Source organism: Pseudomonas sp. NPDC089407 (assembly GCF_044900445.1).
Taxonomy (GTDB): domain Bacteria; phylum Pseudomonadota; class Gammaproteobacteria; order Pseudomonadales; family Pseudomonadaceae; genus Aquipseudomonas.
In genome coordinates this window covers 1-54,407 of record NZ_JBJDNB010000047.1, presented here as the reverse complement: position 1 = coordinate 54,407, position 54,407 = coordinate 1, and the positions used below count along the sequence as shown (strand labels likewise).

At 63.6% G+C, this 54,407-nt stretch carries 42 protein-coding genes and 2 pseudogenes; 24 read left to right on the top strand and 20 right to left on the bottom strand.

The features are described from left to right. Nucleotides 1-462: 462 nt before the first annotated feature. Nucleotides 463-762, bottom strand: a complete 300-nt coding sequence (locus ACI2KG_RS26845; RefSeq protein WP_404663942.1) for a hypothetical protein — start codon at nucleotides 760-762, stop codon at nucleotides 463-465. Between the two features lie 282 nt (nucleotides 763-1,044). On the opposite strand from ACI2KG_RS26845, the gene ACI2KG_RS26840 reads away from it, so the two are divergent. Together ACI2KG_RS26840 and ACI2KG_RS26835 are read left to right on the top strand one after the other, a co-directional pair. Beyond that, complete coding sequence (locus tag ACI2KG_RS26840; protein WP_400622759.1) at nucleotides 1,045-1,473, top strand: DUF2231 domain-containing protein; 429 nt, start codon at nucleotides 1,045-1,047, stop codon at nucleotides 1,471-1,473. Further along, nucleotides 1,470-2,762 (top strand): PQQ-dependent sugar dehydrogenase, encoded by a 1,293-nt coding sequence (locus ACI2KG_RS26835; protein WP_404663941.1) that lies wholly within the window; start codon nucleotides 1,470-1,472, stop codon nucleotides 2,760-2,762. The genes ACI2KG_RS26840 and ACI2KG_RS26835 overlap by 4 nt, the downstream gene beginning before the upstream one ends. 203 nt (nucleotides 2,763-2,965) lie before the next feature. Here the strand turns inward: ACI2KG_RS26835 and ACI2KG_RS26830 are convergent, their stop codons facing one another. Beyond that, entirely contained in the window at nucleotides 2,966-5,098 is a 2,133-nt protein-coding gene (locus tag ACI2KG_RS26830) for a TonB-dependent receptor (protein WP_404663940.1), read from the bottom strand. 225 nt (nucleotides 5,099-5,323) lie between these two features. Here ACI2KG_RS26830 and ACI2KG_RS26825 point away from each other — a divergent pair, with 225 nt between their 5' ends. Beyond that, nucleotides 5,324-5,905 (top strand): hypothetical protein, encoded by a 582-nt coding sequence (locus ACI2KG_RS26825; protein WP_404663939.1) that lies wholly within the window; start codon nucleotides 5,324-5,326, stop codon nucleotides 5,903-5,905. 150 nt (nucleotides 5,906-6,055) lie between these two features. Further along, nucleotides 6,056-6,574, top strand: a complete 519-nt coding sequence (locus tag ACI2KG_RS26820; protein WP_404663938.1) for a DMT family transporter — start codon at nucleotides 6,056-6,058, stop codon at nucleotides 6,572-6,574. Here ACI2KG_RS26820 and ACI2KG_RS26815 read toward each other — a convergent pair whose 3' ends face one another. Continuing rightward, nucleotides 6,575-7,483 (bottom strand): LysR family transcriptional regulator, encoded by a 909-nt coding sequence (locus tag ACI2KG_RS26815; protein ID WP_404663937.1) that lies wholly within the window; start codon nucleotides 7,481-7,483, stop codon nucleotides 6,575-6,577. Between the two features lie 376 nt (nucleotides 7,484-7,859). Between ACI2KG_RS26815 and ACI2KG_RS26810 the strand changes: the two genes are divergently transcribed. The 3 genes from ACI2KG_RS26810 (at nucleotide 7,860) to ACI2KG_RS26800 (ending at nucleotide 11,102) form a co-directional block, all read left to right on the top strand. Next, nucleotides 7,860-9,074, top strand: coding sequence for a YeeE/YedE family protein (locus tag ACI2KG_RS26810; protein WP_404663936.1), 1,215 nt, complete (start codon nucleotides 7,860-7,862; stop codon nucleotides 9,072-9,074). 105 nt (nucleotides 9,075-9,179) lie between these two features. Then, the gene (locus ACI2KG_RS26805; protein ID WP_404663935.1) at nucleotides 9,180-10,154 is read left to right on the top strand and encodes a quinone oxidoreductase family protein; all 975 of its coding nucleotides are present in this window, start codon (nucleotides 9,180-9,182) and stop codon (nucleotides 10,152-10,154) included. Between the two features lie 27 nt (nucleotides 10,155-10,181). Continuing rightward, nucleotides 10,182-11,102: a LysR family transcriptional regulator gene (locus ACI2KG_RS26800; RefSeq protein WP_404663934.1), complete on the top strand. Its 921-nt coding sequence runs from the start codon at nucleotides 10,182-10,184 to the stop codon at nucleotides 11,100-11,102. 57 nt (nucleotides 11,103-11,159) lie between these two features. Here ACI2KG_RS26800 and ACI2KG_RS26795 read toward each other — a convergent pair whose 3' ends face one another. Continuing rightward, on the bottom strand, nucleotides 11,160-11,489 hold the full coding sequence (locus ACI2KG_RS26795; protein WP_201204830.1) for a hypothetical protein: 330 nt from the start codon (nucleotides 11,487-11,489) through the stop codon (nucleotides 11,160-11,162). A gap of 227 nt (nucleotides 11,490-11,716) precedes the next feature. Between ACI2KG_RS26795 and ACI2KG_RS26790 the strand changes: the two genes are divergently transcribed. Then, entirely contained in the window at nucleotides 11,717-12,466 is a 750-nt protein-coding gene (locus tag ACI2KG_RS26790) for a FadR/GntR family transcriptional regulator (protein ID WP_400622741.1), read from the top strand. Nucleotides 12,467-12,604: 138 nt separating this feature from the next. Here the strand turns inward: ACI2KG_RS26790 and ACI2KG_RS26785 are convergent, their stop codons facing one another. The 11 genes from ACI2KG_RS26785 to ACI2KG_RS26735 all read right to left on the bottom strand — a co-directional run bounded on the left by ACI2KG_RS26785 (nucleotide 12,605) and on the right by ACI2KG_RS26735 (nucleotide 25,484). Then, on the bottom strand, nucleotides 12,605-14,185 hold the full coding sequence (locus ACI2KG_RS26785) for an aldehyde dehydrogenase (NADP(+)) (RefSeq protein WP_404663933.1): 1,581 nt from the start codon (nucleotides 14,183-14,185) through the stop codon (nucleotides 12,605-12,607). Nucleotides 14,186-14,386: 201 nt separating this feature from the next. After that, a complete protein-coding gene (gene garD / locus ACI2KG_RS26780; RefSeq protein WP_404663932.1) occupies nucleotides 14,387-15,940 on the bottom strand; it encodes a galactarate dehydratase in 1,554 nt (517 codons plus the stop codon). A gap of 78 nt (nucleotides 15,941-16,018) precedes the next feature. Then, a complete protein-coding gene (locus ACI2KG_RS26775) occupies nucleotides 16,019-17,380 on the bottom strand; it encodes an MFS transporter (RefSeq protein ID WP_404663931.1) in 1,362 nt (453 codons plus the stop codon). A gap of 104 nt (nucleotides 17,381-17,484) precedes the next feature. Continuing rightward, nucleotides 17,485-18,396 carry a 5-dehydro-4-deoxyglucarate dehydratase gene (kdgD, locus tag ACI2KG_RS26770; RefSeq protein WP_201204802.1) on the bottom strand — a complete coding sequence of 304 codons (912 nt, stop codon included), beginning with the start codon at nucleotides 18,394-18,396 and terminating at the stop codon, nucleotides 17,485-17,487. A gap of 598 nt (nucleotides 18,397-18,994) precedes the next feature. Continuing rightward, the gene (locus ACI2KG_RS26765; protein WP_404663930.1) at nucleotides 18,995-19,798 is read right to left on the bottom strand and encodes a gamma-glutamyl-gamma-aminobutyrate hydrolase family protein; all 804 of its coding nucleotides are present in this window, start codon (nucleotides 19,796-19,798) and stop codon (nucleotides 18,995-18,997) included. A 373-nt stretch (nucleotides 19,799-20,171) separates the two neighbouring features. Continuing rightward, nucleotides 20,172-20,954: an amino acid ABC transporter ATP-binding protein gene (locus ACI2KG_RS26760; RefSeq protein WP_346646368.1), complete on the bottom strand. Its 783-nt coding sequence runs from the start codon at nucleotides 20,952-20,954 to the stop codon at nucleotides 20,172-20,174. Nucleotides 20,955-20,976: 22 nt separating this feature from the next. After that, nucleotides 20,977-22,221, bottom strand: a complete 1,245-nt coding sequence (locus tag ACI2KG_RS26755; RefSeq protein WP_400622730.1) for an FAD-dependent oxidoreductase — start codon at nucleotides 22,219-22,221, stop codon at nucleotides 20,977-20,979. A 16-nt stretch (nucleotides 22,222-22,237) separates the two neighbouring features. After that, entirely contained in the window at nucleotides 22,238-22,948 is a 711-nt protein-coding gene (locus ACI2KG_RS26750; RefSeq protein ID WP_400622728.1) for an ABC transporter permease, read from the bottom strand. Continuing rightward, nucleotides 22,945-23,664: an ABC transporter permease gene (locus ACI2KG_RS26745; protein WP_404663929.1), complete on the bottom strand. Its 720-nt coding sequence runs from the start codon at nucleotides 23,662-23,664 to the stop codon at nucleotides 22,945-22,947. Before ACI2KG_RS26745 ends, ACI2KG_RS26750 begins: the two co-directional genes overlap by 4 nt. Nucleotides 23,665-23,836: 172 nt before the next feature. Beyond that, nucleotides 23,837-24,589 (bottom strand): transporter substrate-binding domain-containing protein, encoded by a 753-nt coding sequence (locus ACI2KG_RS26740; protein WP_201205438.1) that lies wholly within the window; start codon nucleotides 24,587-24,589, stop codon nucleotides 23,837-23,839. A 22-nt stretch (nucleotides 24,590-24,611) separates the two neighbouring features. Next, the gene (locus ACI2KG_RS26735; protein WP_400622724.1) at nucleotides 24,612-25,484 is read right to left on the bottom strand and encodes a MurR/RpiR family transcriptional regulator; all 873 of its coding nucleotides are present in this window, start codon (nucleotides 25,482-25,484) and stop codon (nucleotides 24,612-24,614) included. Nucleotides 25,485-25,624: 140 nt separating this feature from the next. Here ACI2KG_RS26735 and ACI2KG_RS26730 point away from each other — a divergent pair, with 140 nt between their 5' ends. The 9 genes from ACI2KG_RS26730 to ACI2KG_RS26690 all read left to right on the top strand — a co-directional run bounded on the left by ACI2KG_RS26730 (nucleotide 25,625) and on the right by ACI2KG_RS26690 (nucleotide 42,170). Next, on the top strand, nucleotides 25,625-26,650 hold the full coding sequence (locus tag ACI2KG_RS26730; RefSeq protein ID WP_404663928.1) for an Ldh family oxidoreductase: 1,026 nt from the start codon (nucleotides 25,625-25,627) through the stop codon (nucleotides 26,648-26,650). A 290-nt stretch (nucleotides 26,651-26,940) separates the two neighbouring features. Next, nucleotides 26,941-28,137, top strand: coding sequence for an aromatic amino acid transaminase (locus tag ACI2KG_RS26725; RefSeq protein ID WP_404663927.1), 1,197 nt, complete (start codon nucleotides 26,941-26,943; stop codon nucleotides 28,135-28,137). Between the two features lie 296 nt (nucleotides 28,138-28,433). After that, complete coding sequence (locus tag ACI2KG_RS26720) at nucleotides 28,434-29,714, top strand: serine/threonine transporter (RefSeq protein WP_404663926.1); 1,281 nt, start codon at nucleotides 28,434-28,436, stop codon at nucleotides 29,712-29,714. 165 nt (nucleotides 29,715-29,879) lie between these two features. After that, complete coding sequence (tpx, locus tag ACI2KG_RS26715; protein ID WP_110744138.1) at nucleotides 29,880-30,380, top strand: thiol peroxidase; 501 nt, start codon at nucleotides 29,880-29,882, stop codon at nucleotides 30,378-30,380. 346 nt (nucleotides 30,381-30,726) lie between these two features. After that, a complete protein-coding gene (locus ACI2KG_RS26710; protein WP_400622714.1) occupies nucleotides 30,727-32,016 on the top strand; it encodes an MdtA/MuxA family multidrug efflux RND transporter periplasmic adaptor subunit in 1,290 nt (429 codons plus the stop codon). Next, the gene (locus ACI2KG_RS26705) at nucleotides 32,013-35,108 is read left to right on the top strand and encodes an MdtB/MuxB family multidrug efflux RND transporter permease subunit (RefSeq protein WP_404663925.1); all 3,096 of its coding nucleotides are present in this window, start codon (nucleotides 32,013-32,015) and stop codon (nucleotides 35,106-35,108) included. The genes ACI2KG_RS26710 and ACI2KG_RS26705 overlap by 4 nt, the downstream gene beginning before the upstream one ends. Before the next feature lie 109 nt (nucleotides 35,109-35,217). Continuing rightward, a complete protein-coding gene (locus ACI2KG_RS26700; protein WP_404663924.1) occupies nucleotides 35,218-38,325 on the top strand; it encodes an efflux RND transporter permease subunit in 3,108 nt (1,035 codons plus the stop codon). Beyond that, entirely contained in the window at nucleotides 38,322-39,812 is a 1,491-nt protein-coding gene (locus tag ACI2KG_RS26695) for an efflux transporter outer membrane subunit (RefSeq protein ID WP_404663923.1), read from the top strand. Before ACI2KG_RS26700 ends, ACI2KG_RS26695 begins: the two co-directional genes overlap by 4 nt. 270 nt (nucleotides 39,813-40,082) lie before the next feature. Further along, nucleotides 40,083-42,170: a putative bifunctional diguanylate cyclase/phosphodiesterase gene (locus tag ACI2KG_RS26690; RefSeq protein ID WP_404663922.1), complete on the top strand. Its 2,088-nt coding sequence runs from the start codon at nucleotides 40,083-40,085 to the stop codon at nucleotides 42,168-42,170. Here the strand turns inward: ACI2KG_RS26690 and ACI2KG_RS26685 are convergent. Then, nucleotides 42,167-42,427: a DUF1652 domain-containing protein gene (locus ACI2KG_RS26685; protein WP_404663921.1), complete on the bottom strand. Its 261-nt coding sequence runs from the start codon at nucleotides 42,425-42,427 to the stop codon at nucleotides 42,167-42,169. The two genes, ACI2KG_RS26690 and ACI2KG_RS26685, sit on opposite strands and share 4 nt — an antisense overlap. Before the next feature lie 274 nt (nucleotides 42,428-42,701). Beyond that, complete coding sequence (locus ACI2KG_RS26680; RefSeq protein ID WP_404663920.1) at nucleotides 42,702-43,349, bottom strand: DUF1345 domain-containing protein; 648 nt, start codon at nucleotides 43,347-43,349, stop codon at nucleotides 42,702-42,704. Between the two features lie 300 nt (nucleotides 43,350-43,649). Here ACI2KG_RS26680 and pgm point away from each other — a divergent pair, with 300 nt between their 5' ends. The 4 genes from pgm to ACI2KG_RS26660 all read left to right on the top strand — a co-directional run bounded on the left by pgm (nucleotide 43,650) and on the right by ACI2KG_RS26660 (nucleotide 49,616). Then, on the top strand, nucleotides 43,650-45,287 hold the full coding sequence (pgm, locus tag ACI2KG_RS26675) for a phosphoglucomutase (alpha-D-glucose-1,6-bisphosphate-dependent) (protein ID WP_404663919.1): 1,638 nt from the start codon (nucleotides 43,650-43,652) through the stop codon (nucleotides 45,285-45,287). A 403-nt stretch (nucleotides 45,288-45,690) separates the two neighbouring features. Beyond that, nucleotides 45,691-46,203 (top strand): sigma-70 family RNA polymerase sigma factor, encoded by a 513-nt coding sequence (locus ACI2KG_RS26670; RefSeq protein ID WP_404663918.1) that lies wholly within the window; start codon nucleotides 45,691-45,693, stop codon nucleotides 46,201-46,203. Continuing rightward, nucleotides 46,200-47,144: a FecR domain-containing protein gene (locus ACI2KG_RS26665; RefSeq protein ID WP_404663917.1), complete on the top strand. Its 945-nt coding sequence runs from the start codon at nucleotides 46,200-46,202 to the stop codon at nucleotides 47,142-47,144. The genes ACI2KG_RS26670 and ACI2KG_RS26665 overlap by 4 nt, the downstream gene beginning before the upstream one ends. 66 nt (nucleotides 47,145-47,210) lie before the next feature. After that, entirely contained in the window at nucleotides 47,211-49,616 is a 2,406-nt protein-coding gene (locus tag ACI2KG_RS26660; RefSeq protein WP_404663916.1) for a TonB-dependent siderophore receptor, read from the top strand. Between the two features lie 114 nt (nucleotides 49,617-49,730). Here the strand turns inward: ACI2KG_RS26660 and ACI2KG_RS26655 are convergent. After that, a pseudogene (locus tag ACI2KG_RS26655) lies at nucleotides 49,731-50,051 on the bottom strand (LysR substrate-binding domain-containing protein); the annotation flags it as partial. Between ACI2KG_RS26655 and ACI2KG_RS26650 the strand changes: the two are divergent. Further along, a pseudogene (locus tag ACI2KG_RS26650) lies at nucleotides 50,051-50,285 on the top strand (amidohydrolase family protein); the annotation flags it as partial. The pseudogenes ACI2KG_RS26655 and ACI2KG_RS26650 sit on opposite strands and share 1 nt — an antisense overlap. 32 nt (nucleotides 50,286-50,317) lie before the next feature. Here the strand turns inward: ACI2KG_RS26650 and ACI2KG_RS26645 are convergent. Further along, nucleotides 50,318-50,734 (bottom strand): RidA family protein, encoded by a 417-nt coding sequence (locus ACI2KG_RS26645; RefSeq protein ID WP_400616419.1) that lies wholly within the window; start codon nucleotides 50,732-50,734, stop codon nucleotides 50,318-50,320. Then, entirely contained in the window at nucleotides 50,734-52,053 is a 1,320-nt protein-coding gene (locus ACI2KG_RS26640) for a flavin-containing monooxygenase (RefSeq protein WP_404663915.1), read from the bottom strand. The genes ACI2KG_RS26645 and ACI2KG_RS26640 overlap by 1 nt, the downstream gene beginning before the upstream one ends. 339 nt (nucleotides 52,054-52,392) lie before the next feature. On the opposite strand from ACI2KG_RS26640, the gene ACI2KG_RS26635 reads away from it, so the two are divergent. Further along, a complete protein-coding gene (locus ACI2KG_RS26635; protein ID WP_404663914.1) occupies nucleotides 52,393-53,070 on the top strand; it encodes a DUF1028 domain-containing protein in 678 nt (225 codons plus the stop codon). After that, nucleotides 53,063-54,223: an acetylornithine deacetylase gene (gene argE / locus ACI2KG_RS26630; RefSeq protein ID WP_404663913.1), complete on the top strand. Its 1,161-nt coding sequence runs from the start codon at nucleotides 53,063-53,065 to the stop codon at nucleotides 54,221-54,223. Before ACI2KG_RS26635 ends, argE begins: the two co-directional genes overlap by 8 nt. The last annotated feature ends 184 nt before the right edge of the window (nucleotides 54,224-54,407 follow it).

Below are 54,407 nucleotides of genomic sequence, written 5' to 3'. Positions count from 1 at the left end.
GCGGGCATGTCGCCGGTGCGCGGCACGATGGCATAGCGTATCGGCAGGATGGGGATACGTGCGCTGCAGGCGGGGCCGGAGGTGGCGCTGCTGACGGAGGCGTTGCTCATGCGAGCTCCTTGCTCAAAGAACAGACTCTTCGAACTTCAGGCGTAGAGGTGCCTGTTCCAGTGCTGAAAAGACTGAAATATTGGTCGGCTGAAACTTATTCAGCGTTGCTGAAGTTTGGCTTTCATTATGTGTTCCGCGCCGAAGCGTAAAGCTTACGTGTGTGCTGAGAGCGTTATGCGCTTGTCGGCTTTCGATTGAAAGACGATGCCTCGTTTTCAACGTTAGGGTCGAGACAGAAAGTGTAAGATTTTATTTGAGTTATCTTGCGTGGTTGTGAATATGCATTTCATCTGTTGAAAGTTGAAATTTACTTGTAGGAAATTTCTTTCTTATTGCTTTGTTTATCTACATTCAGTTTTTGCACTTGGACATTACTACTTGACAAGTTCTCGGCGCGCCACCAGAGCGGCTGGCGTAGCGTATGCAGTTGTTCATGGATTTCTGCCGGGCAATGCTCAGGGTATTGCCCCAGGCCAGGCCGCCTTCACCGGTGGTGGGGACGGCTTTGGCGAAGCAGTTGGAGCCTACCGCCGGTGTGGCATAGCGGGCCTTGCCGGCTTTGCTGGAGCAGCCCGCAGTGAGTGCCAGGCTGAGGGCGAGCAGGGTGGTCAGCGCCCAGGGTGTGTAAGCGGGGATCGGTTTGCTGCCCATGTGTTGTCTCCTTCGTACCAGTAGCGCGGTCTTGTGTAGGAGCGAGTTCACTCGCGAACACCGGCGTAGCCGGTGCCCATGCAGCGTGTTGCGCCCTTCGCGGGTGAACCCGCTCCCACAAGGAATAGCGACGGCCTTCGAGGCTAATGCCTTGCAGGATATTTCATTCGAGCGAAGCGGTGAACTATCGCGTCGTCAAGGGGCTCCTTTGCTAGGCGCACCCCGCGCTCGTCTGATGGCAATAGCCCATCAGCCTGGGTCACTGAATGAAAAGGAGGCACCGTGACCGCATCTGACCGTACCCTCTACCGCTGTACGCCCAGCCCGCTGCACGCGTTGTTGCTGGCCGGCGGTGTGCCGTTGTTCCTCGGCGCACTGTTGAGCGACATCGCCTACTACAACAGCTACCAGATCCAGTGGAGCAACTTCGCCGCCTGGTTGATTGCAGGTGGCCTGGTGTTCTGCGGCCTGGCGCTGTTGTTCGCGCTGGCCAACCTGATCCGCGCCGAGCGCAAGGGTGGGCGACCGACGTTGTACTTCGTGCTGCTGCTGGTGACCTGGGTGCTTGGGTTGATTAATGCCTTCGAACACGCAAAGGATGCCTGGGCGGTGATGCCGTCGGGGCTGGTGCTGTCGGTGATCGTGACCGTGCTCGCGGTAGCCGCTGCCTGGACCGGCTTGAGTAACCTGCGTGCAGGAGGTGCGGCATGAAGCCTTTGTATGCATTGAGCCTGTTGAGCATGGCGCTGTTGCTGAGCGCTTGTGGTGGCGATGGCGAGCCAACCCAGGCCCACGGGCCGGACCCGAAGTTGCCCGAGCCGCAGCGCGGTCTGCTGCCGAGCATGAAGATTGCTCAGCCGGTTGCCTGGGGGGAGCAGACGCCGACGGTGCCTGAGGGCTTCAGTGTCAAGGCCATCGCCACCAACCTGAAGATTCCGCGGCAGAGCCTGGTGCTGCCCAACGGCGACATCGTGGTGGCCGAGGGCAGGGGTGGCAGTGCGGCAAAGCTCAAGCCCAAAGATGTGATCGCCAGCCAGATCAAGGCCAAGGGCAACACCCAGGTCAAGGGCGGCAACCGCCTGACCTTGCTGCGTGATGCTGACGGCGATGGCACCTATGAGGTGCAGACCGTGTTCGCAGAAAACCTCAACGCGCCCTACGGCCTGGCCTTTGCCAACGGCAAGCTGTATGTGGCCAACCAGGATGCGCTGGTGCGCTTTGACTATAAAGAAGGCCAGACCCAGGCCGACGGCCCGCCAACCAAGGTCACCGACTTGCCGGCGCAGATCAACCATCACTGGACCAAGGCACTGACGGTTAGCGAGGACGGTCGCTACTTGTATGTGGGCATCGGTTCGAACAGCAACATCACCGAGCGCGGGCTGGAAGTGGAGATTGACCGGGCCATGGTCTGGCAGGTGGATGCCGAAACCGGCGCGCACCGGCCTTATGCCACTGGCCTGCGCAACCCGACGGCTCTGACTATACAGCCGCAGACCGGGCAGCTGTGGACGGTCGTCAACGAGCGCGATGAACTGGGGCCTGACTTGGTGCCGGACTATCTCACTTCTGTACGTGAAGGTGGGTTCTATGGCTGGCCGTATAGCTACTGGGGGCAAAACGTGGATGAGCGGGTGCGGCCGCAGAACCCGGACAAGGTAGCGGCGGCGATCAAGCCGGACTACAGCCTGGGCTCGCATGTGGCGGCATTGGGTGTCGACTTCTCGCTCCCGGCCATGGGCGAGCGTTTCGCCGACGGCGTATTCGTGGGTGAGCACGGCAGCTGGAACCGACCCAACCCGGTGGGGTACAAGGTGATCTTTGTGCCGTTCAGCAATGGCAAGCCGGCGGGGGAGCCGATCGACTTTGCCACGGGCTTTCGTAGTGAGGATGGCAAGACCCGAGGGCGGCCAGTGGGGGTGACGGTGGACCCGCGTGGGGCGCTGATTATTGCCGATGATTTGGCCAATACGGTTTGGCGGGTGACGCGTAACCGTTGAGCGCCGTGGCGGAAAACGCAGTGTGTTGCCTGGGCTGGCCCTATCGCCGGCAAGCCAGCTCCCACAAAAGTGTGCGCAAGCTTTCAGATCCTGAACAAGACAGCCGCACACAGGTACAGCGGCGCTTGAACCTCGTGCCATACCTGTGGGCGCTGGCTTGCCGGCGATGAGGCCAGTGCAGGCAGCGCAAGACTTGCCTTTGATCAGAAGCGGTAGTTGAAGCTGGCCTCCAGCGTGCGCGGTGCCCCTGGGGTAACCAGGTCCACCGAACCGTGCGCCGAGGCGTAGTAGTCACGGTCGAACACGTTCTTCAGGCGCAGCGCGGCGTCCCACTGCGGCACGCTGTACAGCAGCGCGGCGTCGAAGGTGGTGTAGCCGGGCATTACCACCACGTTGTCGAGTGCGGTGTAGCGCTCGTCGACGTAGTTGGCACCCGCGGCAACGCGCCATTGTGGGGTCAGGGTACGCACCAGCCAGACGTTGGCGCTGTTGCGCGGCGTCAAGGTGGGAGTCTGGCCTTCGTTGTCCACGCCGTTGGTCTTGCTGTTGGACTGGGTGATTTCGGCGTCCAGATAGGCATAACCCGCATAGATCTGCCACTTGTCCGTGAGCTGTCCGCTGACGGTGGCTTCGAACCCATCGGTACGCTGCTCGCCCGCCAGCACGGTCAGGTTCGGGTTGGCCGGGTCGGCGGTCTTCATGTTGGTGCGTTCTAGGCGGAACACTGCGGCGGTCAGCGACAGGCGGCTGTCGAGCAGGTCCCATTTGGCGCCGATTTCGTAGTTGGTGGTTTCTTCCGGCTCCAGGTGCTGGTTGGTTGGACTGACTGCGAACACTTCACCCGAAGGCTGGTAACTGCGGCTGACCGACACGTAGTAGGACTGGATTGCATCGGGTTGATAGACCAGGCCGGCACGTGGGCTCCAGGTCTTGTCAGTGCGGTCGAGATCGACGTTCTGCACACGGTCGTCGTCGTACTCCTGGCCAAAGATGTCGTAACGCACACCCACCAGCGCCTTCCAGTGTTCGTTCAGCTCGATCATGTCCTGCAGGTACAGGCCGGTGGTCTGCTGGAAGTTGGTGCCCTTGGACGACAGGTTGGCGGCATGCTCCGGTACCGGCACCAGGGCGTCGCGGTACACCGGCACCTGGGCCACGTTGTTCTGGCTGAATACGCGCTGGTACTTGTCCTGGAAGCCTACTTCCACGCCATACAACAGGTTGTGCTGCAGGCCGGCCAACTGCGCCTGTTGCTTGAGTTCGGTCTGGTTGAATACACCGTATTCGTCGCGGGCGACGTTGCCGCGGTTGAGCTTGACCAGCAGTTCGCCATTGGGTGCAGTGACGAAGCGCGTCGGGCTGCTGTCGGCCAGGGTGTTGTTGCGGTCCAGGTCGTAGCGGTAGTAACGGCTGGTGTTGTTCAGGGTGAAGTTGTCGTTGATGCGGTAGTCCAGGCTGGCGGTCAGCGAGAATACCTCGCTGCGGGCGTAGTCCTGGTCGGCGTCACCCGAGCCAAAACGTTTGTCGCGGTCCACATCCACCGGGCGGTTGCCCAGCGCCGGAATGCCGAAGTCGATCAGGCGTTTGTCGTACAGGTAGGTGGCGCCCAGGTTCAGTTCCAGGTCGTCGGACAGGCGGAAGTAGGCCGACGGGGCAATGGCCTTGCGGTCGATGTAGCCATCGTCGCGGAAGGTGTCGCTGTCTTCGAAGGCCCCGGTCACGCGGTAGGCCTGGTTGCCTTGCGGGTCGGCCCAACCGCTGTCGAACTGGGTGCGGCGCTTGCCTTCGCTGTCAACGCTCATGCCGACCTCGCGCTTGGGCGTGAAGCTTGGCTTCTTGCTGATGCTGTTGATCAGCCCGCCGGAAGAACCACGGCCATACAGCACGGCAGCCGGGCCCTTGATGACTTCGACCCGCTCGACGTTGGACAGGTCGCGGAAGTACAGGGCGTCGTCACGCACGCCATCAATGTACATGTCGCCAATGGCGCTGAAACCGCGGATGGTCACCTGGTCGCGCTGGCCGTCGCCGTTGGACAGGCCAATGCCGGGCACATTCTTCAGCACGGCTTCCATCGACTGCGCGCCTTGGTCCTTGATCACGCTTTCGGGGACGACGTTGACGGTTTGCGGGATATCGCGCAACGGCGCGTCGATCTTCATGGCGCTGCGGCTTTCAGTGGCCTTGTAGCTTTGCTGCTCGTAGGCACTGGTGACGGCGGTGGCGGGCAGGGCGAGGGCGCCTTGCGCCTGGGTTTGAACGGCAGCGTGAACAGCAGGCACAACCAGCAGGCCCAGCATGGAAATGGATGCTGGGGCAACAGACCTTTTTGCCATTACAGGTGACTCTTTGTTGTTTTTGAAGGTCACGAATAGTAATGATTTGTAAATGTAAAGCAAGTGTAAAGAGTTCGCATTTGCTATTACAAGGCTCTGGGTGGCGAAAAGACGACGAAATACGACGTAGAGGAAGGGCCGGCAAGGTAGCCGGCAAAGGCTATGCTTGTTAGCGCGTGAGCATTTCACGCGCCTATTCGGACTTGATCACATGGAAGCAGGCCTATGAACCCGATTCGTACTCTCGCTCGTGCTGTCGCCCTTGCCACGCTGGCCTCTACAGCCAGCTTTGCGGTGCAGGCTGCCGATATCCCCATTGGCAGCGAAGCGCTGGAAAGCCACGTCACCACGCAAGTCACTGCTATCGACCTGGCCAACCGCCAGGTCACGGTGAAGGGCCCGGATGACAAGAAGGATGTGACGTTCCAGCTGACCGAGAAAGCCAAGGCGCTGCCCAACCTGAAGGTCGGTGACCAGGTCGACATCTATGTCACCCGTGCCGTGGCCTACGTGCTCAACACTGACGTTGGCGGGGCGCCGAAGGCAAGCGAAGAGTCCGGTACCATCCGTGCCACAGCAGAAAACCCCAACCCGGGCGGCGAGGCGTTCCGCCAGGTCAGGGTGACTTCGCAGATCAAGAAGATCGACCTCAAGACGCATGAGGTAAGCCTGCTGCCGCCAGAAGGCAAACTGCAGGTGGTCAAGGTCGAGAACCCTGACTTGCAGGCCCGCATGCAGAATCTTAAAGTCGGCCAGACGGTCGATGCGATCTACACCGAAGTGCTGCGCGTCGAAACCTCGCGCTGATTGCTTGTCGGCTTCGGCCGGAGCATCCATGCCTGCTTTACCCGCGTGGCCTATCCGCATGGCGAATAACGCGCGTGCATGCTTTCGATTTCCATAAGTGCCGAGAATTTCAGAAGCTTGCCTGAATGGTCGAATGGAAGGAGGAATGCCATGTTCAGCAAAACCCTGTGCCTTATGGCACTTCCCTTTGCCCTGGCGTTGCTTGCGGGGGCGGTACTGCCGTTCCAGGCCGCGGGTAATGCCGCGGTCGGGCGAGAGCTGGGGCATTGGTTGTGGGGTGCGTTCACTTCGCTGGCGGTGAGCTCGCTGGTGGTGATTGCTGCGCTGCTGATACTCCGGGTGCCAGTGCCAGATGTGAGCAAGGTCCTGCAGGGGCCTTGGTGGCTGTGGATTGGCGGGGTACTGGGGGCAATGTACGTGGCCGGCGCGGCGGCGCTTACGCCTAAACTGGGCGCAGCGGGTTTTCTGGTGCTGGTAGTGGCGGGGCAAATCATCACGGCAGTACTCGCCGACCACTTCGGGCTGATGGGGCTGGGCGGCAAACCGCTCAACCTCGCCCGGCTGGCAGGCGTGGCGCTGATCTTGTGTGGGGTGTTGTTGGTGCAAGGGGGCTGGGCGACACCGGCGCCGGCCAGCACCGCAGTGGCCGCGAAACAGCCTGAAGGCTGATCAGCGCCCCGGCTGGCTACAGGCCCACACGGTTTCGCGTAGCCAGTGGTGCCCAGGGTCGCTGTCCTTGCGGTTGTGCCAGGCCTGCTGGTAATCGAACGAAGGAATGGCCAATGGCGGAGTGAACTGGCGCAGGGTGGGGTGCTGGTGCAACGATCCCACTGCGCGACTGGCCACTGTCAGGACCAGATCGGTACCGGCCAGCACCTCGACGGCTGCGCTCCAGTGTGGCAAGGCCAGGGCGATACGGCGGCGCAAGCCTTGGGCGGCCAGCGCCCGCTCGATTTCATCGAAAGCGTCGGGGCGCATGGCCATCAATACGTGCGGGCGTGCCAGCCAGTCATCCAGGGCCAGCCCGCCGCTGGCAGGCAGCACTTGGCGGTCGGCCACGCTGATGAAGCTGTCGGAGAACAGCGGCTGGGCAGTAATGTCCTGCGGTAGATCGGGGAATAGCCCCAGGGCCAGGTCCAGTTCGCCGTCGAGCAACTGCGCCAGCATGGTTTCGCGGCTGGCCTGGCTGACGGCCAGGTCGATTCCGGGCGCAACCTGACGCACGTGGCGCAGCAGGGGTGGCAGGATGATGCGCGAGGAGTAATCGGACAGCGACAGACGGAACCGGCGTTGGGCCATGGCTGGCTCAAATTGTGGGGCCGACAGCAGGTTGTTGAGGTTGCCGAGGGCATCCTGCAGCGGTTGGGCCAGCGCCTGAGCACGCGTGGTGAGGACCATGCTGCCGCCTTGGCGTACCAGCAAAGGGTCGTCGAAGTGTTTACGCAGTTGTGCCAAGGCATGGCTGACCGCGGGTTGGCTGCGGTGCAGGCGCAGTGCGGCGCGGGTCACGTGCTTTTCGCTGAGCAGGGCATGCAGGGCGAGCAGCAGGTTGAGGTCGATCTTGCGCAGTTCATCCATCGGGTGAATGGCCTTGGGCACTTTTGCTGTTATTGATCAGCTTATCAAATGCATTCGCCTTGCGCGGTCCTTGTGGTGCGACCTTGTGGCTCAATGGACCGCTCTCATGGAACAGATTTGGCCCCGCCCAATCTGTGGGAGCCTGGCTTGCCGGCGATGGGCCGCAGGGCGGCCCCAATACAGGCCACACTATTCTGAAGGATTGTGATTGATTTGAGACTTTGGGGCCGCTGCGCAGCCCATCGCCGGCAAGCGCGGCTCCCACATCGAATGCGGCAGGCTTGCGGGCAGGATTCTCTGCGTGATCTCCCACAGGGACCGCGTCGGGTGTTGTGGGTATACTCCCCACCCGTTTCACTGTTATCCGAGTAGTCCGATGGGTCTTTCTGCAACTGCCACACCTGAACCGCGTCGTCTCGGCGCGCCCCTGATCGCCCTGGCCTTGCTGCTGGCGGGTGCCGGGTTCCTCAACCTCAATGCCGGCTTCAAGCAGGTCTTGCTGCTACTGGTCGGCGCTGCACTTGGCCTGACCTTGTACCACGCTGCGTTCGGCTTCACGTCGGCCTGGCGGGTGTTTATAAACGAACGCCGTGGCGCGGGCCTGCGCGCGCAAATGGTCATGCTGGCCCTGGCTGTGCTGCTGTTCTTCCCGGCGCTGTCGGCAGGGAGCCTGTTCGGCAACCCGGTTACCGGCCTGGTGGCCCCGGCCGGTGTTTCGGTGGTGTTTGGCGCGTTCATATTCGGCATCGGCATGCAACTGGGTGGTGGCTGTGCCTCGGGTACGCTATTCACCGTAGGCGGGGGTAATGCGCGCATGCTGGTAACCCTGCTGTTCTTCATCATCGGCTCGGTCAGCGCGACCCATCATGCCGACTGGTGGTTCGCCTTGCCGTCGTTCCCGGCCACCTCGATCGTGCAGGCCTGGGGCGTGGGCCCGGCACTGCTGGTGAACCTGGCCGTGTTCGGCCTGATCACCTGGGCCACTGTGATGCTGGAGAAGCGCCGGCATGGCACGCTGGAGGCGCCGGTTGACAGCGCGCACCAGGGCCTGCGCCGCTTCTTGCGTGGCCCTTGGCCGTTGCTGTGGGGCGCCATCGCCCTGGCGCTGCTGAACTACGCGACGCTGGCACTGGCAGGGCGACCATGGGGCATTACTTCGGCTTTCGCCTTGTGGGGCGCGAAGGCCCTCAACAGCCTGGGTGTGGAGGTCGGCAGCTGGGTATTCTGGCAGGCACCGGCCAATGCCAAGGCCCTGGCCGCGCCGCTGTGGCTGGACATCACCACGGTCATGGACCTGGGCATCGTGCTCGGCGCGCTGCTGGCGGCTGGCCTGGCCGGGCGCTTTGCGCCAAGCCTGAAGATCCCGCTGCCGTCGCTGGTAGCGGCGGTGATCGGCGGCCTGCTGCTGGGCTACGGTTCGCGCTTGGCCTATGGCTGCAACATTGGTGCGTACTTCAGCGGCATCGCCTCGGGTAGTGTGCATGGCTGGTTGTGGCTGGTGGCAGCCTATGCAGGCAACCTGATTGGCGTGCGCCTGCGACCGCTGTTTTTTGCGGGTGAGCGACGCCCTGCGGTGTTGACCGGCTGCTGAGGCTGATAGCTGCAAGGGGTGCAGGAATCATCTGCATCCCGTCTGATTGTTCAGTTTCTTCTACCTGATTAGCCTGACTGGAACACCATCCAGCAGGATTCGATCATGGCTACCCGCATCATTCTCGACAGCACCGGCACCGCCGCTGTCATGCAGCTTGAACACCTACAAGTACAGCCTCCAGGGCCGGGCCAGGTCTGGCTGGAGCAGACCGCCATGGGCGTGAACCCGCTGGACGTGTTGCAACGCAAGGGCGGCGCACCGCTGGCTTTGCCGTCCGGCCTGGGCCTGGAAGGTGCAGGCCGGGTTACGGCGATTGGCGAAGGGGTACACAGTGTGCAGGTGGGCGACCGGGTCGCTTATGCGATGGGGCCAGTCGGTGCCTACGCCAGTGGCCGCTTGTTCCCGGCCGAGCGCCTGGTCAGGCTGCCGCCACAATTGGATGACGAGGCCGCCGCAGCGGTGCTGTTCAAGGGCATCACGGCGCAGTACCTGTTGAAAACCACCTATGCGGTAGGGCCGGGCACCCAGGTCCTGCTGTACGGCGCGGCCGGTGCCTTGGGCCAACTGATGGCGCCTTGGGCGCGTCACTTGGGGGCGACGGTGATCGGTGTGGTGTCGCGCCCGCAAAGCGTGGCGCGGGCACTGGCAGCGGGCTGCCATCATGTACGGGTGTTTGACGCGGCAACCTTGGCCAGCCAGGTGCGCGAGCTGACCCAGGGGCAGGGGGTAGACGTGGTGTACGACTGCGTGGGCAGGGTGTCGTTGCAGGCCTCGCTGGACAGCCTGCGGGTGCGTGGTCTGCTGGTGTCGTTCGGCGGCACCTCCGGTGCACCGGCGGCCATCGAGGTCGCCACGCTCAATGCCAAGGGCTCGCTGTACCTGACCCGGCCGTCGCTGGCGGCGCACACCCGCACAGATAAGGAATACCAGCAGCGCGCCGCCGATGTGCTGGCAGCGGTCGCTGAAGGTATCATCCAGCCACGGGTCTGGCGTCGCTACCCGCTGGCCGAAGCGGCCAGGGCCCACGGGGACCTGGAACTAGGGCTGTCGGAGGGCGCGCTGGTCCTCACTGCCTGATACCCCATCCCACTGCCGAGCCTTGCCATGGATGCCTTCGACAGCCGCCGCGCCGATGAACTTGCCACGTTGCTGGCCTTGCATGAGCAGGGCTCGTTTGCTGCTGCCGGGCGGCAACTGGAGCGTCACCCCACGGTGCTGTCGAAGCGCCTGAGCGCACTGGAGGCGCGCCTGGGTATTCGCCTGGTGGAACGCAGCACACGGCAACTGCGCTTTACCGATGAGGGCGAGCGGTTGGTGGCCAAGGTGCGCGAGGCTAACCGGCTGATTGCCGAAGCGGAGCAGGAAGCTACAGAAGGGGCCGTTACGGTGCGCGGGCGCTTGCGCCTGGCGTTGCCGGGGGCCATGGGCCGGCGCTGGCTGAGCGGGATGCTGGCAGATTTCGTGCTGGCTTACCCGCAGGTGACGGTGGAGGCTGAGTATGCAGACCGCTTTGTCGACCTGATTGGCGAAGGGTTCGATGCCGCCATCCGTATCGGTGAGCTGACAGACAATCGGTTGGTGGCCGGCAAGTTGTGCGAACACGTGCGAATCCTGTGTGCGTCGCCTGATTACCTGGCCCGGCAGGGAACGCCTGTAAAACCTGTCGATTTGACTAGCCATAACTGCTTGGGTTTCAGTGGCTTGCGTTCGTTTCCTGAATGGCGACTGATGAGTGCCGGGCAACAGGTGAGCGTGAAAGTGGCGGGCAGCCTGCGAAGCAACGACAACGAAGCGCTGCTGGAAGCGGCGCGCCGTGGTGTAGGGATTCTGGCCGGGGGTGACTGGCTGATGGGCGAGGACCTGGCCAGTGGCCGCTTAGTGCGGGTGCTGCCGCAATGGCAATTGGACGTTGCGGCGGGCATTTACCTGGTACGGCCCACCGCGCGTCTCAACACGGCCGCATTGGCGGCGTTCAAAGCCTGGCTGGAAGCGCGGTTCAAGGCCGGCGCCCCTTGGCGGCCCTGATGCACTAGTTTCCAACTGACTTTAATTATTTTCTTTAACGTCATGAATAATAAGAAATTAACGTTTGGCTACCGCATGCTGCACACACTGTTCATAGTACGTCTGCTTGATCGCCGCAGGCTTCAGCCTTGAACGGCTGTTATACGTCTGCTCGGTAATCCCGAACGCCGTCATGCGCATCCATGGCTTGGGGAATTTGCGCACCTGTAGCTTCTTGCGTGTGGCATACAGGGTTACCCCGGATAGCTTGGCCTGCTGGGCTTCACTGGCTATCTGCGCACCCCAGCCGCAGGTGTGGCGATCGTTCTGGCTCAGTGCCCTGGCCTGGGCGCCGAAAGCGAGCGTGGCCAGCAGGCAGCCGGTCGTCGTTGCTAGAAGTACGCGCATGTTGCTGTCCTAAGCATTTGAAGAAAAACGGAGTTTGCCTTCGCTTTCAGCGGTTGGGGGCCAGCAATTTGCCCTCAGGTCATGGCCATGCGCAACGCCGTGATGGCCGGCCAGCGCGGGCGTGCCCGGCACCTCAGGGTGGTTGATAAATACCGTACCGAGAGTATGTGATCGTACAACTGCTTGCGCTATGATGAGCGCTGTCTTCCAAGGTGAAATACAGGGCAATGACAGAGCAGCAGGTACAGGCAAGGACCCGGCGCAAGCCGCGCAGTCTGGCCCAGGAACTGGTCACGGTGCTGACCGAGCGTATTCGCAGTGGCCAGCTCAAGCGCGGCGACAAGCTGCCGACCGAATCGCAGATCATGGCCGAAGAGGGCGTCAGCCGCACGGTGGTGCGTGAGGCGATCTCGCGGCTGCAGGCCGCCGGGCAGGTCGAGACCCGTCATGGCATCGGTACCTTCGTGCTGGATGCGCCGGCTACCGGGGGCTTCCGTATCGACCCGGCGACCGTGGTCACCCTGCGTGAAGTGTTGGCGGTGCTGGAGTTGCGCATTGCCCTGGAGATCGAATCGGCCGGCCTGGCGGCACAGCGGCGCAGTGATGAAGCGCTGGCCGGCATGCGTGCGGCGCTGGACGAGCTCAACGAAGGTGCGGCGCACGCCACCGATGCGGTGTCGGCGGACTTCCAGTTCCACCTGCGCATCGCTCAGGCCAGTGGCAACCACTACTTCGCCGACATCATCAACCATCTGGGTACCAGCATCATCCCGCGTACCCGGCTGAATTCTGCGCGGTTGGCACATGATGACCAGGCGCATTACATGGGCCGGTTGATGCATGAGCATGAAGCAATCTACGAAGCCATCGCCCGGCGTGACAGTGAAGGGGCGAAAATGGCCATGCGCATGCACCTGAGCAACAGCCGCGAGCGCTTGCGCCAGGCGCACGAAGAGGCTGAGGCGCAAGGGGCCTGAGGTTGGGCCTAGGGGTTCATGCCGTGACTATTGCGGTGAGGCATAAATCGAGCGCCGCCCGCGCGGCGCTCGATCTCATAGGCGACGCATGCCTCGAGACAGACAAAAAAGGCCCTGTATGCAGAGCCTTTTTCGTACTCAGAGAGCGCTTTCACTCCACTGCCCATTCACCAACCGCCGCAGCCCCAGCGGGTTGCCGTCGCGCAGCGCCTCAGGCAGCAGCGCCTGAGGGTAGTTCTGGTAGCACACCGGGCGCAGGAAGCGGTCGATGGCCAGGGTGCCGACCGAGGTGCCACGCGCATCGGAGGTTGCCGGATACGGGCCGCCGTGGACCATGGCGTCACACACTTCCACACCGGTCGGGTAACCATTGACCAGAATCCGCCCGACTTTCTCTTCCAGCAGCGGCACCAGCCAGGCGAAAGCCTCAAGGTCCTCAGGCTCGCCGATCAGGGTAGCGGTCAACTGGCCACGCAGGCCGAGCAAGGCGGCGCGCAATTGATCGTTGTCCTGCACTTCCACGGCCACGGTGGTGGGGCCGAATACCTCTTCCTGCAGCAGCGGATCAGCCTCGATCAGCAAACGGGCATCGGCCTTGAACAACTGGGCACGGGCCTGGCTGCCTTCCTGAGCCTGGCCGGCCAAGTGCTCGATACCGGCATGACCGTGCAGATGCGCCAGCCCACCCACGTAGCTGCGCAGGCCGCCGGCATTGAGCATGGTCTGGCCGGCCTGTTGGTTCAGGTGTTGGCCCAGCTCGCTCAGTAGCTGGCTGTACTGGGGCGATTGCAGGCCGATCACCAGGCCCGGGTTGGTGCAGAATTGCCCGGCACCCATGCACACCGACCCGGCCAGCTCACGGCCAATGGCCTCGCCACGCTTGGCCAGTGCGCCGGGCAGGATGATCACCGGGTTGATGCTGGACATCTCGGCGAACACCGGGATCGGCTGGGGGCGCTCGGCGGCCATGCGGCACAGGGCATCGCCGCCTTTCAACGAACCGGTGAAACCAACCGCCTGGATGGCCGGGTGCTTGACCAGCCACTCGCCCACGCCGCCACCGAACACCATGTTGAACACACCGTTGGGCATGCCGGTACGCTCGGCGGCACGCACGATGGCGCAGCCAACCAGGTCGGCAGTGGCCATGTGGCCGCTGTGCGCCTTGAACACGACCGGGCAACCGGCGGCCAGTGCAGCAGCGGTATCGCCACCGGCAGTGGAGAAGGCCAGCGGGAAGTTGCTGGCACCGAACACCGCGACCGGGCCGACGCCAATGCGCATCTGGCGCAGGTCTACGCGGGGCAGCGGTTGGCGCTCAGGCAGGGCCAGGTCAATGCGCGCACCTAGGTAGTCGCCACGGCGCAGCACCTGGGCGAACAGGCGCATCTGGCCGCTGGTGCGGCCGCGCTCGCCCTGGATACGGGCAGCGGGCAGGGCGGTTTCACGGCAGACGATGGCGACGAAAGCATCGTCCAGTTCGTCCAGCTCGGCGGCGATGGCATCGAGGAACTCGGCGCGGCGCGCCGGGGCCAGCGCGCGGAACGCGGCGAAGGCGCTGGCAGCCGCCTTGGCGGCCTGGTCCACTTCGCTTTCGGTGGCCTGGGCAAAGCTGTAAGGCAGGGCTTCGCCGGTGCTGGCGTCCAGGCTCTGCAGGCGCTGTGCGCCAGCGGCACTGCGCTGGCCGGCGATGAAGTTGTGGCCGAGGATTTCAGGCATGGGGTGCTCCTGTAGAGGTAGGTGAAGGATGAATGCTTTATCAGCGGGCTTGCGCGAACCCTGTGGGAGCGGGTTCATCGAGGCGTCGAACCGCCGCGAACACCGGCAAAGCCGGTGCCAACCACCGAGTCGCCTGCTTCGCGGGTAAACCCGCTCCCACAGGGATTGCGACACGCTTGAAAATCGGGCAAGCCCCCGGCATCAGGTAATCGGTGCCGGGTTGAACAGGGTGATGTCGTTATGCAGCCGGTGCTGTTCGGCCCAGGTCTGCTTGCGGCCGCTGGCCACGTCCAGGTAGTAGTGGAACAGCTCCCAGCCCAGCTCTTCGATGCTCGAGCGGCCGCTGGCGATGCGCCCGGCGTCGATGTCGATCAGGTCAGGCCAGCGCTGGGCCAGTTCGCTGCGGGTGCATACCTTGACCACTGGCGCCATGGCCAGGCCGTATGGCGTGCCGCGGCCAGTGGTGAACACGTGCAGGTTCATGCCGGCAGCCAGCTGCAGGGTGCCGCAGACAAAGTCGCTGGCCGGGGTCGCGCAGAAGATCAGGCCTTTGCGGTTGACCCGCTCGCCCGGGCCGAGTACGCCCTGGATGGCACCACTGCCGGACTTGACGATCGAACCCAGCGACTTTTCGACGATGTTCGACAGGCCGCCTTTCTTGTTGCCCGGCGTGGTGTTGGCGCTGCGGTCGGCGGCGCCTTGCTGCAGGTAGCGGTCGTACCAGTCCATTTCGCGTACCAGCGCGTCGGCCACCGCCTGGTTTTCCGCGCGCGAAGTCAGCATGTAGATGGCGTCGCGAACCTCGGTCACTTCCGAGAACAGTACGGTGGCACCGGCACGCACCAGCAGGTCGGCGGCATACCCCAGCGCCGGGTTGGCGGTAATGCCCGAAAAGGCGTCGCTGCCACCGCATTGCATGCCGAGGATCAGCTCGCTGGCCGGCACGCTTTCGCGGCGACGCTGGTCGAGTTTCTTCAGGCGGGTTTCGGCCAGCTCCATGATCTGCTCGATCATTTCCACAAAGCCCAGGCTGGCGTCCTGCAGGCGGTACAGCCACGGGTCACTGAGATCTACCGACGGGTCGTTGTCGTGCATCACCTGGCCGGCCTGCAGCTTTTCGCAGCCCAGGCTGATGACCAGCGCTTCGCCGCCCAGGTTGGGGTTTCGCGCCAGGTTGCGCACGGTTCGGATCGGGATATAGGCGTCGCGGGCATTGATGGCCACGCCGCAGCCGTAGCTGTGGGTGATGGCTACCACGTCATCGACGTTGGGGTATTTGGGCAGCAGTTCGCTGCGGATGCGCTTGACCGCGTGTTCCAGCACGCCGGTCACGCACTGTACAGTGGTGGTGATGCCGAGGATATTGCGCGTGCCGACCGTGCCGTCGGCGTTGCGGTAGCCTTCGAAGGTGAAACCTTCCAGTGGCGGCAGTGGCTGTGGCACAGCATCGCAGCGCGGCAGGCTGTCCAGCTCCGGGGCAGCGGGCATCGCCAGTTGGCTTTCCTGTACCCAGCTGCCCTGGCGCAGGTCTTCCAGCGCATAACCGATGATTTGCCCGTAGCGGCGCACCGGCTCGCCCTTGGCGATGGTCACGGTGGCAACCTTGTGGCTTTGCGGCACGCCTTCGACCAGGGTCAGGCCGTCGGCAAAGCGGGCGCCTTCGCCCAGGCCGCCGTCGTTGACCACTACCACAACGTTGTCTTCGTCGTGCAGGCGGACGTAGCGGGGCGAGTCGGAATGTTCGATCAACTGCATGTTTGGGCCCTACTTGTCAGGTTCTCAGGCTTTTTGTACATCCGCCCGCACCGGACGAGCCGGCGCGGGCGTGTTCACTCAGTGACGCGAGCTGGCCAGTTCGCCGTTGGCGGCAGGCTCAGGCTGTGGCTTTGGGTCGTCGCGCAGTTCGATACGCTTGATCGGGCCGACGATCACCAGGTAGCTGAACACCGCTACCAGGGCGTTGGCGCCTACATAGACCAGTGCCCACTTGAACGAGCCGGTGGCGCTGATGATGTAGCCGATGACGATAGGCGTGGTAATCGAGGCGATGTTGCCGAAGGTGTTGAACAGGCCGCCCGAAAGGCCGGCGATCTGCTTCGGCGAGGTGTCTGCCACTACCGCCCAGCCCAGCGCGCCGATGCCTTTGCCGAAGAAGGCCAGGGTCATGAAACCGACCACCATCCACTCGGCGTCGACGTAGTTGCAGAACACCATGGTGGTCGACAACATCAGGCCGCACACGATCGGCAGCTTGCGCGAAAACGTCAGCGAGTTGCCACGGCGCAGCAGCCAGTCCGAGATTACCCCGCCCAGCACGCCGCCGATAAAGCCGCATACCGCCGGCAGCGAGGCGATGAAGCCGGCCTTGAGAATGGTCATGCCGCGTTCCTGCACCAGGTACACCGGGAACCAGGTGAGGAAGAAGTAGGTGATGGCGTTGATGCAGTACTGGCCCAGGTATACGCCCAGCAGCATGCGGCTGGTCAGCAGTTGCTTGATGTACCCCCATTTCGGGCCATCGTTGCCGCGCTTCTGGTCCATGTCGACCAGGCCGCCGTTCTGCTCGATATGTTCGAGTTCGTCCTGGCTGATGCGTGGGTGCTGGCGCGGGTTGTAGATGGTCTTCAGCCACACCATCGAGAAAATGATGCCCAGTGCGCCCATCACCACGAACACGTGCTCCCAGCCGAAGCTGAACACGATCCAGCCCATGATCGGTGCGAACAGGGCGGTGGCAAAGTATTGCGCGGAGTTGAAGATGGCCGAGGCGGTGCCGCGCTCCTGAGTCGGGAACCAGGCCGCGACGATACGGGCGTTACCCGGGAACGACGGGGCTTCGGCAAAGCCGACGAGGAAGCGCAGGGTGAACAGGGTCACGACTGCCCAAGCTACCGGAAGGCCGCCGACAAACCCCTGCAACAGGGTGAACAGCGACCAGGTGAAGATGCTGAAGGCGTAGACGTTCTTGGAACCGAAGCGATCGAGCAGCCAGCCACCAGGAATCTGGCCAGCCACGTAAGCCCATCCGAAGGCGGAGAAGATATAACCGAGGGTTACGGCGTCAATGCCGAGGTCTTTCTGCAGGCTGGAGCCTGCGATGGCGATGGTAGCGCGGTCGGCATAGTTGATCGTGGTCACCAGAAACAGCATGAACAGGATCAGGTAGCGCACATGCGTCTTTTTAGTCGCTTGCATGCTGGTTGTACTCCCACTAGTTATTTTTGTGCGGGCTCACGAATTGTAACCGGAGTGGGGCAGGCCCACTCCGGGCGCGGCATGTGGCAGGCCGCGGGCAGCGCTTACTGCGGGCCCATCTTGTCCATCAGCGCGGCGAGCATTTCGTACTCTTCGGCGGTGAGGTCGGTCAGCGGGGTACGCACCGGGCCTGCGTCGTAACCGGCAAGCTTGGCGCCGGCCTTGACGATGCTCACGGCATAGCCAGCCTTGCGGTTGCGGATGTCCAGGTATGGCAGGAAGAAATCGTCGATCAGCTTGGCCACGGCAGCGTGGTCGTCGCGGGCGATGGCGTTGTAGAAGTCCATGGCAGTCTTCGGTACGAAGTTGAACACCGCCGAGGAATAGACCGGTACGCCCAGGGCCTTGTAGGCAGCAGCATACACTTCGGCGGTTGGCAGGCCACCCAGGTAGCTGAAGCGATCGCCCAGGCGGCGGCGGATAGACACCATCAGCTCGATATCACCCAGGCCGTCCTTGTAGCCGATCAGGTTAGGGCAGCGTTCGGCCAGTTTTTCCAGCAGGTCGGCGTTCAGGCGGCAGACGTTGCGGTTGTACACCACCACGCCGATCTTCACCGATTTGCACACGGCTTCAACGTGGGCGGCAACACCGTCCTGGCTGGCTTCGGTCAGGTAGTGCGGCAGCAGCAGCAGGCCCTTGGCACCCAGGCGCTCGGCTTCTTGTGCATATTCGATGGCCTGGCGGGTGGAACCACCCACGCCGGCGAGGATCGGTACCGAGGTGGCGCAGGTGTCGACGGCGGTCTTGATGACCTGGCTGTATTCACTGGCGGCCAGGGAGAAGAACTCACCGGTGCCACCGGCGGCGAACAGGGCGCTGGCGCCATACGGGGCCAGCCATTCCAGGCGCTTGATATAGCCAGCCTGGTTGAAGTCGCCCTGGGCATTGAAGTCGGTGACCGGGAAAGACAGCAGGCCGTGGGAGAGGATGGATTTGAGTTCTTGTGGATTCATTGTTCTTGGCATCCTGTGGCGCTTGGGTGAAGGGTGTTGTCTTGCGTTGGAGGTAAGTTATCGTACAACTTGTGCGATGACTAGTCCCCTTGCCGAAAATTTTTGTGTGGGCGCACAGGTGATCGGTTCAAGGTTTGTGTTGGTGCAGATATCGAGCGCCGCCCGCGCGGCGCTTCGCGGCACAAGGCCGCTCCCACATCTGTTTCAGGCCAATTATTCCTGTGGCATAGGCGCGCGCACCCTTGGTGTACGGCAGCAGATTGAGGAACAGCAGGTGTACAACCCTCGATATCGAAGGGAACAAACAAGGCGGACAGAGGTGAAGTTCCAGGATGGACTGGCCCGAAACAGATGTGGGAGCGGCCTTGTGCCGCGAAGCGCCGCGCGGGCGGCGCTCGATCTCACAGGCGCAGAAAATCTAACGACAACCACTCGGAAGTCATCGTATCTCTTGAGGGAAAGGAAAAAAACGATCGCGGAGACAGGCACAAACCCGCCGCCCGATTCCACGGGAAGTGTTCTGGGACCAGCAGAGGGTGACCGGGGAAACGGGGGCGGCCTTGCGCCGCCCCGCGATCAAAGCAGAGGACACTGAGCGTCAGGCAGCGCGCTTGATCTGCGCCTTGCGTACCTGGGCGCGGCAGGCATCGCCGAATGCCTGGAAGATCCTGATCGAATCCGGGTTCTTCGCGGCTTGCCACTCGGGGTGCCACTGCACGGCGAACAGGAACGGCGAGATGCTTGGGGCGTGAATGGCTTCGACCAGGCCATCTTCGGCGTGGGCAATGGCCTCGATGCCGGCACCGAGCTTGTGCAGGCCCTGGCCATGCAGCGAGTTGACGCGGATCTCGTCGGTACCCAGGGTCTCACGCAGCCAGCTGCCCGGCTTGATCTTCACGCTGTGTACCTGTGCGTACTGCACCTCGACCGGGTCTTCCGGGTTTTCCCGGTGGTCGTTGAAACCTGGCTCGGCGTAGACCTTCTGGTAGATGTCGCCACCCAGCGCCACGTTGATTTCCTGCATGCCACGGCAAATACCGAAGATAGGCAGGCCACGCTTGAGCGCCGCCTTGACCAGCGGAATATCGAACAGGTCGCGGTCCTGGTCCTGGCCTTTGCCTGGGGTCTGGTTTTCCTGGCCGTAAAGGGCTGGGTCGATGTTGCTGCCAGCGCCGGTCAGGTAGACACCGTCGGCCATGTCCAGATAGGTCTCGAGGTCTTCAGTGCCACAGCAGGTGGGCACCAGCACCGGGACGCAATCGGAGAACTCGACCAGCGGGGTAATGTATTTGTGGGTCATGACCTGATAGTCATGGCCTTTGCGCTCTTGGCTGCCCATGGTCATCAGGACGACGGGTTTGCGCAGGGAAGGTTGCTTGTTGCCAATGTTGCTGTTGGACATATGTCACCTTGGGACAGGTTCAGCCTGTCGTTGTTGTGCAGGCGCACGGCGCGGGGCCTTGAGTGCTGCCTGTAGCCCCGAGCACTGCCGGCTCGTCGAGGTGACGATTCCGGTCGGGGCCTGTAGATAGCTTGCCAGAGCCGTTCGATATGTCAAACGACGCAAGCGGACTTTATAGCGGAGAATGCGCCGGTTTATGGGGCGTTAAACCGATGCGGGCCTGTGGCGGCGTGGGTTTGGCGGGGGGTAAGGTCAATAATATTTAACGATGCAGTTGGGTGTTTGCAGCGGTGCAATGAAGAGGTGCCTGTGCTGGCCTCTTCGCGGCGGTTCGACGCTTCGATGAACCGCCGCGAAGAGGCCGGCACAGGTTTCAATGCAGTATCTGCGCCAGGAACCCCTTGGCCCGCTCGGTCCGCGGCTGGTTGAAGAACACCTGCGGCGGGCTGTCCTCGATGATCTGCCCGCCCTCAAGGAACAACACCCGCTCGGCCACCTGCCGGGCAAAGCCCATTTCATGAGTAACGCAGAGCATGGTCATGCCCGTGCCGGCCAGTTGCACCAGCACATCCAGCACCTCGGCGACCATTTCCGGGTCCAACGCCGAAGTCGGTTCGTCAAACAGCATGATCCGCGGCTTCATGCAGAGTGCCCGGGCAATCGCCACGCGCTGCTGCTGGCCACCGGAAAGCTGGCTGGGGTATTTGTGCGCCTGGCTTTCGATGCCCACCTTCTTCAGGTACATGCGCGCCCGCTCCTCGGCGTCCTTGCGCGACAGCCCGCGCACGCTGGTAGGGGCCAGCAGGCAGTTGTCGAGCACGCTCATGTGCGGGAACAGGTTGAAGTGCTGGAACACCATGCCGATGTCGCTGCGCACCTGCGCCGCCTCGCGGCTGGTGGCCGCCAGGTCGATGCCGTCTACCTGGATACTGCCCTGTTGGGCGATTTCCAGGCGGTTGATGCAGCGGATCAGCGTCGACTTGCCCGAGCCGGACGGCCCGCACAGTACGATGCGTTCGCCTTCGCGCACCTGCAAGTCGATGTCGCGCAGCACGTGGAACGCGCCGTAGTGCTTGTTCAGGCCTTCGATGCGGATCAGCACCGGGCGCGGGTCGGGTTCGGGGGCAAGGGTGGCAAGGCTCAGTGGTGCGGTCATCTTGTTGTTCTCCCGCGTGGGTTCAGTCGAAACGGGTCGCGCTGTAGGGCGCGGGGTCGGTGAAGGGGCGTTCGCCGGTGACCAACTCGGCCAGCAGGCGGCCGCTGACCGGGCCCAGGGTGAGGCCGTGATGGGCATGGCCGAAGTTGAACCACAGCCCCGGGTGGCGCGGCGCCGGGCCGATCACAGGGCGCATGTCGGGCAGGCACGGGCGGCGGCCCAACCATGGCGTGTCGTCCAGGCGTTCACCCAGGGCCGGGAACAGCTTGCGCGCCAAGGCCTCGCAGCGGCCCAGCTGAATCTGGTTGCCCGGCGCGCTGGCGGTGTCGAACTCGATGCCTGTGGTCAGGCGCACACCGCGCGCCATCGGCGCCAGCACGTAGCCGCCCTGGGTGTCGCAGATCGAGTGCTCCAGCTGCGCGCCGTCACGGGTGCTGTAGTGCATGTGGTAGCCGCGCTTGATCGCCAGCGGGATCTGATAACCCAAGCCGCTGAACAGGTCGGCCGATTGCGGGCCAAGGCAGGCCACGACGTCGTCGGCAGTGATCGGGCCACGGCGGCTGTCGACCTGCCATTTGCCGTCAACCTGGCGCAGGCTGCGTGCATCACCATGCAGGAATTGCCCGCCGCGTTGCTGGAACAGGGCCGCATAGCCGCGGGTGAGGGCGCCGGGGTTGTTCACGGTCTTTGGGTCGAGCCAGTGAATGCCGCCGACCACGGTGGCGTCCAGCTGATGCTCACGGGCCTGCAGTTGCCCGCATTCCAGAATCTCAAACTGCAGGCCGTAGCGGCTCAGGCCCTTGGCATCGACCTTGGCCTGCTCGAACAGCGCCGGGTCGCGGAATACCTCGATCCAGCCTTTGGCCTGCACCAGCCCTTCAAGGCCAGCCGCCGCAATCAATGCGTCGTGTTCTTCGACGCAGCGCTGCACCAGCGGCAGCATGTCGGCGGCAGCGCCGGCCAGGCGCCCGGGGGCCGATTGACGCCAGTAGCGCCACAACCAGGGGGCGGCCTTGGGCAGGTGCGCGAGGTTGTAGCGCACATCAGGCTGGCGGTTCAGGCCGTAGCGCAGCAGCGCACCGAATTGCCGCGGGAAGGCATAGGGGATAACGCTGGAGCGCTCGATCAGCCCGGCGTTACCGTGGCTGGTGCCGCTGCCCGGTTCATCGCGGTCGATCAGGGTTACCTGGCGCCCGCGGGCCTGCAGGTGCAGGGCGGTGCTGACGCCGACGATGCCGGCGCCGAGGACAAGGGTCTGGCAATGCATGGAACGTATCCTTCGGTCAGTTCAGGTGGCGGCCCAGGCGGGCTTCCAGGTGTTTCAGCAGGCGCCGCACCAGCTCGACGATCACCAGGTAGAGCACGGCGGCCCACAGGTAGATCTGGAAGTCGAAGCTGCGCGAGAAGGCCAGTTTGGTTACGCCCATCAGGTCGTAGATGGTCACCAGCGAAGCAATCGCGCTGGCCTTGATCATCAGGATCAGTTCGTTGCCCAGCGGGCCAATCGCTACCAGCAGCGACTGCGGCAGGATCACCTTGAAGAAGGTGGTCGAACGCTTCAGGTTCAGTGCCCGCGCCGCTTCATGCTGGCCTGGGGCAACGGCCATCAGGCTGCCGCGGAAGATCTCGGCCTGGTAGGCCGCGGTGTTCAGGGTGAACGCCAGCAAGGTGCAGAACCACGCCTCGCGGAAGAACCACCACAGGCCGACGTCCTGCCAAAAGCCTTTCAGCGAGCCCAGGCCGTAGTACAGCAGAAACAGTTGGGCCAGCAGCGGCGAGCCACGGAAGAAATACACGTAGCCCGCGGCCATGCGCTGCAGCAGCACGCTGCGTGACATGCGCGCTAGGGCCAGCAACAGGCCGAGCACTGCCCCCAGGCTGAAGGAAATGGCCACCAGCTTGGCGGTTACCAGCAGGCCGTCGAGGAAGCGCGGGCCGTAGCGCTCCAGCAGGTCGGGGTCGAGCACCAGCGCCAGCAGTTGATCGAGGCTCATGCGCGTGCTCCTTGCAGGTGGCGGTTACTGCGTCGCTCGATGTAGGCGAACACGCGCCCTGACAGCGCGGCGAACAGCAGGTAGCCCAGGCAGGCGACGCCATAGAAGAACATTGGCTCTTTGGTCACGCTGACCGCCAGGTTGGTCTGGCGCATCAGGTCGACCAGCGAAATGGTCGACACCAGCGAAGTGTCCTTGAGCAGCGACAGCCAGTTGTTGGACAGGCCGGGCAGGGCGATGCGGGTCAGTTGTGGCAGCACAACCTTGAAAAAGCCGGTGCGCTTGTTCAGGCCCAGTGCCGAGCAGGCTTCCAGCTGGCCCTTGGGCAGTGTCTTGAAGGCCGCCAGCCAGATTTCGCTGGAGAACGCGGCAAACACCAGGCTGAAGGCGATCATGGCAGCGAGGAAAGTGTTGATCAGGAACTCACCTTCATAGCCCACGGCGGCAAGGATCTTCTGCGCGGCGATCTGGCAGCCGTAATAGATGATCAGCAGCGTCAGCAGTTCTGGCAGGCCGCGGAACACGGTGGAGAAGGTGGTGGCCCAGGCCCGTGGCAGGCGTTTGCGCGAGCGCGCCGCCAGGGCGACCAGCAGGCCCAGTGGCAGGCCGATGGGTAGGCAGGCCAGGGCCAGCGAAACGGTAACCAGCGCGCCGGCCAGCAACGCCTGGCCCCAGCCTCCGCTGGCGAAGGACAGCAAGGACAATTGATCGAGCATGACGAACCCCTAAGATGGGCAACGCGGTCTCTTTGTAGGAGCGGCCTTGTGTCGCGATTGGGGTGCGGAGCAGCCCCAGGATGTATGCCGCGGCACAGATTGCAGGGGGCCGCTTTGCGACCCTATCGCGACACAAGGCCGCTCCTACAGGGATTGCGCAGTTTCCAGAAGGTCAGTTGTAGATATCGAAAGCAAAGTACTTGCTGGCGATCTTCTGGTAGGTGCCGTTGGCCACGATCTGTTGCAGCGCGGTATTCAGGCGCTGGCGCAGGGCTTCATCGTCCTTGCGTACGGCAATGGCGGCATCGGCCTTGGTCTCGGCCACGTCGCCGAGGATCTTGCAGCAGTCGCCGCCGTTCTTGCTCATCCATTCGTGCAGCGGGAACTTGTCGGCAATCACCCCGTCCAGGCGGCCGGCGGCAAGGTCGGCGTTGGCTTCGTCCATGGTCGGGTACAGCTTCACGTCGGCACCGGCCTTGCCGTACACATCTTCGGCATAAATGGCTTGGGTGGACGACGACTGGGCGCCGACGGTGTAGCCGACAAAGTCGGTCTGGGCGCTGTCGATCTTGCTGTCCTTGGCCACAGCAACGGTCAGCGGGGTGCGGTAGTAATGGTCGGTGAAGGCGATTTTCTTGCGCCGCTCTTCGGTGTCGATCATCGACGCCACCACTGCGTCGTATTTGCGCGCCATCAGCGCCGGGATGATACCTTCCCAGTCCTGGGCCACCAGCGTGCACTCGACTTTCATCTGTTCGCACAGGGCATGGGTGATATCGATGTCGAAGCCGTGCAACTGGTTATTGGCATCGACATAGTTGAAGGGCGGGTAGGCACCCTCGGTGGCGAAGCGCAGGGTTTCGGCACTGGCGGCACCCGCCAGCAGCAGGGCGCACGCACCCACCAAGGCCATGGACTTGTTCATCTCGCACCTCATTGCACTCTTGCTATTGTTGTTTGCCCGCCGACCACGAGGTGTAGCCGACGAATTCGTTATGTAGAGCGGCAGTCGCTTCCAAGCGTTTTTCAACATCCGGTCCGAGCTTCTTGCAGACCTCGTTGACCATCAGGTGCACCCAGGACAGCATCGCCGAGGTGGATTCCCAGAACAGATTGAACTCGGTGGGGATGCGGAACACCTCGTCGGCATTGGCATCGGCCCAGTCACAGAAGGTATCGGTCACCAGGGTGACCGCAATGCCAGCCGCGCGCGCCTTCTGGCACAGCATCAGGGCGTGGCGGGAGTAGCGGCGTGCCTCGAACACCACCAGGGCGCTGTCTTCGGCGCGGCCCAGCAGCACTTCGCCGAAGTGCCCGGCACTGAGGTCGACCCGTTGCACGCCATCGCGCAGGTACTGCAGCAGGTGGCTCATGCACATGGCCACGCCGCGCTCGGTCTGAAAACCGGCGACAAACACCCGCGGCTTGCTCGCCAGGCGTTGCGCCACGCTGTGCCAGGCCGGGCTCTGGCGGTATTCGTGCACGCGCACCAGGGCGGCGATTTCCAGTTCCAGGCTGCCCCCGTTGTCGCTGGCGTCCTGGCTCTGGCGGTAGTCCTGCAAGCGGTCACCGACCAGCCATGGGCCATCGCCCAGGTCGTTCTGCAGGTCTTGCTTAAGTGCCTTGAGATGGGCATAACCCAGTGAGCGGCAGAAGCGCCCGACACTGGATTCGCTGACGCCCAGCTTGGCAGCAATGCTGGCCGATGTCTGGAACGGCAATTCGTGCAGGTTGGCGAGCATGTAGGTGGCGATCTTGCGGCCCGAGGCAGCGGCCCCTTCGAGGCTGTTTTCCAGGCGTTGCTTGATCGGTTGGCTCATGCTGCGGCTCCAGGTAAGGCTTGGGAAGAAAATGAATGTTTTCTGTCATCAAGTCAACAATTGACAGATTGCTGTCACATGCAGGAAAGTTTTTGTCGTTGCAACGCTGCAGCCACTCCAAAATCAACAAGGAGCTTCAGATGTCCGCACCGTCCACCAGCACCGTCGTGCGCGTGCCTTTCACCGAGCTGCAGGGCCTGTTGCAGGCCATTTTCCAGCGCCATGGTTGCAGCGACAGCGTGGCCCGTGTGCTGGCCTACAACTGCGCCAGCGCCCAGCGTGATGGCGCCCACAGCCATGGGGTGTTCCGTATGCCCGGCTATGTTTCGACCCTGGCCAGCGGCTGGGTCGATGGCAAGGCCACGCCAACAGTCAGCGATGTGGCTGCCGGCTATGTTTCAGTCGACGCTGCCGGCGGCTTTGCCCAGCCAGCGTTGGCTGCGGCCCGCGCCCTGCTGGTAGCCAAGGCCCGCAATGCCGGTATTGCCGTGCTGGCGATCCATAACTCGCACCACTTCGCGGCGCTTTGGCCGGATGTGGAGCCCTTCGCCGATGAAGGCCTGGTGGCACTGAGCGTGGTCAACAGCATGACCTGCGTAGTGCCCCATGGGGCACGCAAGCCGCTGTTTGGTACCAACCCGATCGCCTTTGCGGCGCCTTGCGCTGAACATGACCCGATCGTCTTCGACATGGCCACCAGCGCCATGGCCCACGGCGACGTACAGATTGCCGCGCGTGCCGGCCAGCAGTTGCCGGAAGGCATGGGCGTGGATGCCAATGGTGAGCCGACCACCGAGCCCAAGGCGATTCTGGAAGGGGGCGCTTTGCTGCCATTTGGCGGGCACAAGGGCTCGGCGCTATCGATGATGGTCGAGTTGCTGGCAGCAGCGCTGACTGGCGGTAATTTCTCCTGGGAGTTCGACTGGTCCGGGCATCCGGGGGCGAAGACGCCGTGGACCGGGCAGTTGATCATCGTCATCGACCCGAGCAAGGCCGAGGGCGAGCGCTTTGCCCAGCGCAGCCGCGCGCTGGTGGAGCAGATGCAGGCGGTGGGGCTGACGCGCATGCCGGGTGAGCGGCGCTATCGTGAGCGGGAAGTGGCCGAGGAGGAGGGGGTGGCAGTGACCGAGCAGGAGTTGCAGGGCCTGAAAGCGTTGCTTGGCTGACTGCCATGCGCTCCTGGAAGCCCTGCGCGGTCTGTGTAGGAGCGGCCTTGTGTCGCGATGGGCCGCAAAGCGGCCCCAGGATTTCAGTGCAGGTGCACATGTTGCTGGGGCTGCTGCGCAGCCCTTTCGCGACACAAGGCCGCTCCTACAAGGCCAGGCAGGCTACAGATAATCTGGCCATGCAATGTTGCATAGACAACCTTGCACAATAGTGGATGTTCCTGAGCCCGCTCTCCGGGTATGCTCAGGGCTGACTTTTCGTACCGTCCTGATCCAAGGAGCTGCACGCTGTGTTCAAACATGTCGATGCCTATGCCGGCGACCCGATCCTCTCGTTGATGGAAACCTTCAAGGCCGACCCGCGCGCCGACAAGGTCAACCTGAGCATCGGCCTGTATTACGATGAAGCCGGCGTGGTGCCGCAACTGGCAGCGGTGGATGCGGTAGAAAAACGCATCGCAGGTCACGACCATGAAGCCTCCCTGTACCTGCCGATGGAAGGCCTGGCCAGCTATCGCGAGGCGATCCAGGCGCTGCTGTTCGGTGCCGACCACCCGGCGGTGACCGGCGGCCGTGTTGCCACCGTACAGACCGTGGGCGGCTCCGGCGCCCTGAAAGTCGGTGCCGACTTCCTCAAGCGCTACTTCCCGCAGTCCGAAGTCTGGGTCAGCAACCCGACCTGGGACAACCACCGTGCCATCTTCGAAGGTGCCGGTTTCAAGGTACACACCTACCCGTACTTCGACCAGACCACCCGTGGCGTCGACTTCGACGGCATGCTGGCCACCCTGCAGACCCTGCCGGCCAACAGTGTGGTGCTGCTGCACCCCTGCTGCCACAACCCCACCGGCGCCGACCTGGAACAACACCAGTGGCAACAAGTGGTTGAAGTGGTCAAGGCCCGCCAACTTATCCCGTTCCTCGACATCGCCTACCAGGGCTTTGCCGAAGGCTTGGTGGAAGACGCCTACGCCATCCGCGAAATGGCCCGCGCCGGCGTGCCGTGCCTGGTCAGCAACTCGTTCTCGAAAATCTTCTCGCTGTATGGTGAACGCGTAGGCGGCCTGTCGGTGGTCTGCGATGACGCCGCCACCGCGCAGAGCGTGCTCGGCCAGCTCAAGGCCACCGTACGCCGCAACTACTCCAGCCCGCCCAACTTCGGTGCTCAGCTGGTGGCTGGCGTGCTCGGCGATGCCGGCCTGAATGCCCAGTGGGCCGAGGAAGTCGAAGTGATGCGCAAGCGTATCCTCGACATGCGCCAAGCGCTGGTCGATGCCCTGGCCGTGCTGCTGCCAGGTCAGGACTTCCAGTTCTTCCTGCGCCAGCGCGGCATGTTCAGCTACACCGGCTTCAGCGTTGAGCAGGTGCGTCGCCTGCGTGACGAGTTCGGCGTGTACCTGATCGACAGCGGCCGCGTCTGCATGTCCGGCCTGCGCCCGGCCAACCTGCAACGGGTTGCCGAAGCATTCGCTGCCGTTCAGAAGTAAGACCGTGCGGGGCCGCTTTGCGGCCCAATCGCCGGCAAGCCAGCTCCCACAGGAACAGCGCATGGCCCAAGTGGTCGCGGTCGGTGTGGGAGCCGGCTTGCCGGCGATTGGGCTGCAAAGCAGCCCCCAATGACAACCTGCTTGTAAAGACAAGTGCAACCGCCCCTCGGAAAAGGGCTTCGCAAGTGCAACCTTTCCGTGCACAATCCGGCCCCTCTTTTCCGGTTGAGTTGGGCGATCGCACTATTTCGCCATTCTCAGCCTGTTGCAGTCTTGCGAGTGGAGCTTCACCCGGAATGAATGAGCAGGCCCCAAGCGTTGAGCAACGCTTTGCAGAATCGACCCCCGCCACCCTCGGCAGCTGGGCGCGTCACGACACCACCTGGATGCTGGGCCTGTTCGGCACAGCCATCGGCGCCGGCACGCTGTTCCTGCCGATCAACGCCGGCCTTGGCGGCTTCTGGCCGCTGCTGATCCTGGCCGCGCTGGCCTTCCCGATGACCTATTTCGCCCACCGCGGGCTGACCCGTTTCGTCCTGTCCGGGCGCAATGGCGGCGACATCACCGAGGTGGTCAAGGAGCACTTCGGCAGCAACGCCGGTGCCGCGATCACCGTGCTGTACTTCTTCGCCATCTTCCCGATCCTGCTGATCTACAGCGTGGCGCTGACCAACACGGTGTCCAGCTTCATCGAGCACCAGCTGCACCTGCAGCCGCCGCCACGCATCATCCTGTCGTTCGTGCTGATCCTCGGCCTGCTGGCCATCGTGCGCTGCGGCGAGCAGGCCACAGTCAAGGTCATGAGCCTGCTGGTGTACCCGTTCATCGTCGCCCTGGCGCTGCTGGGCCTGTACCTGGTGCCGCACTGGACCGGCGGCATCCTCGACAGCGCCACCCAGGTGCCGCCGGCTTCGGCCTTCCTGCACACCCTATGGCTGGCCATTCCAGTGATGGTGTTCTCCTTCAACCACTCGCCGATCATCTCGGCCTTTGCCGTTGACCAGAAGCGCCGTTACGGCGAGCACGCCGACGAGCGCAGCGGCCAGATCCTGCGCCGTGCCCACTTGCTGATGGTGGTGATGGTGCTGTTCTTCGTGTTCAGCTGCGTGCTCACCCTGAGCAGCGCCCAGCTGGCGGAAGCCAAGGCGCAGAACCTGTCGATCCTGTCGTACCTGGCCAACCACTTCAGCAACCCGACCATCGCGTTCGCCGCGCCGCTGATCGCCTTCGTGGCCATCGCCAAGTCGTTCCTCGGCCACTACATTGGTGCCAGCGAAGGCCTCAAGGGCATTATCGCCAAGACCGGCGCGCGCCCGGGTGCCAAGGCCCTGGACCGCGTGGTTGCCGCGCTGATGCTGGTGGTGTGCTGGATCGTCGCCACCCTGAACCCGAGCATCCTCGGCATGATCGAGTCGCTGGGCGGCCCGATTCTGGCGGTGCTGCTGTTCCTGATGCCGATGTACGCCATTCGCCGTGTACCGTCGATGCGCAAGTACAGCGGTGCAGCGTCCAACGTGTTCGTGGTGGTGGTCGGCCTGGTTGCGCTGACCTCCGTGGTGTACGGCCTGCTAGGCTGATTCGCCGCTCTCTATAAGAGTGCCCGGGTTGCTTGTAGCCACTCGGGCATTTTTTTGTCCACAGAAACTGTCAGGTAATGCAACAATTTCAATTCCCCCATAGGCACCCGGCCGCCTTCATGCTTAACTCGGTGTCCTTTTCAAACCTCGCATAAGGATTTCGTCATGGCTCAAGTGACTCTCAAAGGCAACCCGGTCCAGGTTAACGGCAACCTGCCACAGGCCGGCGCCCAGGCTCCGGCTTTCTCCCTGGTAGGTGAAGGCCTGGCTGACAAGTCGCTGAAAGACTACGCCGGCAAGCGCAAGGTGCTGAACATCTTCCCAAGCGTCGACACTCCGACCTGCGCCACTTCGGTACGCAAGTTCAACGCCCAGGCCAACGATGTCGCCAACACCGTGGTGCTGTGCATCTCGGCTGACCTGCCGTTTGCCCAAGCCCGCTTCTGCGGTGCTGAAGGCCTGGAAAACGTGAAGAACCTGTCGACCCTGCGTGGCCGCGAGTTCCTCGAAAACTACGGCGTAGCCATCGCCGACGGCCCGCTGGCCGGCTTGGCCGCCCGCGCCGTGGTGGTGCTGGACGAGAATGACAAGGTGCTGCACAGCGAACTGGTTGGCGAAATTGCTGACGAGCCGAACTACGATGCGGCGCTGGCTGTACTGAAGTAAGGGTTGCGTGGAGCAGGGCGGGCGTCTTTAGCCTGTGCCGGCCCTATCGCCGGCAAGCCAGCTCCCACAGGTACAGCGCTATTCTCTAGACCTGTGATGTACTTGTGGGAGCTGGCTTGCCGGCGATAGGGCCAGCACAGGCAACGGAAACCTTTTAGTCCTCCGCCGCTCCAAGCAACACCCTGTAACGGCCCGGAACACGTTCCGGGCCGTTTTCATTTAAAATTCCGTGTCTTGGCAACGTCAGGCAAAGGTAAACCTCTGGTAAAGCCTCTTTGCTAAAACGATGCCAGTGCTTATCGTTCACCCTCCCAAGTCGTCATTTCGAACAAGGTTCGTTCAACCCATGCAAGCGTCCAATTCCCGTTCCCCCCGTCGCTGGCTCGTCGGCCTGCTGATCCTGCTGCTGGTGGCGGCCCTCGCCTGGTGGCTGTGGCCTGCAGCGACGCCTGTGCATAAAGAAGCCAGTGGCGGGCGCGGCGGTAAAGGCATGGGCATGGGCGGCCGCCCGGGCTTCGGCGGCTCCACCGACCCGGTGCCGGTACGCGTCGAACCGGTAAAGGTTGGCGACTTCCCGCTGTATTACAAAGCCCTGGGCACGGTCACGGCGACCAACACGGTCAACGTGCGCAGCCGCGTGGCTGGCGAGCTGGTGAAAATTCACTTCAAGGAAGGCCAGCAGGTCAAGGCTGGCGACCTGCTCGCTGAAATCGACCCACGTACCTACCAGATTGCCTTGCAGCAAGCAGAAGGCACGCTGGCGCAGAACCAGGCACAACTGAAAAACGCCCAGGTCGACCTGGCCCGTTACAAAGGCCTGTTCGCGGAAGACAGCATCGCCAAGCAAACCCTCGACACCGCTGAAGCGCAGGTGGCGCAGTTCCAGGGCCTGGTCAAGACTAACCAGGCACAGGTCAACGACGCCCGTCTCAATCTGGACTTCACCAAAATACGCGCGCCGATCAATGGCCGCGTGGGCCTGCGCCAACTAGACCTGGGTAACCTGGTGGCTGCCAACGACACTACCGCCCTGGTAGTGATTACCCAGACCGAGCCGATCAGCGTCGCCTTTACCTTGCCGGAAACCGAACTGAGCACCGTGCTGGAACGCTACCGCAGTGGTGCCAGCCTGCCGGTCGAGGCGTGGGACCGCAGCGACAGCAAGCTGCAGTCCAGCGGTGTGTTGGGTAGCATCGACAACCAGATCGACACAACCACCGGCACCCTGAAGTTCAAGGGCCGCTTCGAGAACAAGGACCAGGCGCTGTTCCCCAACCAGTTCGTCAATGTGCGCTTGCTGGCCGATACCCTCAAACAAGTGGTCATGGCCCCGGCAGCGGCCATCCAGTTCGGCAACGACGGCACCTTCGCCTACGTGGTCAACGCCGAGAACACGGTCAACGTGCGCAAGCTCAAGGTCGGCGCCAGCGATGGCGAGAACAGTGTCATACTCGACGGCCTGAAGGCCGGCGACCGCCTGGTGCTTGAAGGCACCGACCGCCTGCGTGAAGGTACCAAGGTGGAAGTGGTCGAAGACAGCTCGCAAGTGCCGACCACCCCCGGCCAGCACCTGCAAGGCCAGGATGCCAAGGGCTCTGCGCAAACCGGTGAAGCAGCAGGCAAGGCGGGCGCATGAACCTCTCGCGCCTGTTCATCCTGCGGCCGGTCGCCACCACGCTGAGCATGCTGGCCATCGTCCTGGCCGGCCTGATCGCCTACAAGCTGCTGCCGGTGTCCGCCTTGCCACAGGTGGATTACCCGACCATCCGCGTCATGACCTTGTACCCTGGCGCCAGCCCGCAGGTAATGACCAGCGCCGTCACCGCGCCGCTGGAACGCCAGTTCGGCCAGATGCCCGGCTTGGAGCAAATGGCCTCGACCAGCTCCGGCGGTGCGTCGGTGCTGACCCTGCGCTTCAACCTCGACATGAACATGGACGTGGCCGAGCAACAGGTGCAGGCCGCGATCAACGCCGCCAGCAACCTGTTGCCCAGCGACCTGCCGGCGCCACCGGTGTACAACAAGGTCAACCCGGCCGATACCCCGGTGCTGACCCTGGCCATCTCCAGCAAGACCATGCCGCTGCCCAAACTCAACGATCTGGTCGACACCCGCGTGGCGCAGAAGCTCGCACAGATCAGTGGCGTGGGCATGGTCAGCATTGCCGGTGGCCAGCGCCAGGCAGTGCGGATCAAGGTCAACGTCGATGCCCTGGCGGCCAACGGCCTGAACCTGGATGACGTGCGCACCTTGATCGGCGCCTCCAACGTCAACCAGCCCAAGGGCAACTTCGACGGCCCCACCCGCGTGTCGATGCTCGATGCCAACGACCAGCTGCGTTCCCCCGAGGAATACGCCAACCTGATCCTGGCCTACAACAACGGTGCACCGCTGCGCCTGAAGGACGTGGCAGAAATCGTCGACGGCGCGGAGAACGAGCGCCTGGCCGCCTGGGCCAACGAAAACCACGCCGTACTGCTGAACATCCAGCGCCAACCCGGCGCCAATGTGATCGAAGTGGTCGACCGCATCAAGGACCTGCTGCCGTCGATCACCGACAACCTGCCAGCCGGCCTTGACGTCTTGGTACTCACCGACCGCACCCAGACCATTCGCGCCGCAGTGAAGGACGTGCAGCATGAACTGTTGATCGCCATCGTCCTGGTGGTCATGGTCACGTTCGTCTTCCTGCGCCGCTTCAGCGCCACCCTCATTCCGTCGATTGCCGTACCGCTGTCGCTGATCGGCACCTTTGGGGTGATGTACCTGGCCGGTTTCTCGGTCAACAACCTGACGCTGATGGCCCTGACCATCGCCACCGGCTTTGTGGTCGACGACGCCATCGTCATGCTGGAGAACATTTCCCGCCACATCGAAGAGGGCGAGACGCCCATGCAGGCCGCGCTCAAGGGCGCCCGGCAGATCGGCTTCACCCTGATTTCGCTGACCTTCTCGCTGATTGCAGTACTGATCCCGCTGCTGTTCATGGCCGACGTGGTCGGCCGCCTGTTCCGCGAATTCGCCATCACCCTGGCGGTGGCTATCCTGATTTCCCTGGTGGTGTCGCTGACCCTGACGCCGATGATGTGCGCGCGCCTGCTCAAGCGTGAACCCAAGGAAGAAGAACAAGGCCGCTTCTACCGCGCCAGTGGCGCCTGGATCGACTGGCTGATCAAGCACTACGGCAGCGCCCTGCAATGGGTACTCAAGCACCAGCCACTGACCCTGATGGTGGCAGTGGCGAGCCTGGCGCTCACGGTATTCCTGTACATGGTGGTGCCCAAGGGCTTCTTCCCGGTGCAGGACACCGGGGTTATCCAGGGCATCTCCGAAGCCCCGCAGTCCACCTCGTTCGCCGCCATGAGCGAGCGCCAGCAGGCGCTGAGCAAGGTGATCCTGCAGGACCCGGCGGTACAGAGCCTGTCGTCCTACATCGGTGTGGATGGCGATAACGCCACGCTCAACAGCGGCCGCCTGCTGATCAACCTCAAGCCCCATGGCGAGCGCGATGTCACTGCCGGCGAAGTCATCAGCCGCCTGCAGCCACAGGTCGACAAGCTGGTCGGTATCCGCCTGTTCATGCAACCGGTGCAGGACCTTAGCATCGAAGACCGCGTCAGCCGTACCCAGTACCAGTTCAGCCTGTCGTCGCCGGATGCCGACCTGCTGGCGCAATGGAGCGGCAAGCTGGTGCAGGCGCTACAACAGCGCCCGGAACTGGCCGACGTGGCCAGCGACCTGCAGGACAAGGGCCTGCAGGTGTACCTGGTGGTCGACCGTGACATGGCCAGCCGCCTGGGCATTACCGTGGCGCAGATCACCAACGCCCTGTACGACGCCTTTGGCCAGCGGCAGATCTCGACCATTTACACCCAGGCCAGCCAGTACCGCGTGGTGCTGCAGGCCAAGGATGCAGCGGTCATCGGCCCGCAAGCGCTGGAGTCGATCCACGTCAAGGCCACCGATGGCGGCCAGGTGCGCCTGTCGGCCCTGGCGCGTATCGAGCAGCGCCAGGCGCAACTGGCCATTTCCCACATTGGCCAGTTCCCGGCAGTGACCATGTCCTTCAACCTGGCCCACGGCGCGTCGCTGGGCGAGGCGGTGCAAGTGATCGAGCAGGTACAAAAGGACATCGGCATGCCGCTGGGCGTGCAGACCCGCTTCCAGGGTGCGGCAGAGGCCTTCCAGGCCTCGTTGTCGAGCACCTTGCTGCTGATCCTGGCCGCGGTGGTGACCATGTACATCGTGCTGGGCGTGCTGTACGAAAGCTACATCCACCCGGTAACCATTCTCTCGACTTTGCCATCGGCAGCGGTTGGCGCCTTGTTGGCCTTGCTCATCAGCGGTAACGACCTGGGCATGATCGCCATCATCGGTATCATTTTGCTGATCGGTATCGTCAAGAAGAACGCGATCATGATGATCGACTTCGCCCTTGAGGCCGAGCGGCACCAGGGCATGAGCCCGCGTGATGCCATCTACCAGGCGGCGCTGCTGCGCTTCCGGCCGATCCTGATGACCACCCTGGCCGCGCTGTTTGGCGCAGTGCCGCTGATGCTCGCCACCGGCTCCGGTGCCGAGCTGCGCCAGCCGCTGGGCCTGGTGATGGTCGGTGGGCTGCTGGTCAGCCAGGTACTGACCCTGTTCACCACCCCGGTCATCTACCTGTACTTCGACCGCCTGGCACGTCGTTTTGGTAAACAGGGCTTGTCGGAGGAGCTTGCATGAGTGGCCTCAAGCGTCAAGCTGCAAGCTGCAAGCTGATGGGTGTGTACCCTGAGTTCGTGCACGTTCACATTCCCACTTGTAGCTTGCAGCTTACCGCTTGGAGCTACAAATGAACCTGTCGGGACCCTTCATTCGTCGCCCGGTAGCGACGATGCTGTTGAGCCTGGCGATCATGCTGCTGGGCGGTGTCAGCTTCAAGCTGCTGCCAGTTGCGCCGCTGCCGGAAATGGACTTCCCGGTGATCGTGGTGTCGGCCAACCTGTCTGGCGCCAGCCCCGAGGTCATGGCCTCTACCGTGGCCACGCCACTGGAGCGCAAGCTGGGCAGCATCGCCGGCGTCACTACGCTGACCAGCAGCTCCAACCAGGGCTCGACCCGGGTGATCATCGGTTTCGAGATGGGCCGTGACATCGACGGCGCGGCGCGCGAGGTGCAGGCGGCAATCAACGCCACCCGCAACCTGCTGCCCAGCGGCATGCGCAGCATGCCCACCTACAAGAAGATCAACCCGTCGCAGGCGCCGATCATGGTGCTGTCGCTGACCTCGGACGTGCTGCAGAAAGGCCAGCTGTACGACCTGGCCGATACCATCCTGTCTCAGAGCCTGGCCCAGGTGTCCGGGGTAGGGGAGGTGCAGATCGGCGGCAGTTCGTTGCCGGCAGTACGAATAGCCGTCGAGCCGCAACTGCTCAACCAGTACGGCCTGTCGCTGGATGAAGTGCGCACTGCCGTGTCCAACGCCAACCAGCGCCGGCCCATGGGCTTTGTCGAGGATGCCGAGCGCAACTGGCAAGTGCGCGCCAATGACCAGCTGGAAACGGCAAAAGACTACGAGCCAGTGGTGATTCGCCAGCAGAACGGCACTATCCTGCGCCTGTCCGACGTGGCCATCATCACCGACGGGGTCGAGAACCGCTACAACAGTGGCTTCTTCAACGACCAGGCTGCCGTGCTGCTGGTGGTCAACCGCCAGACCGGCGCCAACATCATCGAGACGGTGGACCAGATCAAGGCGCAACTGCCGGCCTTGCAGTCGCTGCTGCCCGCCAGCGTGCAACTGAACGTGGCCATGGACCGCTCGCCCGTGATCAAGGCCAGCTTGAAGGAGGCCGAGCACACCCTGTTGATCGCGGTGGTGCTGGTAATCCTGGTGGTCTACCTGTTCCTCGGCAGCCTGCGCGCCTCACTGATCCCTAGCCTGGCGGTGCCGGTGTCGCTGGTGGGGACCTTCGCGGTCATGTACCTGTGTGGCTTCTCGCTCAACAATCTGTCGCTGATGGCGCTGATCCTCGCCACCGGCCTGGTGGTGGATGACGCCATCGTGGTGCTGGAGAACATCTCCCGGCACATCGAGGACGGCCAGCCGCCGATGAAGGCGGCCTTCCTCGGTGCCAAGGAAGTGGGCTTTACCTTGCTGTCGATGAACGTGTCGCTGGTGGCGGTGTTCGTTTCCATCCTGTTCATGGGTGGCATCGTGCGCAACCTGTTCCAGGAATTTTCCATCACCCTGGCGGCGGCGATCATCGTCTCGCTGGTGGTGTCGCTGACCCTGACGCCGATGCTCTGCGCCCGCTGGCTCAAGCCACACCAGGCCGAGCAGACCCGCCTGCAGCGCTGGAGCGACAAGCTGCACCAGCGCATGGTCGACGCCTATGACCGCAGCCTGGGCTGGGCCTTGCGCCACAAGCGCCTGACCCTGCTCAGCCTGCTGGCCACCATCGGCATCAACATTGCCCTGTACGTGGTGGTACCCAAGACGCTGATGCCGCAGCAGGACACCGGCCAGCTGATGGGCTTTATCCGTGGTGATGACGGCCTGTCGTTCAGCGTGATGCAGCCGAAAATGGAAATCTACCGCCGCGCCTTGCTCGCCGACCCGGCCGTGCAGAGCGTTGCCGGCTTCATTGGCGGCAACAGCGGCACCAACAACGCCATGGTGCTGGTGCGCCTGAAACCGATCAGCGAGCGCAAGCTGGACGCGCAGAAAGTGATCGAGCGCCTGCGCAAGGAAATGCCCAAGGTGCCGGGCGGGCGGCTGTTCCTGATGGCCGACCAGGACCTGCAACTGGGTGGCGGCGGGCGCGACCAGACCTCGTCGCAGTACCTGTACACCCTGCAAAGCGGCGACCTGACCGCGTTGCGCGAGTGGTTCCCGAAGGTAGTTGCGGCCCTGCGTGCCTTGCCACAACTGACCGCCATCGACGCCCGCGACGGTGCCGGCACCCAGCAGGTAACGCTGGTGGTTGACCGCGACCAGGCCAAGCGCCTGGGCATCGACATGGACATGGTCACCACGGTGCTGAACAACGCCTACAGCCAGCGGCAGATCTCCACCATCTACGACAGCCTCAACCAATACCAGGTGGTGCTGGAGATCAACCCGAAATACGCCTGGGACCCGAGCACCCTGGAGCAGGTGCAGGTGATTACCGCCGACGGCGCGCGCGTGCCGTTGTCGACTATCGCCCACTACGAGAACAGCCTGGCCAACGACCGGGTCAGCCATGAAGGCCAGTTCGCCGCCGAAGACATCGCCTTCGACGTTGCCGAAGGCTACAGCCCCGACCAGGCCCTGGCGGCGGTGGAGCGGGCAGTGGCCACGCTTGGCCTGCCCGAGGAAGTGATCGCCAAACTGGGCGGCACTGCCGATGCCTTCGCCAAGACCCAGCAGGGCCAGCCGTTCATGATTCTCGGTGCGCTGCTGCTGGTGTACCTGGTGTTGGGCATCCTGTACGAAAGCTACATTCACCCGCTGACCATTCTCTCGACACTGCCCTCGGCCGGCGTCGGTGCCTTGCTGGCGCTGTACGTTACCGGTGGCGAGTTCAGCCTGATTTCGCTGCTGGGGCTGTTCCTGTTGATTGGCGTGGTGAAGAAGAACGCCATCCTGATGATCGACCTGGCCCTGCAGCTGGAGCGCCACCAGGGCCTGTCGCCGGAAGAGTCGATTCGCCGCGCCTGCCTGCTGCGCCTGCGGCCGATCCTGATGACCACCCTGGCGGCCATCCTTGGTGCCTTGCCGCTGCTGCTGAGCCATGCCGAAGGCGCGGAAATGCGCCAGCCGCTGGGCCTGACCATCATCGGTGGCCTGGTGTTCAGCCAAGTCCTTACCCTTTATACGACGCCGGTGGTCTACCTGTACCTCGACCGCCTGCGCCACCGTTTCAACCGTTGGCGCGGCGTGCGCACCGACGCCGCCCTGGAAACCCCGCTATGACTTTTGCCCAGACCCCACTTCATCGTGCCCTGCAAGCGCTGACCCGTTGCCGTGGCTCGCGCCTGCTTGGCGCCGGGTTGTGCGTGGCGCTGCTCAGTGCCTGTACCCTGAGCCCGGACTATCATCGCCCCGAGCTGGCCAGCAAGGCGGCGCAGTTCAAGCATGCCGAGGGTTGGACCCAGGCCACGCCGTCTGACGCCATCGCCCGCGGCGCCTGGTGGGAAATCTACGGCGATAGCGGGCTTAATGCGCTGGTCGAAGCGCTGAACCGCAGCAACCAGACCGTGGCGCAATCGGAGGCCCAGTACCGTCAGGCCCAGGCGCTGGTGCGCAGCAGCCGTGCGGCGCTGTTCCCCAGCCTCGACCTCACCGCCAGCAAAAACCGCTCGGCGCAAGGTACTGGCAGTTCCAGCTCCAGCCTGTCGAACAACAGCAGTGGTATCCGCAACACCTACAACGCGCAGTTGGGCGTGAGCTGGGAAATCGACCTGTGGGGCAAGCTGCGGGAAACCCTGAATGCCAACGAGGCCAGCGCCGAAGCCAGCTTCGCCGACCTTGCCTCTATCCGTTTGAGCCAGCAGTCGGAGCTGGTGCAAAACTACCTGCAACTGCGGGTGATCGACGAGCAGAAGCGCTTGCTGGAGGCCACCGTGGCGGCTTATGAACGCTCGCTGCGGATGAACGAAAACCAGTACCGCGCCGGTGTCGCCGGCCCGGATGCGGTGGCCCAGGCCCGTACCCAGCTGAAAAGCACCCAGGCCGACCTGATCGACCTGATCTGGCAGCGCGCTCAGTTCGAGAACGCCATCGCCGTACTGCTGGGCAAGACCCCGGCCGACTTTGCCCTGGCCGACAGCAAGGACATTCCGGCGCTGCCGCAAATTCCGGTGTCGCTGCCTTCGCAGTTGCTGGAACGGCGCCCGGACATCGCTTCGGCCGAACGCAACGTCATGGCTGCCAACGCCAATATCGGCGTATCGCGGGCGGCGTACTTCCCCGACCTAAGCCTGAGCATGAGCGGTGGCTATTCCAGCAGCAGTTTCACCAACTGGATCGAGCTGCCCAACCGCTACTGGTCGGTAGGCCCGCAACTGGCGCTTAACCTGTTCGACGCCGGCAAGCGCAGCGCCGAGGTCGACCGCACGGTGGCAGTGTATGACCAGACCGTGGCGCAGTACCGGCAGACCGTGCTGGACGGCTTCAAGGAAGTGGAAAACCTGCTGGTGCAGTTGAAGGTATATGGCGATGAAGCGGTGGTGCGCCAGGAGGCCCTGGATGCCGCCCGCGAGTCGCTGCGCCTGACCGAGAACCAGTACCGTGCCGGTTTGATTGGCTACCTGGATGTGGTCAACGTGCAAACCACTGCGCTAAGCAATGAGCGCAGCGTGCTGAACCTGCTGCAAGGGCGCTTGGTGGCCAGTGTGCAGTTGGTTGCCGCGCTGGGCGGTGGCTGGGATGCTGAACAGGCGTTTGCCGAGCAGGAATAATTCCACCTGCAACGGCGAACTCCCTGTAGGAGCGGCCTTGCGTCGCGATCGGGCCGCAAAGCGGCCCCAGCGGTCTACGCTTGAGAACCAAAATTTGGGGCTGCTTCGCAGCCCGATCGCGACGCAATGCCGCTCAGGGACCGCGTGAAGGCCGATACCTGTCTGACTATTGGATCCATTCCCATTCGCAAAAACCCCGTGCGTTTCGCCAAAGCTTGAGTACAATCGTCAGCTTTTTCCGGGACCTTCGTCCCAATGCTGGAACCTCCCATGCTGACCGGTAGCTACTCCTCTTCGCTGGTGTTGATTTCGCTGTGCGTGGCGATCCTGGCGTCCTATACCGCCCTCGACCTGACTGGCCGCATCGCCACGGCCAAAGGCCGTGCTGCCTACCTGTGGATGGGCGGTGGTGCGTTGGGCATGGGAATTGGGGTGTGGTCGATGCACTTTATTGGCATGCTCGCTTTCAGCCTGCCCATCGACCTGGGCTACGACCTGGCCCTGACCGCGTTTTCACTGCTGATTGCCGTGCTGTCCTCAGGCTTTGCCTTGTGGCTGGTCAGCCAGCCCAGCCTTCCGGCGTTACAGCTGGCCTTTGGCGCGCTGATCATGGGCGCCGGCATCGCCTGCATGCATTACATCGGCATGGCTGCGCTGCGCATGCTGCCTGGTATCGACTATGACCCAACGTTGTTCGGCGCCTCGTTGCTGATAGCGGTAGGGGCCTCGGCGGCGGCCTTGTGGATCGCCTTCCGCTTGCGTGCGCACACCCCTTATGTGCGGCAGATACGCGGTTTGGCAGCCGTGGTAATGGGGTTTGCCATCGTCGGCATGCATTACACCGGCATGGCCGCGGCAAACTTCCCCGATGGCAGCTTCTGTGGCGCGCTGGGCAGTGGGTTACAAGGCGATGGCCTGATTTACCTGGTACTGATCACCACCCTGGCGGTATTGGCGGTGGCCTTGCTGACCTCAGTGCTGGATGCCCGCCTGGAGGCACGCACCGCCGAGCTGGCCCGTTCGCTGACCCTGGCCAACCAGGAACTCACCCAATTGGCCTTGCACGACACCCTGACGGACCTGCCCAACCGTACCCTGCTGGCCGACCGTATCGAGCAGGCCATCGCCAAGGTGGCGGAGCAGGGCGGCTGCTTTGCCCTCATGTTCATCGACCTGGACGGCTTCAAACCGGTCAACGATGCCTTTGGCCATCACATTGGCGACCTGCTGCTCAAGGCCGTGGCCGCCCGCCTGCGCGGCCACCTGCACAGCCAGGACACCTTGGCGCGCATCGGTGGCGACGAATTCGTGCTGCTGGTGGAACTGCAAGAGCCGGACGATGCCATGGATGTGGCGGTCAAGCAGGTCAACCTGGTGTCACGGCCATTCCGTGTGGCTGAGCACGACCTGCAACTGTCGGCGAGCCTGGGTATCGTCGTCTACCCAGGCAATGGCCAGGACCAGCACGAGCTGCTGCGCAATGCCGACGCCGCCATGTACCACGCCAAGAGCGCCGGCAAGAACGGCTACAGCTTCTTCGACGTGTCGATGAACAGCAACGCCCGCCAGCAACTGCAACTGCTGCAGGACCTGCGTCAAGCGCTGGAGCAACGCCAGTTCCGCCTGCACTACCAGCCCAAGTTCGACGCCCAGGCCTGCCAGCCGATCGGCGCGGAAGCGTTGCTGCGCTGGGAGCACCCGCAGCAAGGCCTGTTGCTGCCCGACCGTTTCATTGGCCTGGCGGAAAAGACCGGGCTGATCATTCCCATTGGTGAGTGGGTGCTGGATGAAGCCTGCCGGCAAATGCGCCAGTGGCTGGACCAGGGCCATCACGGCTGGCGCATGGCGGTGAACCTGTCAGCTATCCAGTTCTGCCACGCCGGGCTGGTCGAGAGCGTGGCCCGAGCCCTGCAGCAGAACGGCCTGCCGGCCAACTGCCTGACCCTGGAAATCACCGAAACCACCGCCATGCACGACGCCGACGCCAGCCTGGCCGTGCTCCAGCGCCTGGCCGACATGGGCGTGGACCTGTCCATCGATGACTTTGGTACCGGCTACTCCAGCTTGATGTACCTCAAGCGCCTGCCGGCCAACGAACTGAAGATCGACCGCGGCTTTGTGCGCGACCTGGAGCAGGACAGTGACGATGCGGCGATTGTTTCGGCCATCGTCGCACTGGGCCAGGCGCTGGGCCTGCGAATCGTTGCCGAAGGGGTGGAAACCGACAAGCAGCAAGACTTCCTGACGCGTCTGGGCTGTGATTCGCTGCAGGGCTACCTGCTGGGCCAGCCGGTGCCGGCCGAGCAGTTCATGGGCAAGCTGCAGGCCATGGGCCAGGCAGACACCACTGCGGGCTAGACTGCGTCGCGTAAGGTAAAGGCGGGGATAAAGCAGTCCATCTCCGCCTCGACGGCCTCAATGATGCGTTCTACATCGGCGGCGGCCATGATCGCCGCGCAGGGGATGCCGGCAATCGCCAGCACGGTTTCACCGGTGGCGCGGTCGAACAGCCGCGCGACCATGCTGCGTGGCGCATCCATGCTGGCCTCGAAGCCCAGTGGATGGAAGTGCCAGCGCATCACCTGGCAGGCGTTGGGGAACGTCATCTTGTTCATGCCAGCCTCCTTGTCCGTACCTGGACGTGGTGAGCGGGTGGCCGCATTGATGCGGCCGCCGGGAAGGTAAACATAGCACCTGCCACGCGCGATTCTCGGTTGCAAATACGACAAATGTACTAATGCATGACGAGGGTCACATCCTTTTCATCGTCGTGCTTTTTCGCGGAAGGGCATGGCAAACGTTTTCCTCGCAGGATGGCGTCTGTTTTCTCGGTCATTTTCCCCGTTTTTCAGCGGTTCGTAGCTCAGCGCTTTCAGACGAACGGCTCATTCAGCCCAGCAGCCCGGCAGCGATATTGATGGTGAACCCCAAAATCGCCGTATTGAACACGAAGCCCACCAGCGAGTGCGCCAGCACCACCCGCCGCAGGCCCCGCCCGGCAACGCCAACGTCGGACGTTTGCACGGCTACGCTGATGGTGTAGGAGAAGTAGTGGAAGTCCCAGTAATCGGGGTTGCGTTCGCCATCGGCGAAGCGCAGCGGTGGTTCATGGTTTTGCCCGGTGTAGAACAGCCGGGCGTAGTGCAGGCTGAAGATGCAGCCGATCAGTAGCCATGAGCCGGCCACGGTGAGGCCGGTGTAGAGGTAATGCAGGGCCAGCGCGCTGCCTTGCAGGCCGCGGCTGGACACCAGCTGCAAGGTGACAGCGGCAAGGCTGGCGATGGCGGCGATGCACACGGTAAGCAGGACCAGGCCGGCGTTTTCGTCTTCGACCCGGGCGACCTTGCGCACCTTTTCCGGGCTGGCGCTGTAGCTGAGGTACAAGACCAGCAGCAGGTACAGCCACACGCCCAGGTTCCAGCCGGCAAGGATGTGCTGCACGCTGTCGCCAGCGGGGATGAGCCAGGCGCCCAGCAGGCCGACGGCGGCGGCGAGGCTCAGGCGGGGGTGGGTGCGTGTCAGGCGGTGGAAAGCCATGGGGTCTCGCTGTCCAGGGGTATGGCTCCTACTTTAGCTCGCCATTCTCCATATGAACGGCATGCTCGGTCCCTGTAGGCGCGGTCTTGTGTCGCGATAGGGCCGCAGCGCGGCCCCGGCAATGCTCGCTGCGAAGCTGAAAGAGTGGGGCCGCTTCGCGCCCCGATCGCGACACAAGGCCGCTCCTACAAGGGTTTCGCGTGGTCTGTGGTTTCTTTTGTGCCGCCCATCGCACACCCCTGCAACTCTCAGTACACTGCACGCTCCAACATCATCATCCGTTGAACTCGAGGTTTTTGCATGACGCTCAGTCCTTTGGCAGGCAAGCCGGCTCCGGCCAGTGTGCTGGTCGACATTCCCCGGCTGCTCACCGCCTACTACACCGGCCGCCCCGACGCTGCCGTGGCGGCCCAGCGGGTGGCCTTCGGCACCTCGGGGCACCGGGGCACTTCGCTTGAACTGAGTTTCAACGAGTACCACGTGCTGGCCATCACCCAGGCCATCTGCCTGTACCGCCAGGAAAAAGGCATCGACGGCCCGCTGTTCATCGGCGCCGATACCCACGCATTGTCGGCACCGGCCACCGCCAGCGCCCTGGAAGTGCTGGCCGCCAACGGCGTGCAGGTGATGCTGTCCAAGGATGACGAATACACGCCGACACCCGCCGTGTCCCACGCCATTCTCTGCTACAACCGTGGCCGCACCCAGGGCCTGGCTGATGGCATCGTCATCACCCCGTCGCACAACCCGCCGCAAAGCGGTGGCTTCAAGTACAACCCGCCCAATGGCGGCCCGGCCGACAGCGACGTGACCAAGTGGGTCGAGGCCAAGGCCAACGAGCTGCTGGCGGCGAACCTGGCGGGTGTCCAGCGCATGGACCACGCCCAGGCGCTGCTGGCCTCGACTACCCAGCGCCACGACTATGTCAGCCACTATGTGGCCGACCTGGAAAACGTCATCGACTTCGACGTCATCCGCAATGCCAAGCTGCGCCTGGGCGTCGACCCGTTGGGCGGGGCAGGGGTGCGCTACTGGTCGGCAATTGCCAAGCATTATCAGCTTGACCTGGAAGTGGTGAACACTGAAGTCGACCCGACCTTCCGCTTCATGACCGTCGACTGGGATGGCCAGATCCGCATGGACCCATCCTCGCCGTACGCCATGCAGGGCCTGATCGGCCTGCGCGAGCGCTTCGACGTGGCCTTTGCCTGCGACCCGGACCACGACCGCCACGGCATCGTCACCGCCGACGGCCTGCTGCAGCCGAACAACTACCTGGCCGTGGCTATCGACTACCTGTACCGCCACCGCCCGCAATGGCGCAGCGATGCCGCGGTAGGCAAGACCGTGGTGTCCAGCGGCCTGATTGATCGCGTCACCCAGCGCCTGGGCCGTGAGCTGTACGAAGTGCCGGTGGGCTTCAAGTTCTTCGCCCAGGGCCTGTTCGACGGCTCGCTCGGCTTTGGAGGCGAAGAAAGTGCCGGTGCTTCGTTCCTGCGCCGCGATGGCTCGGTCTGGGCCACCGACAAGGACGGGCTGATCCCGGCCTTGCTGGCCGCCGAAATGACCGCCCGCACCGGGCGCAACCCGAGCCAGGCCTACGCCGACCTCACCGAAGCACTGGGCAAGCCCTTCGCCACCCGTGTCGAGGCCAAGGCCGATGCACGGCAAAAGGCCCTGCTGAGCAAGCTGGCGCCCGAGCAGGTGAAGTCGACCGAACTGGCCGGTGAGCCGATCGTGCAAATCCTCAGCCACGCGCCGGGCAATGGCCAGGCAATCGGCGGGCTGAAAGTGATGACCGCCAATGGCTGGTTCGCCGCACGCCCGTCGGGCACCGAAGACATCTACAAGATCTACGCCGAAAGTTTCATCGACGAGGCGCACCTGCAGCGCCTGGTCCAGGAAGCCCAGGTGCTGGTAGACGCAGCAATTGCCTGATTAAGGCCTGAAGCGCCTGGCTTGGGCTTTGTGTTGTGAGTGAGATCGAGCGCCGCCCGCGCGGCGCTTCGCGGCGCAAGGCCGCTCCCACATCTGTTTCGGGTCAGTTCATCCTGTAAGGCCGCCGCTGTTCGCCTTGTTTGTTCCCTTCGATATCGAAGGGGACGCTGCTGTTCTTTATCAATCTACAGCCATGCACCCAGGGTGCGCGCGCCAAAAGCACAGGAGTAATTGGCCAGAAATAGATGTGGGGGCGGCCTTGCGCCGCGAAGCGCCGCGCAGGCGGCGCTCGATCTCACCAGCACTACAAAATTCAAGCCAAGCCCCTCGACACCACATTCCATTTGGTGCTGCAATGCGATGTAAATTAGAATTAATCCTATTTACTCCGCAGGGCCTCCTCATGTTCGACGCCGCGCCGCCAACCGATCCTAGCCTGCCTGCCCTGTATCGGGAGCATCGCAGTTGGCTGGAAAACTGGCTGCGCCGGCGCATGGGCAATGCCTGGGATGCTGCCGACCTCAGCCAGGATACCTTCCTGCGCGTACTGGCCAGTGCCCAGCCGCTGGCAGACATTCGTGAGCCGCGCGCCTACCTGCTGACCGTGGGCAAGCGCCTGCTTAGCAACTTCCACCAGCGCCGTAGAATGGAACAAGCCTACCTGGATGCCCTGGCACAGCTGCCCGAGCAACACGTGCCCTCGCCAGAGCAGCGCTGGATACTGCTGGAAACCTTGCAAGCACTGGATGAACTGCTCGACGGCCTGAAGGCGCCCGTGCGCAAGGCCTTTCTCTGGAGCCAGCTTGAGGGCCTGGGTTATGCCGAAATCGGCAAGCGCCTGGGCGTTTGCGAGCGTTCGGTCAAACGCTATATGGCGCAAGCCTACGAGCATTGCCTGTTGGCCGAGCTGGCATGACCAGGCACTCCCCCGAAACCCGCGAAGCGGTGCGTGCCGCTGCCCATTGGCTGGCGCTGCTGGACGCTGGCGATGCCAGCGAAAGCGACTTGCTGCGTTTGGCACAGTGGCGGGCCAGTAGCAGCCTGCACGAGGACGCCTGGCAAAAGGCATCACGCTTGCGTGCGCGTTTTTCCGGCTTGCCCGGGGCGTTGGCCATGGCCACCCTCGACCGCCCGGATGCCGGCCGCCGCGCGCTGCTCAAACAGGCCCTGGGCGTGGCGGCGCTGCTGCCGGCGGCCTGGCTGGTCAGCCGTGAACTCCCGCTGCAAGCCTGGACCGCCGACCTGAGCACCTCGGTAGGCGAGCGCCGGCAGGTGCTGCTGAGCGATGGCACTTTCGTGCAGTTGAACACTGACAGCGCGGTTGATATCGACCTTGGCGCCCGACGCCTGACCCTGCTGCGCGGCGAAGTCGCGGTCAAGGTGCCTGCTGGCTTGAGCCTGAATGTGCAGCTGCCTTTCGGCCAGGTGTCACTCAATGACGGTGAGGTCTGTCTGCGTCTGTTCGATGACGCCTGCCGGGTGTCGGTGGTCGATGGGGCAGCCAAGCTGCAGCCGTCAAAGGGCCCGGCGATGTGGTTGCAGGCCGGGCAGCAGGCTCGTTTGCAGGTGACCGGCGCCGGCCCTGCGAGCGCGCTGGACGCATGGCCGCTGGGCTGGCGCGAAGGTGTGCTGCGGCTGGACGACCGCCCTTTGGGTGAGCTGCTGCACGAACTGCGCCGCTATCGCCCCGGGCTGTTGCGTTGGGCGCCGGAGCTGGAGCGCCTGCGGGTGACGGGCACCTTCCGCCTCGACGACACCGACCGGGTGCTGGCGTTGCTGGCTGCCAGCCTGCCTTTGCAAGTGCAGTCACGCACGCGTTACTGGGTCAGCCTGTCTGTGCGAGAAAATCGTGTGTGAGGCTGTCCCCTTTTTTTCACTCGCCGGTCATTACCGGTAGTAGAAAATAAAGGGGAGCCTTGTTCAATGCCTGCAGTAAAGTCTTGCCGCCTGCGCCCACTGGCGCGCGCCGCACACCCGTTGTTCGCCATGAGCCTGCTGTTGTGTTCACCGGCCTGGGCCGATGAGCCCGCGCGCCGCACCTTTCAGGTAGCACCGGCCAGCCTGGGCGCCGCGTTGACCCATTTTGCCGATCAGGCCGGTGTCAGCCTTTCGCTGGACCCGGCATTGGTGCAAGGCCGGCAGAGCAACGGCCTGTCCGGCATTTACAACATCGACGAAGGTTTCGCCCAGCTGCTGCGCGGCAGCGGCCTGCAACTGCTGCCGGTGGGTGAGGGCGCTTTCACCCTGGTGCCTGCGCCGCAGGCCGGTGGCGCCCTGGAAATCGCCCCCACCAGCATCGTCGGCGGCCTCGCCGCCAGTGATGAAGCGCCACCCTACGCCGGTGGCCAGGTGGCACGGCAGGGCGCGCAAGGCCTGCTGGGTTCGCGTGACTTCATGGAAACCCCGTTCAGCATCACCAGCTACACGCGTGATGTGGTCAAAAACCAGCAAGCACGCACCCTGGGCGAGCTGATTGCCAGTGACCCTTCGGTACGTGCCACCAACCCGGCCGGTGGGCGCTTTGAGCAGTTCACCATTCGCGGCTTCAGCCTGTTCAACAGCGACGTGGCCTACAACGGTCTGTACGGCATCCTGCCGACCTATTCGATCGACATGGAAATGGCCGAGCGGGTCGACATCATCAAAGGCCCCAGCCAGCTACTCAATGGCATTTCGCCGCGTGGCAGCGTGGGTGGCGGTATCAATGTGCAGCCGAAACGGGCTGGCGACAAGCCGATTACCGAATTCACCGGCAGTTTTGCCTCCGGCAGCCAAGCCGGCGGCGCAGTGGACGTTGGCCGCCGCTTTGGTGAGGGCGACCAGTTTGGTGTGCGCTTCAATGGCGTGAAACAGTCGGGTGATACCGAATGGGACCATCAAAGTGTTGACCGCGAAATGGCGGTGCTGGGCCTGGATTTTCGTGGCGAGCGCCTGCGCCTGTCGGCGGACCTGGGCCACACCGAGCGCGATACCGATGCGCCACAGGAGCGCGTGCTGATCGGCGCCAATGCCAAGGTGCCGGATGCCAGCGACGTGCGCCACAACTATGCCCAGGCCTGGAGCAAGGCGCGCACCAACGACACCTTCGGTGCGCTGCATGCCGAGTACGATATCAGCGAGTCGCTGCTGGCCTATGGCGCGGTCGGCGCACGCAAGAGCAACCACGACTTTTTGCGCCATAACGTGTCGATCATCAACGATGCCGGCGACTTCACCGTGCAGCCGCGCGACTTCACCCGCGACGAGTCGGTGCGTACCGCCATGGCCGGCCTGCGCAACTGGTTTCACACCGGGCCGGTCAGCCACGAGCTGAACCTCGCCGCCAGCTACTTCTACATGGACTTCACCAATGGCGGTGCGCGCTATGCTTCGGCGCCCAGCAACCTTTACAATCCGGTCGTTTCGCCGACGCCGGGCACGCCCACCCGCATCGACCCCGAGGTGTACACGGAAAACCGCTTCTCCGGTGTAGCCTTGGCCGATACGCTGGGCTTCTTCGACGACCGTCTGCTGCTGACCCTGGGCGCGCGCTGGCAGCGGGTGCAGGTGGATGACTGGAGCGACGGCGTCAAAGGCGATACCGCCTACGACGAGGAAAAGGTCTCGCCTTCAGGTGGTGTATTGCTCAAGGTCACCGACCAGCTGTCGTTGTACGCCAACTACATGGAAGGCCTGAGCCAGGGCAAGATCGCGCCGTCGACCTCGATCAACGAAGACCAGATCTTCCCGCCGTTCACCAGCCGTCAGGTGGAAGTGGGGGCCAAATATGACTTCGGCCAGGTGGCTGTTACGGCCAGCGCCTTCCGCATTCGCCAGCCAGCCTACGAGACCAACGCCACGTCGCGGGTATTCGGCCCCAACGGCAAGCGTGACAACCGCGGTATCGAGCTGAGCGTATTCGGTGAGCCCATCCAGGGCGTGCGGGTGTTGGGCGGGGTGATGTACATCGACAGTGAGCTGACCGACACCGTCGGCGGCGCCTACGACGGCAACCGCGCGCCGGCCACGCCTGAATACAACGTCAACCTGGGGGGCGAGTGGGACGTGCCCGGGGTTAACGGCCTGACCCTGACGGCGCGCGCCATTCACTCCAGCTCACAATACCTGGACCAGAACAACAGCAAGCAGATCGATGGCTGGGAACGCTATGACGTGGGGGCGCGGTATGCGTTCAAGGTGGATGCTACCGAAGTGACCTTGCGTGCCAGTGTCGAGAACGTGCTGGATGATCGCTACTGGAGCTCGGCGGGGGCATCGGATGACAGCGAGCCGGGGTTGACCCTGTCGACGCCGCGCACCTACCTGCTGTCGGCAACAGTCGGTTTCTAAGCCCGGCAGGCAGGCCCTTGCTCATTCACTGCGAAAACGTGAATCCAATGCTTGCGCGATCCCTGCAGGAGCGGCCTTGCGTCGCGAAAGGGCCGCAAAGCGGCCCCGGCGGTTTCAGCGGCGAAGCTGAAAGTGTGGGGCCGCTGCGCGCCCCATCGCGACACAAGGCCGCTCCAGGGGATCGCGTAAGCCTGCAAAGTCAGCCCGCCCCAGCTTCTGCGCCTGCCCCTGCAACACCCGCATCATATGCAGCGCCGCATGCGACGGCGGCTCGAAGCGCGAAGGGACAAAGCTGATGTCGAAGTGAATTTCATCGGCCAACGGCACCACCGCCAGCCCGCTGTCCTGCGCCACGAATTCGTCGATAATGCTGATGCCCATGCCTTGCCTGACCAGCGCCACCGCCTCATTGGCATTGGTAAACGACAACACCGAAGTTCGCCGCGGCGGATGCCTTGCTGGAGCAGAGCAGTGCTTATGTCCACGCGCTGCTTGAAGCCTTCGGCGCCGAGGGCTGCGTGTGGGGCTCGGACTGGCCGTTCATTCGCCAGCGCTCGCGGGTGGACTACGGCCCGCTGCTGAAACTGGCCGAACAGCCGATGCCCGATGCCCGGCAGCGCCGTGCGGTGATGTGGGATACCCCCGCGCCGGCTGTTTGGATTCGACTGATTGGGGCCGCAAAGCGGCCCCGAGGGGCCGGATCATTCCTGATCCGGAACCACGGCGATCACGTCGATCTCCATCAGCCATTCGGCCTGGGCCAAGCCTGCGACCACCAGCCCGGTGGAAATCGGGAACACGCCCTTGAGCCACTTGCCCACTTCCTTGTACACCGGCTCGCGGAAGCGCGGGTCGGTAATGTAGGTTGTGGTCTTGACGATGTGCGACAGGTCGGAGCCTGCTTCTTCAAGCAGTTGCTTGACGTTCTTCATGGCTTGTTCGGTCTGCGCCTGCGGGTCACCCAGGCCCACCAGCTTGCCTTCGAAGTCGGTACCGACCTGGCCACGCACGTAGATGGTGTTGCCGGCCCGCACCGCCTGGCACAGGTCGTTGTCCAGGGTCTGGTTGGGGTAGGTGGCCTTGGTGTTGAACATGCGGATGCGAGTATGGGTAGGCATCAGTGGGCTCCGAGGGTGCTGACGTTGCTGTTCTTGGCGGGTTGCTGCTCATCCGCTGCGCGCTGGTCGCGGTCGCGGTAGGCGGTATAGGTGCGTTGCGTGGCAATGTGGCCGGCGACGTGCTTGGCGTCGTGCCACACGCCCCAGATGAACGACGAACCGCGGCGCGACAGCCATGGCAGGCCAAGGAAGTACACACCCGGTTCGCGGGCCACGCCACGCTGGTGCTGGGGCTTGCCATTGGCGTCGAAGGTATCGACCTGCAACCAGCTGAAGTCCACGCCGTAACCGGTGGCCCAGATGATGCTGGTGACGCCGGCCTGGGCCAGGTCCAGTTGCTGCAGCGGGTTGACCATGCACTCCGGGTCGGCCAGGCGCTGGCGGGCATCGGGCTCTTCTGGCAGGTCCAGGCCGTTGCGCTCGATGTAGGCGTCGGCGGCGTCCAGCAGGGCCAGGTAGTTGTCGTCGCCACGCCGGATGTTGTCGACCAGGTTGTCCTGGAAGCGCGCCACGCCGTTGTCGAACGACTGGGTCAGGCCGACCAGGGTCATGCCCTGGTGGGCAAGGGCACGGAAGTCCACGGTGTGGCCGCCACGGGCGCCACTCACGGCGATGGTCACGTGTTCACGGCCGGGCTTGGCGATTTCCGCGTCCCACTCACCCAGCACACCCAGCCACCAGCAGAAGTCGCGGTTGCGGTAGGCGCGTGGCGGGCGATCGTGGGCGCCGACCGACAGGTACACCTGACGGCCTGCTCGCATCAGCTCTTCGGCGATCTGCACGCCGGAGGATCCGGCACCCACCACCAGTACTGCGCCCTCGGGCAGTTGCTCGGGGTTGAAGTAGGCGGCGGAGTGGATCTGGTGCAGGCTGGCGTCTTTCGGCGCAATCGCTGGGATGACCGGCTTCTGGAACGGGCCGGTGGCGGCGACTACGCGGTTGGCGCGGATCACGCCTTCGTTGGTCTCGATGGTAAAGCCAGGGCGGTCGCTGTTGCGCACCACTTTCTTCACTTCGATACCGGTGCGCACCGGCAGGTTGTACTTGCGTACGTACTGCTCGAAGTAGTCCGCCACCTGGTCCTTGCCGGCGAAGGCGTCGGCGTCGAGGTTGAATTCCAGCCCCGGGAAGCGGTCATGCCAGACCGGGCCGTTGGCCACCAGCGAGTCCCAGCGGCCAGTGCGCCAGGCCTCGGCAATGCGGTTGCGCTCCAGCACCAGGTGCGGCACGCCAAGCTTGCTCAGGTGTTCGCTCATGGCCACGCCGGCCTGGCCGGCGCCGACCACGAGGGTGTCGATTTCGAGATTGTTCAGTGTCATGTCCGAGCCCTTGTTCAGGCGGTTTTTGTCAGGTCGGTTTGGAGGACCGCCGTTGCCTGGGGCCAGACTAGGGATGCTGTGGAAATGACGAAAATAGTATTTAGCTGGGGCTTGCCGATAAAACGGCGAAGGCCCCGGATTTTGTGGCATTGCACAGGAGGGACTGGCCCGAAACAGATGTGGGAGCGGCCTTGTGCCGCGAAGCGCCGCGCGGGCGGCGCTCGATGTCTGCCCCAGCCTAGTTTTTTCCTGCTTACCCCCAAGGAAAAAGGTCGTTTCGCCAGCCCGAAGGTTCCACCCAGAATGCCGTATATCGCACAGCACAACAGGAACCTAGACATGACGTTCTCCATCATTGGTCGTTGCCAGGAAACCGGCCAGGTCGGTATCGCCATCAGCTCTTCGAGCATTGCCGTTGGCGCTCGTTGCCCATGGGTGCGTGCCGGCGTGGGCGCAGTCTCTACCCAGAACATCACCCTGCCGGCGCTGGGCCCGCAGATTCTCGATACCATGGAGCAGGGCCAGTTACCGCCCGCCGCAGCGCTGGACCGGGTGCTGAGCGCCAATGGCTGGAGCGAGTACCGCCAGGTGACGGTGATCGACAGCAATGGCCAGGTGGCCTTGTTCACTGGCCGCGAGGCGCTAGGCATGCACAATGCCGTAGCCGGCGAGCAATGCGCGGCAGCGGGCAACCTGCTGTCCTCGACCCAGGTGATCGAAGCGATGGTGCTGGCCTTCGAACAGGCCGGCGGGCACCTGGCCGACCGCCTGCTGGCGGCCATGCACGCGGCAATGGCTGCTGGCGGTGAAGCGGGGCCGGTGCACTCGGCGGCGCTGAAAATTGCGGGCGAGCTGACCTGGCCACTGGTGGACCTGCGCGTCGACTGGGCCGACAACGACCCGATCGGTGTGCTCGATGGCCTGTGGCAGGCCTACCGCCCACAAATGCAGGACTACGTCACCCGCGCCCTCAACCCGACCTCCGCGCCTAGCTACGGGGTGCCAGGTGATGAGTGAGCTTGCCAGCCGCGCGCTGCTGGCCCGGCTGATCGGTTTTGCCACGGTCAGCCGCGACTCCAACCTGGCGCTGATCGGCTTCATCCGTGATTACCTGGCTGAGTTGGGGGTGGCGTGCGAGCTGTTCCATAACCCTGAGGGCACCAAGGCCAACCTGTTTGCCACCATCGGCCCCAAGGATGTTGGCGGCGTGGTGCTGTCCGGTCATACCGATGTGGTGCCGGTGGACGGCCAGGCCTGGACGGTCCAACCGTTTGCCCTCAGCGAACGCGATGGCCGCCTGTATGGCCGTGGCACAGCCGACATGAAAGGTTTCATCGCGTCGGTGCTGGCAGCGGTGCCCGCATTTCTCGCCCAGCCGTTGCGCATGCCGGTGCACTTGGCATTTTCCTATGACGAAGAAGTCGGCTGCCTGGGTGTACGCTCGATGCTCGCAGCGCTCGAACAGCGCCCGCACAAACCGCGGCTGTGCCTGATCGGCGAGCCCACCGAGCTCAAGCCCGTGCTCGGGCACAAGGGCAAACTGGCGATGCGCTGCCAGGTGCAGGGGGCTGCTTGCCATTCGGCGTATGCACCGTATGGGGTGAATGCCATCGAGTATGCCGCCAGGCTGATCGGCAAGCTGGGCGATATCGGCGACGCGCTGGCCTTGCCGCAGCATCACGACCCGCGCTTCGACCCGCCGTTCTCAACGGTGCAGACCGGGGTGATCAAAGGGGGCAGGGCGCTGAACATCGTGCCGGCCGAGTGCGAATTTGATTTCGAGGTGCGTGCCTTGCCGGGGTTTGAGGCACAGACGGTGGCTGACCAGCTGCAGACCTATGCCGAGGCTGAATTGCTGCCGCGCATGCGCAAGGTAAATGCCCACAGTGGCATTCGCCTGGAACCGTTAAGCGCCTATCCCGGCCTGGCTACACCAGAGGACAGCGAAGCAGCGCGGTTGGTGGCATTGCTTAGTGGGTCGGATGAGTTCGGCACGGTGGCGTTTGGTACCGAAGGCGGGTTGTTTGACCAGGCGGGCATCCCGACCGTGGTGTGCGGGCCTGGCAGCATGGACCAAGGGCACAAGCCGGACGAGTTCGTCAGCGTCGAACAGTTGCAGGGCTGTGATGCCATGCTGCTCAGGCTGGTGGATTACCTTAAGCAGGTTTGACGGTGTTGGTTTTATTCGCGGGTGAACCCGCTCCCACAGGTACTGCACTGGATCTGAAAGTTGTGTTGTCACTGTGGGAGCGGGTTTACCGGAACTGTCAGATTTTTTGTGTGCGGGCCGGTAACGGCCTGCCGCCAGGCAGGCCCTGATTTTCACCAGGTTGGCCTGATGAACCGATCTCCGT

What these genes read in the sequence shown, in the direction of transcription:
- ACI2KG_RS26805 (WP_404663935.1), top strand. Translation starts at nt 9,180, where the DNA reads ATGGCTACCCGCATCATTCTCGACAGCACCGGCACCGCCGCTGTCATG.
- ACI2KG_RS26705 (WP_404663925.1), top strand. Translation starts at nt 32,013, where the DNA reads ATGAACCTCTCGCGCCTGTTCATCCTGCGGCCGGTCGCCACCACGCTG.
- ACI2KG_RS26790 (WP_400622741.1), top strand. Translation starts at nt 11,717, where the DNA reads ATGACAGAGCAGCAGGTACAGGCAAGGACCCGGCGCAAGCCGCGCAGT.
- pgm (WP_404663919.1), top strand. Translation starts at nt 43,650, where the DNA reads ATGACGCTCAGTCCTTTGGCAGGCAAGCCGGCTCCGGCCAGTGTGCTG.
- garD (WP_404663932.1), bottom strand. Translation starts at nt 15,940, where the DNA reads ATGCAGTTGATCGAACATTCCGACTCGCCCCGCTACGTCCGCCTGCAC.
- ACI2KG_RS26720 (WP_404663926.1), top strand. Translation starts at nt 28,434, where the DNA reads ATGAATGAGCAGGCCCCAAGCGTTGAGCAACGCTTTGCAGAATCGACC.
- ACI2KG_RS26800 (WP_404663934.1), top strand. Translation starts at nt 10,182, where the DNA reads ATGGATGCCTTCGACAGCCGCCGCGCCGATGAACTTGCCACGTTGCTG.
- ACI2KG_RS26785 (WP_404663933.1), bottom strand. Translation starts at nt 14,185, where the DNA reads ATGCCTGAAATCCTCGGCCACAACTTCATCGCCGGCCAGCGCAGTGCC.
- ACI2KG_RS26735 (WP_400622724.1), bottom strand. Translation starts at nt 25,484, where the DNA reads ATGAGCCAACCGATCAAGCAACGCCTGGAAAACAGCCTCGAAGGGGCC.
- ACI2KG_RS26815 (WP_404663937.1), bottom strand. Translation starts at nt 7,483, where the DNA reads ATGGATGAACTGCGCAAGATCGACCTCAACCTGCTGCTCGCCCTGCAT.
- ACI2KG_RS26810 (WP_404663936.1), top strand. Translation starts at nt 7,860, where the DNA reads ATGGGTCTTTCTGCAACTGCCACACCTGAACCGCGTCGTCTCGGCGCG.
- kdgD (WP_201204802.1), bottom strand. Translation starts at nt 18,396, where the DNA reads ATGAATCCACAAGAACTCAAATCCATCCTCTCCCACGGCCTGCTGTCT.
- ACI2KG_RS26695 (WP_404663923.1), top strand. Translation starts at nt 38,322, where the DNA reads ATGACTTTTGCCCAGACCCCACTTCATCGTGCCCTGCAAGCGCTGACC.
- ACI2KG_RS26670 (WP_404663918.1), top strand. Translation starts at nt 45,691, where the DNA reads ATGTTCGACGCCGCGCCGCCAACCGATCCTAGCCTGCCTGCCCTGTAT.
- ACI2KG_RS26745 (WP_404663929.1), bottom strand. Translation starts at nt 23,664, where the DNA reads ATGCTCGATCAATTGTCCTTGCTGTCCTTCGCCAGCGGAGGCTGGGGC.
- ACI2KG_RS26740 (WP_201205438.1), bottom strand. Translation starts at nt 24,589, where the DNA reads ATGAACAAGTCCATGGCCTTGGTGGGTGCGTGCGCCCTGCTGCTGGCG.
- ACI2KG_RS26730 (WP_404663928.1), top strand. Translation starts at nt 25,625, where the DNA reads ATGTCCGCACCGTCCACCAGCACCGTCGTGCGCGTGCCTTTCACCGAG.
- ACI2KG_RS26755 (WP_400622730.1), bottom strand. Translation starts at nt 22,221, where the DNA reads ATGCATTGCCAGACCCTTGTCCTCGGCGCCGGCATCGTCGGCGTCAGC.
- ACI2KG_RS26765 (WP_404663930.1), bottom strand. Translation starts at nt 19,798, where the DNA reads ATGTCCAACAGCAACATTGGCAACAAGCAACCTTCCCTGCGCAAACCC.
- argE (WP_404663913.1), top strand. Translation starts at nt 53,063, where the DNA reads ATGAGTGAGCTTGCCAGCCGCGCGCTGCTGGCCCGGCTGATCGGTTTT.
- tpx (WP_110744138.1), top strand. Translation starts at nt 29,880, where the DNA reads ATGGCTCAAGTGACTCTCAAAGGCAACCCGGTCCAGGTTAACGGCAAC.
- ACI2KG_RS26665 (WP_404663917.1), top strand. Translation starts at nt 46,200, where the DNA reads ATGACCAGGCACTCCCCCGAAACCCGCGAAGCGGTGCGTGCCGCTGCC.
- ACI2KG_RS26710 (WP_400622714.1), top strand. Translation starts at nt 30,727, where the DNA reads ATGCAAGCGTCCAATTCCCGTTCCCCCCGTCGCTGGCTCGTCGGCCTG.
- ACI2KG_RS26645 (WP_400616419.1), bottom strand. Translation starts at nt 50,734, where the DNA reads ATGCCTACCCATACTCGCATCCGCATGTTCAACACCAAGGCCACCTAC.
- ACI2KG_RS26760 (WP_346646368.1), bottom strand. Translation starts at nt 20,954, where the DNA reads ATGACCGCACCACTGAGCCTTGCCACCCTTGCCCCCGAACCCGACCCG.
- ACI2KG_RS26845 (WP_404663942.1), bottom strand. Translation starts at nt 762, where the DNA reads ATGGGCAGCAAACCGATCCCCGCTTACACACCCTGGGCGCTGACCACC.
- ACI2KG_RS26660 (WP_404663916.1), top strand. Translation starts at nt 47,211, where the DNA reads ATGCCTGCAGTAAAGTCTTGCCGCCTGCGCCCACTGGCGCGCGCCGCA.
- ACI2KG_RS26750 (WP_400622728.1), bottom strand. Translation starts at nt 22,948, where the DNA reads ATGAGCCTCGATCAACTGCTGGCGCTGGTGCTCGACCCCGACCTGCTG.
- ACI2KG_RS26640 (WP_404663915.1), bottom strand. Translation starts at nt 52,053, where the DNA reads ATGACACTGAACAATCTCGAAATCGACACCCTCGTGGTCGGCGCCGGC.
- ACI2KG_RS26825 (WP_404663939.1), top strand. Translation starts at nt 5,324, where the DNA reads ATGAACCCGATTCGTACTCTCGCTCGTGCTGTCGCCCTTGCCACGCTG.
- ACI2KG_RS26775 (WP_404663931.1), bottom strand. Translation starts at nt 17,380, where the DNA reads ATGCAAGCGACTAAAAAGACGCATGTGCGCTACCTGATCCTGTTCATG.
- ACI2KG_RS26690 (WP_404663922.1), top strand. Translation starts at nt 40,083, where the DNA reads ATGCTGACCGGTAGCTACTCCTCTTCGCTGGTGTTGATTTCGCTGTGC.
- ACI2KG_RS26700 (WP_404663924.1), top strand. Translation starts at nt 35,218, where the DNA reads ATGAACCTGTCGGGACCCTTCATTCGTCGCCCGGTAGCGACGATGCTG.
- ACI2KG_RS26830 (WP_404663940.1), bottom strand. Translation starts at nt 5,098, where the DNA reads ATGGCAAAAAGGTCTGTTGCCCCAGCATCCATTTCCATGCTGGGCCTG.
- ACI2KG_RS26685 (WP_404663921.1), bottom strand. Translation starts at nt 42,427, where the DNA reads ATGAACAAGATGACGTTCCCCAACGCCTGCCAGGTGATGCGCTGGCAC.
- ACI2KG_RS26795 (WP_201204830.1), bottom strand. Translation starts at nt 11,489, where the DNA reads ATGCGCGTACTTCTAGCAACGACGACCGGCTGCCTGCTGGCCACGCTC.
- ACI2KG_RS26635 (WP_404663914.1), top strand. Translation starts at nt 52,393, where the DNA reads ATGACGTTCTCCATCATTGGTCGTTGCCAGGAAACCGGCCAGGTCGGT.
- ACI2KG_RS26835 (WP_404663941.1), top strand. Translation starts at nt 1,470, where the DNA reads ATGAAGCCTTTGTATGCATTGAGCCTGTTGAGCATGGCGCTGTTGCTG.
- ACI2KG_RS26820 (WP_404663938.1), top strand. Translation starts at nt 6,056, where the DNA reads ATGTTCAGCAAAACCCTGTGCCTTATGGCACTTCCCTTTGCCCTGGCG.
- ACI2KG_RS26680 (WP_404663920.1), bottom strand. Translation starts at nt 43,349, where the DNA reads ATGGCTTTCCACCGCCTGACACGCACCCACCCCCGCCTGAGCCTCGCC.